Genomic DNA, 56,276 nt, shown 5'->3' on the forward strand with positions numbered 1-56,276 from the left:
CGTCGTCGCCTTGGTAGGCCATCACCCCACCAACAAGCTGATAGGCCGCGAGCCCATCCCAAGCCGAAAAACTTTCCACCACCAGCCATGCGGCCAGCAGTCCTATTCGGTATTAGCCCCCGTTTCCGAGGGTTATCCCAAAGCTTGGGGCAGGTTGCTCACGTGTTACTCACCCGTTCGCCGCTCGAGTACCCCGAAGGGCCTTTCCGCTCGACTTGCATGTGTTAAGCACGCCGCCAGCGTTCGTCCTGAGCCAGGATCAAACTCTCCAACAAAAAATTAGTTGAACAGCATCCTGACAACAAACAAATGTTGCCAAAGGAATCCCAACCAGCCAGCAAAAACTGACCAGTCCGGGGTATAAATCATAATTGGCACTGGCTTTACAAGCACCCTGTTGAGTTCTCAAAGAACAACCACACACCGACCAGAAGCCCCACCTCAGTGGAACCCCAACCGGGGCTTTTCCGTTCTGCATCCCCGGCGCTTTCAGCGCCAGGCACTCTTACTACGTTACCCGCTCGTTTCCGCCGTGTCAAACCGGTGTTTCGCGGTTCGTCGTGCTTCATTCGGTAATGCGGGCACCATGTCTCGACCGGCTTGCGCCGCTCTCGTCACGGGTTCCGGCAGGCCGGCCGTCGCGATTTCCCGCGACCCGCCCGGTGCCCTGCCGGTTCGTAACCATACCCGGTCGGTTTCGCCGCACCAAATCCGCCTCGCGGCGTTTCTGGTGGCACCGCCCGGTCCGGGATCCGGTGGGCATGCCCGCCCGGCCCCGAGGCCGTTGGCCCGCGCTCCGGCCGTTTCAGGCTTTCGCCTGTTTCGTCCGTTCCGCGCTGGCAGAGAGAAAGTTACGCGTCCGGCGGGATGATCGTCAAATCCGCCGAACGCGTCCCCCGTCACATCGTCGACAGTCGACTATTCGCCCAGCTCAACGCCCGCGAACGAGCGCTTGCCGCGACGCAGCACCAGGTATCGCCCGTGCAGCAGGTCGGTCGCCGACACCACGGCGTCCACCTCGGTCACCCGGTTGTTGTTGACGTAGGCGCCGCCCTCGGCGATCACCCGGCGGGCCTCCTTGAGGCCATTGACGAGCCCGGAGTCCCGCAACAGCCCCGCCACATCCGGCAATTCGCCGGTGAGACGCACCAGGCCGGCCTCGGTCAACGCCGCGCGCAGCGTCTCCGGGGCAAGGTCGTCCAGCGACCCACGGCCGAAGAGTGCCTGACTGGCGGCGATCGCCTGTCGGGTCTCCTCGGCGCCGTGCACCAGGGTGGTCAGCTCCTCGGCGAGCGCCCGTTGCGCCAGGCGGGCAGCCGGCCGCTCGGCCGTCGCCTTCGCCAGCTCCTCCAACTCGTCGCGGGTACGGAAGCTGAAGTACCGCAGGTAGCGGTCGACCTCCTGGTCCTCGACGTTGAGCCAGAACTGGTAGAAGGCGTACGGGCTGGTCATCGTCGGGTCGAGCCAGACGGCGCCGCCCTCGCTCTTGCCGAACTTCGTGCCGTCGGACTTGGTGACCAGGGGCGTGGTGAACGCCTGCACCGGCCCCGCCCCTCGCCGACGGACGTAGTCGACGCCCGCGGTGATGTTGCCCCACTGGTCGGAGCCACCGAACTGGAGCTGGCAGCCGTGTCGGCGGTGCAGCTCGAAGAAGTCGTTGCCCTGGAGCAGCTGGTAGCTGAACTCGGTGAAGCTGATGCCCGTCTCCAGCCGGGCCCGCACCACCTCCCGCGCGAGCATCTTGTTGACCGGGAAGTGCTTGCCCACGTCACGGAGGAACTCGACGATCGACATCTCGCCGGTCCAGTCCAGGTTGTTGACCAGCCGCGCCGCGTTGTCCCCGGTGTACGACACGAAGGGCGCGAGCTGGTCGCGGATGCGCTCGACCCAGCCGGCGATCACCTCGGGCGGGTTGAGCGTGCGTTCGGCGCTCTCCTTCGGGTCACCGATCTGCCCGGTCGCCCCGCCCACCAGCAGCAACGGGCGGTGGCCGGCGAGCTGCAGCCGGCGGGCCGTGGTGACCTGCATGAGGTTGCCGACGTGCAGGCTCGGGGCGGTGGGATCGAAGCCGACGTAATAGGTGGCGGCGCTCCCACCGTCGAGCAGCTCGCGCAGCTCGTCGAGGCCTGTCGAGTCCTGGATGAGGCCACGCCAGAGCAGGTCGTCGGTCAGGGAGTCCCGCCCGGACGGCGGGGGGCTGCTGTCGGTCACGGTCACCGATTCTCCCCCATCGCCGGCACCGACCCGTACCGGGTTTGCCGTAACCCGCCCCGGTTAGGCTTGCGCCCGGTTGATCGAGGAGGATTTCGCCGTGGAGATGCCGGATCTGACGGGTGGTTTCGTCGCCCTGCTCGGCCTGAAGTTCGAAGAGGCATCCGCCGACCGGGTGGTCATCAGCTGGCAGGTCCGACCGGAGCTGCACCAGCCGTTCGGCATCCAGCACGGTGGGGTGTACTGCTCGGTCGTGGAGACCGCCGCCAGTGTCGGCGGCTCCCTCTGGCTGGGCGACCGGGGCACGGTGGTCGGCGTGTCGAACCAGACCGATTTCCTGCGGGCCGTGCGGGAGGGCGAGTTGACCGCAGTCGGCACCCCGGTGCACCGGGGCCGCAGCCAGCAGCTCTGGCAGGTGGAGATCACCGATGCCGACCAGCGGCTGGTCTCCCGCGGTCAGGTCCGACTGCAGAACCTCTCGCGCGACTGAGCGGCGGCACCCGGGCCGTTCAGCTACGGGCCTCGTCCAGCACCGGCTCCGCGGTCAGCTCGGCGTCCGCGTCGGTGTCATCGGGTACGCGACTGACGCGTACCTCGGTGATGGCACGGTGGTCGATGCCGGCGACCACCAGGACCCAGCCGTCCAGGGTGACGTCCTCCCCCGCGACGGTGGGGATGTGCCCGAGTCGGGCCAGCACCAACCCGGCGACGGTGGTGTAGTCGCCGTCCGGACGCGACGGCAGCTCGACGCCGATGTCCGGAAGGTCGTGCACCGGGAAGGTGCCGGGCAGCAGCAGCGCGCCGTCCGGGTCGCGGCGCACCGAGCGCACGTCCCGGTCGGTCTCGTCGTAGATCTCACCGACGATCTCCTCCAGGATGTCCTCCAGCGTCACGATGCCGTCGACGGCGCCGCGCTCGTCCACGACGAGCGCGATGTGTTGGCGTTCGGCCTTGAACTGGCGCAGCGCGTCCACCACGGGCAGCGAGTCGGGCAGCAGCATCGGGGGGCGGGCGATCTCGTCGACCGGGCGGTCGTCGGGCACCCCCACCAGGTCGCGCAGGTGGATCACCCCGGCCGTGTCGTCCAGGCCGCCGTGGCGCACCACCGGCGCGCGGGAGTGCCCGGTGGCGGCCAGCACGAGCCGCGCGGCCTCCGCGGTGGTCCCGCTGTCGAGCGTGAAGACCTGCAACCGGGGTACGAGGACAGCCCGCAACCGTCGGTCGGCGATCTCCACCGCGCCGGCGATGATGGTGCGCTGCTCCTTGGTGAAGCCGTGGTTGCCGGCGACGATGTCGCGCAGCTCGTCCGGGCCGATCTCCTCCGGCTGGTGTTTCGGGTTGAGCCCGGCCAGTCGGACCACCACGTCGCTGGTGGCGCCGAGCGCCCAGACGGCCGGGCGGGTGAACGTGGCGAGCAGGTCGAGTGGGCGGGCCACCAGCAGCGCCCACCGCTCGGCGGACTGCATGGCGATCCGCTTGGGGGCCAGCTCGCCGAAGACCAGGGTGACGAAGGTCAGCGCGAGGGTGACCACCACGATGGCGACCGTCTCGGCGGCGCTCCCGAACACGCCGAGCAGCGGCACGAGGGGCTTGGCCAGCGAGACCGCCGCGGCGGCGGAGGCCAGGAAGCCGGCGAGGGTGATGCCGATCTGGATGGTGGCCAGGAAGCGGTTCGGGTCCTTGGCGAGGCGGGCCAGCACCCGGCCGGCCCTGCTGGTGCGCTCCAACCGCTGGATCTGGCTGTCCCGCAGCGACACCAACGCCATCTCGCTGCCGGCGAAGAGCGCGTTGATCACGACCAGGATCCCGACCAGGGCCAGTTGGCTCCCGTAGCTCTGCACGCCCGGTTCGCTCCCTCATGATGGTGGCACCGGCCAGTACACGCGGCGCCCGCCGGTCGGCGAGCCCGCCCGGCGTAGGCGTGTGATTGCCCCGTCCGGTGCCCGCCGAATCCTGCCCGGGTGAGGCTACGCCGTCTCGGGCGTCAGTGACGCTGCGCCGGATCGGGCGTCAGTGACGCTGCGCCGGATCGGGCGTCAGTGACGCTGCGCCGGATCGGGCGTCAGTGACGCTGTGCCGGATCGGGCGTCAGTGACGCTGCGCCGGATCGGGCGTCGGCAGGTCGAGGACGTACGAGTCGCCCTCCGGGCGGAAGCCGAGCCGGTGGTAGTACGGGGCGACCATCCGGGGTGGGCTGACCACCTGGCGGAAGCCCCGTTCGGTGAACAGGTGACTGCGCCGGTAGACGAACTCGCCCGGGGTGAAGTCACGGAACCTGGGGGTCACGTAGTCCAGGTCGATCTGGGCGACGCCGCGCGCCTCGGCGTGCGACAGCACCACGCCCACCACCTCGTCGGCCCGGACCACGAGGAAGGCGGAGCGGCCGGACGCGTCCGGGTCCCACCGGAAGCCGGGGTTGAACCGGGCGATGTCGGCGGCGTGCACCCGCAGCGTGTGCGCGAGGAACTGGTCGCCGACGCCGACCTCCACCACCTGGTAGGTCTGCTCGTCGTGCCGAGTGGCGAGCATCCCCCGCAGATACCAGACGTTGATCGCGGCGAGCACGACGTTGAGCCCGACCATGGGCCAGACCTCGATGGCGGCGTTGTAGCCGATCAGCACGACGCTGCCGACGAGGTTGAGCGCGCGCAGCCGCAGGACGCGTGACTGCAGCAGCGACCAGACCAGCACCGCGGAGCCGGCCCAGCCGACGAGATCCAACCAGTTCACCCCGCGAGACTAGTGCCCGCCCAGGTCAGGGGCATCGGCGGGCAGCTCCAGCAGCCACTCCTCGACGTCCTCGCCGCGACCGTTGGCGTACCCCGAGTCCTCACCGACCACCGCGAACCCGCACTTGCGCAGCACCGCGAGGGACGCGGCGTTGTCCTTGGCGGCGCGGGCGTGCACCGGCCGGGGCACCTCGCGCAGCAGGGCGGCCAGGGCGGCGGTGGCGTGCCCCCGGCCCCAGCGTTGCGGGTCGATCCAGTAGCTGACCTCGGTCTGGCCCTCGACGGGGAAGGCGCTCACGTAACCGACCACCTCGCCGTCGACCTCGACGGTGCGGACCCGGTTGGCCGGGTTGGTGAGCACCCGGGCCCAGTGCTGGGCGAACTCCCGACGGTCGGACGGGTCCTTGGGGCCGAAGGCGGCCATCCGGTTGGCCTCCGGATCCTGCTGGAACAGGAAGAACTCGACGAGGTCGTCCTCCAGGACCGGGCGCAACCGCAGATCAGAGGTCATCGGCCGAGGGTACGCAGCGGGTGTGACAGCACCGAGCTGGGCTGGCCGACCGGGCGGCGCGGTTGCCCACGGCCGCCATCGCGACGCGGCCACCGGCAGTGCAGCGCTTGCTCCTCACGCGGCGTCATGTCACATAGTTGGTGGCGTGGAGCAGCACCTGGCCGTGGGGCGTGTGGCGGAGTTGGCCGGCGTCAGTGTCCGCACACTGCATCACTACGACGAGATCGGCCTCCTGGAGCCGTCCACGCGGACCGCGGCCGGGCACCGGGCCTACTCCGCGGACGACGTGCAGCGACTCCGGGAGGTGCTCGCCTACCGGCGGCTCGGCTTTGGACTGCGGGAGATCGCGGATCTGGTTGACGATCCGGCCGCCGACGCAGTCGCGCACCTGTGTCGGCTGCGCGGCCTGCTGATGGACCAGCGCGACCGCGCTGCTGCCATGGTGACGGCCATAGACAGGGAACTGGAGGCACGAGCGATGGGGATCAGGACGACGCCAGAGGAGCAGCTGGAGATGTTCGGCCCGCAGTTGTACGACGCCATCGGATCCGCCTACCCAGCGACGCGGCGCACCGAGCCACGGATCGCCGCGCGCATCTGGGATGCGCTGGGGGACGCACGAACGGTACTGAACGTCGGGGCCGGAACCGGCTCCTACGAACCCCCCGACCGTGACGTCACAGCGGTGGAACCGTCGGCGGTCATGCGGGCGCAGCGTCCCCCGGGCGCGGCGCGGTGCGTGGCCGCCCGTGCGGAGAGTCTGCCGTTCGAGGACCAGTCCTTCGACGCCGCGATGGCGGTCAGCACCGTCCATCACTGGCCGGACCCGGTCGCCGGACTGCGTGAGATGAAGCGTGTGGCCCGTCGCGTGGTGGTGTTCACGTACGACGCCGACGACACCGGTTGGCGTCAGCGGTTTTGGCTCACCCGCGACTATCTGCCCGAGTTCGCAGACCTCCTCGTCGGCTGGCCGTCCCTGGCGGACCTGACCCGTGCGATCGGAGGACGCGCGGAGCCGGTGCTCGTTCCGTGGGACTGCGATGACGGCTTCTTCGAGGCACACTGGCGCCGGCCTGAGGCGTACCTGGACGAACACGTACGCCGCGCGGTCTCGGTATGGACCAGAGTCGGACCGCAGGCTGAGCAACGGGCAGTCAGCACACTTCGCGAGGACCTCTCCTCAGGCCGGTGGGCCGAGCGCAACCGCGATCTCGTCGCCCTCGACACGGCAGAGCTCGGCCTCCGCCTGCTCGTTGCCTGATCCGCTGTGCGCGAGAACCCCGCTGAGGGCAACGGGTCGCTTCGGCGCTGGCACGTCACCCGATTCCGTACGCGACAGTTACCCGTTTCAGCGAACCGCCCATCCAGCGCCTGCCAACCAGCGCGTGATCGCATCTGATCGAACAGGCGGCGGTTGCAGCAAGATGACTCTGAGGCAAGAGAGCGACCCGGGGAGTGCCGATGAATCGACAGGTCGTGGTGGGTGTGGACGGTTCGCCGTCCAGCCTCGTCGCCGCGGAGCACGCGGCCCGCGCCGCACTGCTGCGGTCCCGGCCGCTCCTGCTGCTGCACGGCTACCTGCACCCACTCGGCTACGGTGTGCCGCTCAATCCGTACGACATCGGGGTGCCGGTGCCCTCCGAGGAGGCGCAGCGGATGTTGGAGACCACGGCGGCCGACCTGACCGACCGGTGGCCCGGCCTGGTCGTCGACGTACGCCAGGTCGCCGGCGGCCCCGGGATCACGCTTGTCGAGGAGTCCCGTCAGGCCGAGCTGGTCGTGGTGGGCAGTCGAGGGCTGGGCGGGGTCGCCGGGTTGCTGCTCGGCTCGGTCGGCACGCAGGTCGCCGCGCACGCGCACTGCCCGGTGCTGGTGGTCCGCCCGGACGAGCAGCCGATCCCGGTGGACGCTCCGGTGCTGGTCGGCGTCGACGGCTCCGAGTCGGCCCGGCTGGCCACGGAATACGGCGCCGACGAGGCGGCGCGGCGGGGCGTACCGCTGGTGCTGGTGCACGTCGATCCGCCGGCGGCGGACCGGGCGGCGCTGGAGGAGATCGACAAGTCGCAGGCCGCGTACCGGGCCGAGGCGGTACGGCTGCTGGCCGACGCGTCCGCCAGCGTGCGCGCCGAGCACCCCGACCTGGTGGTGCGGGAGCATCCGGTCCGGGCGGCCGGCCCGGCCCAGGGGCTCATCGAGGCCAGTGGCACGGGGTCACTGCTGGTCGTGGGCACCCGGGGCCGGGCCGGATTCGCGGGCCTGCTGCTCGGCTCGGTCAGCCAGGCGGCGATCCAGCACGCGCACTGCCCGGTGCTGGTCGCCCACCCGCTCAGCTGATCGACGGGCCGTCGGATCGGTCGAGCAGGTGCAGGAAGTCGGTGGTGAGGGCGAACGGGTCGGCCGGGCCGCTCGCCGGCGGCCGGCGTTCCACCTGGTCGGCCAGCTCACCGGCCGCGCGTCGGATCCGGCCGCGCAACGCGCCGTCGGCCGTGCCGTCCGACCAGTCCTCCGGTGCGGCGAAGACGGCGGTCGGGACCACCACCGCCCGGAGGTACGCGAACATCGGGCGGACGGCGTGCTCCAGTGCCAGCGAGTGGCGCGCGGTGCCGCCGGTGGCCCCGATCAGCACCGGCCGGTCGACGAGCGACGCGGAATCCAACACGTCGAAGAACGACTTGAACAGCCCGTTGTACGAGGCACTGAAGATCGGGGTGACGGCGATGAGCCCGTCCGCTCCGGTCACCGTGTCGACGACCTCGCGCAGCGCCGCCGGCGGGAACCCGGTGAGCAGGTTGTTCACCACGTCGTGGGCATACTCCCGCAGGTCGACGACGTGCAGCTCCACCTCGGAGCCGCGCCGGACCAACTCGTCGCGGGTGGCCGCGGCGAGCTGGTCGGCGAGCAACCGGGTCGACGAGGGCTGACTCAGCCCCGCCGAGACCACGGCCAGGGTGCGGCGGGTCATCGGGTCGCCCCCTCCGGAGCCTTGCCCGTCACGTCGTCGACGGCGTGCACGGTGCTGTCCTTGCCGCCGCCCGCGGCGGCGACCAGGGACGAGTGGGTCGGCGCGTCCGGCACGTGTGCGGGTCGCAGCGACTCGAACTCCTTGCGCAGCACCGGCACGACCTCCTCGCCGAGCAGGTCGAGCTGCTCCAGCACGGTCTTCAGCGGCAGACCCGCGTGGTCCATCAGGAACAGCTGCCGCTGGTAGTCGCCGACGTACTCGCGGAAGCCCAGCGTGCGGTCGATGACCTGCTGCGGGCTGCCCACGGTCAGCGGCGTCTCCCGGGTGAAATCCTCCAGCGACGGCCCGTGCCCGTAGACCGGGGCGTTGTCGAAGTACGGCCGGAACTCCCGGACCGCGTCCTGCGAGTTGCGCCGCATGAACACCTGCCCGCCGAGGCCGACGATGGCCTGGTCGGCGGTGCCGTGGCCGTAGTGCGCGTACCGCTGGCGGTAGAGCCCGACCATCCGCTGGGTGTGCTCCTTGGGCCAGAAGATGTGGTTGGCGAAGAAGCCGTCGCCGTAGTAGGCGGCCTGCTCGGCGATCTCCGGGCTGCGGATCGAGCCGTGCCAGACGAACGGCGGCACGCCGTCGAGCGGGCGCGGCGTCGAGGTGAACGACTGCAACGGGGTGCGGTGCTTGCCCTTCCAGTCGACCACGTCCTCACGCCACAGCCGGTGCAGCAGGTCGTAGTTCTCGATCGCGAGGGGGATGCCGGCGCGGATGTCCTTGCCGAACCACGGGTAGACCGGGCCGGTGTTGCCGCGGCCCATCATCAGGTCCACCCGGCCGTCGGACAGGTGCTGGAGCATCGCGTAGTCCTCGGCGATCTTCACCGGGTCGTTCGTGGTGATCAGCGTGGTCGCGGTGGACAGCAGCAGCCGCTCGGTGCGGGCCGCGATGTGGCCGAGCATGGTGGTCGGTGACGACGGCACGAACGGCGGGTTGTGGTGCTCACCGGTGGCGAAGACGTCCAGGCCGACCTCCTCGGCCTTCAACGCGATCGCGACCATCGCCTTGATCCGCTCATGCTCGGTCGGCTCCCGACCGGTGGTCGGATCGACGGTGACGTCGCCGACGGTGAAGATCCCGAACTGCATGACCAGCTCCTCGCGTGTCAACCGGGTGCCGCCGTGGTACCCGGACGCAGCTCTCAACTTATTTGACGACGCAACTATTCCGTCGGCGGCACGGCTCGGGGTGGCACGGGTCACGCCCGATAACGGACATGGGTGCCGTTGACGGACCTTACCGCCGGCTCAGCCGCCGGCCACCGAGGGGAGCACCTGCACCTCGGCGCCCTCGTCGACAGGTGTGGCCAGCCCGCCCGAATGGCGGCAGTCCGCACCATCGACGTAGACGTTGACGTAGCGGCGCAACTCGCCGCGCTCGTCGCGGATGCGCCGGGCCAGCCGCGGATGCGCGACGGCCACCTCGTCGAGGACTGCCCGCAGCGTCCCGGCGGCGGTGACGCTGAGCCGACTGGCACCGCCGGCCTCCCCGCGCAGCGGGCCGGGCAACAGCACCGTGACCACGCTCAGACCGCCGCGGCCCGAACGCAGAGCACGTCCGGCAGGTGTGCCGCCACCAGGGACCAGGAGTCGCCCTCGTCGCGGCTGGCGAAGACCGAGCCGGAGCGGGTGCCGAAGTAAACCCCACCGGGGGTGGAGTCGTCGGCGCACATCGCGTCGCGCAACACCGCCGGATAGAACGGCCCCTCGGGCAGCCCCACCGACAGCGGCTCCCACTTGCCACCGGCGTCGACGGAGCGGAACACCCGGCACCGGTGGTCGGTCGGGAACCGCTCGCCGTCGGCCACCAGCGGGAAGGTCCACACCGTGCCGCCCCGCCCCGGGTGGGTCACCATCGGGAAGCCGAAGTCGCTGGGCAGCCCGTCGGCGATCGAGGACCAGGTGCGGCCGTCGTCGTCGGAACGGTAGACGCCGTGGTGGTTCTGCGCGTACAGCCGCTCGGGGTTGGCGCCGTCCCGGGCGACCTTGTGCACACACTGGCCGAACTCCGGCCACTCGTCGGGCATGTGGATGGCGCGGATGCCGGTGTTGCCCGGCGCCCAGCTCGCGCCGGCGTCCTCCGAGCGGTAGACGCCGCCGGTGGACATGGCGACGAGCAGCCGGGCCGGGTCACGCGGGTGCGGCAGCACGGTGTGCACGGCCTGGCCGCCGAAGCCGGCCTCCCACTGCGGGCGGTGCGGGTGGTCCCAGAGGGAGCGGACCAGCGCGAAGCTGCGGCCACCGTCAGTGGACCTGAACAGCGCGGACGGCTCGGTGCCGGCCCAGACGACGTCCGGCTGGTCGGGGCCGGCCGGCCTCAACTGCCAGACCCGCTCAAGGGCGACCTCGGTGTCGGCCGGAAACGCGACAGGCGCCTGGTCCGGCTCGTCCCAGGAGGCGCCGAGGTCGTCGCTCGTGGCGACGCTGGGCCCGAAGTGTGAGCTGGTCATCGCGGCGAGCAACCGGGGGGCGGCAGGACGGGTGTCGACCGCGACCGCGTAGACACCGGTCATCGGGAAGTGCGGGCCGGTGATCTCCCAACTTCGCCGGTCGTCGGTGCTGGTGGCGAGAAACAACCCCTTGGCCGTGCCGATCGCGAGCAGTGTCGCCATGCCGTCCTCCGAACCGTCGGTGAGCAGGTCAGGGTGATTATGGCCACACCCCCCGACACGTTCCCGGGACACCCGCCCGCCAGGTCAGCGCCGGGTGCGGGGCACGTGCCGGCGGTAGGCGCTGACCGTGGGGTCGCCGTCGATCCAGAACCTCCAGGGCAGGTCGTGCGCGCCGGTCACGCCGACCCGGGGACCCGCCACCACCGTCTCGGGCGGCACCGGCCGGGCCGGGGGGCGCAGGCGGACCGGGCCGTCACCCAGCAGGTACGCCCCGTACGCCTCGCGGTCGATGCCGAGCGCGGAGCAGAGCCGGGCGGGTCCGCGGGCCAGGTCCACGTCTCGCCGGATGGCCGGCCGGCGCTCCCGTGCCGTGACCAGCCCGTCGACAACCTCCCCGGCGCGCAGCAGCACGGCGGAGGCCTCGCCCTCGACCCCGGTGACCACGTTGACGCACCAGTGCATCCCGTAGGTGAAGTAGACGTAGGCGTGCCCGGCGGGGCCGAACATCACGGCGTTGCGTGGGGTAGGACCCCGATGGGCGTGCGAGGCGGGATCGCCGCCGCTGCCGGCGTACGCCTCGACCTCGGTGATCCGCACGGTGACCCCGCCGGCGTGCAGCCGGCAGCCCAGCAGCCCACGCGCCGCTGGCAGCAGTGGACCGGCGAGCAGGTCCGCCAGCGTCGCCAGGTCGGCGTCGGCGGAGCGGTCGTCCGACACGAGATCCATGCCCCCGACGGTACCCAGCATTCCGCCTGATCATCCCGCCGCCGGGTCCGGCCGGGCACCCGGAAGCCCTCCGGTGTTCATTCGTTCGTCATCCACCCGCGGAAACCCGCCCCGCGACCGGCGGGTGTAACGAGTGTCGTCGCAGGGCGCGACGGCGCATCCGGAGAGGAACCACCATGAACGTACGCAGAATCCGTCGCCCTCTCATCGCCATCGTCCTGGCCGCGGCGGGCGCCACGCTTGCTCTCGCCCCGTCGGCCGGTGCCAACGCCCCGCTGAGGGCGGGTGCCGCGGTCGACGGCGCCCTGCTGACCGCGGTCGCGCTCAGCGGCACCGGCAAGATCGACGCCAGCGGCGCGGCGGTCTTCGTCCCGATCACCCTGACCTGCTCGCAGCGCACCTCGGTCGACCTGACCGTCAAGGTCGCCCAGGCGATCGGGGACACGATGCGGACCGGCACGACCATTCGGAAGGTGGTCTGCGACGCGACCACGCAGAAGGTTCGGATCGCCGTGACCGCGACGGAGCGCCCGTTCGCCCCCGGCGTGGCGTTCGGCGTGGTGACCGGCAGCTCCTGCGACGCATTGTGCAACTCCCTCACCGACGAGCACCGCTTCGAGTTGTCGCTCTGAGCCGTGGCGGGGCGGCGCGGCACGACCGCACCGCCCCGCTTTCAATATCTTGTTGACAAGCGTTCGTTGATAGACTGGGATCGGGGCATGACGACGGACGACCTGTTCACGGCGCCGGACCCGTCCCGCGCCCGCGCCCACCGCACCCACGAGGCCCTGCAACGCATCAGCGAGCGCCACGCCGGCACCGGCACCCAGCGCGGGCGCTGGGCCCACCCGTACGTGCTCGACCCGTGGGAGGCGGTCGCCCTGGTCACCGCGCTGGCCGCCGGCGGAGCCGAGCGGGAGCCGGCCGAGGAGCCGATCGACGCCGCCGACCTCACCGCCGCGCTGACCCTGCTGCCGCACGTCCGCGCCGAGCTGGACGCCCTAGAGGCCGGACTGTTGACGCTGGCCCGCGACCGGGGGCTGACCTGGCAGGCGATCGCGTACGGACTGGGCCTGGGCAGCGCGCAGGCGGCCCGGCAGCGCTACGAGCGGGTCGCCGCCCGCTCGGCCGAGCAGAGTGCCTGACGGCCGCGCCCGACCGCGTCAAGATCGCGCTGGTCCGTGCAAGGTCGCGCTCGAACACGGAAGTAGTGGCCTCTGCCGCGGTTGAGGCCACTAGATCCTGGATCGAGCACGATCTTGCGGGGCGGGGCGGGGCGGGGCGGCGCGGCGCGGCGCGGCGCGGGGGCGGGGCCAGATCGGGGCGGGCGGGGCCAGATCGGGGCGGGCGGGGCCAGATCGGGGCGGGCGGGGCCAGATCGGGGCGGGCCGGGAAGGGTCGGGGCTGGACCGGCGCGGGCGAGGGCGGGGCCAGAGCGAGGCGGGCCGGGCGGGATCGGCACGGCGCGCGTGCGACGGCGATTTGGCGGGCACACTGTGCGCACGACGAGGAGGCACCCATGGAGCGCGCGGAGATGCTGGCGTACTGCCTGGCCAAGCCGGGGGCATGGCTGGACCGGCCGTGGGAGGGCGACGAGGTGGTGAAGGTCGGCAGCCGGATCTTCGCGTTCCTCGGCGACGGTGGGGGCGACCCGACCGTCGGCATCAAGTGCGGGCCGACCCGGGAGGTGGCCGACGAGTGGCTGCACCGGCACCCCGACGACGCCCGGGTGATGGCCTACATCGGTAGGTCCGGGTGGAACACGCTGCGCCTGGGCGGCGGGATCGACGACGAGGAGTTGACCGAGGCGGTCGACGCGTCGTACGACATGGTGGTGGCCAAGCTCCCGAAGCGGGAGCGCCCGACGGCCTGAACCGGCCGTGGCGCCGGCGGCACGCACCGACGCCACGACACGCCCTCTAACGCGGGACGACCCGCTCGGCGGACCACTCCCGCCAGGTGGCCAGCCGGTCCGCGGCGGTGGCGAGCTGGTCGGCCACCGGGCCCGGGCCGGTGGAGCCGGGGGTGGTCCGGGCCGCCAGGGCCGAACGGACCGAGAGCACGTCGCGCACCGACGGGTCGAGGTGCTCGCTGATCGCGGTCAGGTCGTCGTCGGAGACGTCCTCCAGCTCGCATTCCCGGGCCGCGCAGAGCGCCACCAGCCGGCCGGTGATCTCGTGCGCGTCCCGGAAGGGCACGTTGCGCCGGACCAGCCAGTCGGCGACCTCGGTGGCCAGGGAGAAGCCGACCGGCGCGGCGGCGACGAGGCGGTCCACCCGCACCGTCATCGTGGAGATCATCCCCGCCAGGGCCGGGAGCAGCAGCTCCAGCGTGTCGACGGCGTCGAACGCCGGCTCCTTGTCCTCCTGCATGTCCCGGTCGTAGGTCATCGGCAGGCCCTTGAGCATGGTGAGCACCGTCACCAGGCCACCGACCAGCCGGCCGGACTTGCCGCGGGCAAGCTCGGCGATGTCCGCGTTCTTCTTCTGCGGCATGATCGACGACCCGGTGGCGAACGAGTCGTCCAGCTCCACCCAGCCGAACTCGTGCGAGGTCCAGAGCACGACCTCCTCACCGAGCCGGGACAGGTGCACCCCGATCAGGGCGGTGGTGAACAGGAACTCGGCGACGAAGTCCCGGTCGGCGACGGCGTCCATCGAGTTGGCGAACGACGTCCGGAAGCCCAGCTCCTTGGCCACCGCCACCGGATCCAGCGGAAGCCCCGAACCAGCGAGGGCACCCGCGCCGAGCGGGCTGATCGCCGCCCGGTGGTCCCAGTCGCGCAACCGCTCCAGGTCCCGCAGCAGCGGCTGCACGTGGGCGAGCAGCCAGTGCCCGAACGTGACCGGCTGGGCGTGCTGAAGGTGCGTCATGCCGGGTGCGGCCGTGTCGATGTGCCGCTCGGCCTGCTCGACCAGCGCCTCGGCCAGCTCGACGAGCCGGCTCGCCACGCCCCGGGCGTGGTCGCGCAGGTAGAGCCGCAGGTCGGTGGCGACCTGGTCGTTGCGGGACCGGCCGGCGCGCAGCTTGCCACCGAGGCTGCCGAGGCGCTCCAGCAGCCCGCGCTCCAGCGCGGTGTGCACGTCCTCGTCGTCGATGGTGGGGCGGAACGCCCCCGAGGCGCACGCCGCCTCCAGGTCGTCCAGGGCCGCCAGGATCCGACCCAACTCCTCGGGGTCGAGCAGTCCGGCGCCGGCCAGGACCCGGGCGTGCGCCCGGGAACCGGCAATGTCGTACGGGGCCAGGCGCCAGTCGAACTGCACGCTCACCGACAGTCGGGCGAGCGCCTCGGCGGGGCCGCCCGCGAACCGGCCACCCCACAGGCTCGTCCGGTTGGTGGCTGCGCTGTTCTCGGTCAGGCTCTTGTCGTCCACGTCGCCCATCATTGCTCTGCTCGTCTCTCCCTCGCGACTGCGGGGCTCACTCACTGCGTTCGCGCTCGCACGTGTCACCGTCCGGCACCGCCCAGCCGGGCGTCCCGCGCGGCGGCCATCCGGCTCGGCAGACCCCACAGCCGCACGAAACCCTTCGCCAGAGACTGGTCGAAGGTGTCGCCGGTGTCGTAGGTGGCCATCCCGAAGTCGTAGAGGCTCGCCTCGGAGCGCCGGCCGGTCACCGTGGCCCGGCCGCCGTGCAGGATCATCCGCACCTCGCCGCTCACGTGCCGCTGTGCGTCGTCGATGAACGCGTCCAGCGAGTCCTTCAACGGCGAGAACCACAGGCCGTCGTAGACCAGCTCACCCCAGCGCTGGTCCACACCCTTCTTGAACCGGGCCAGGTCCCGCTCCACGGTCACCGCCTCCAACTCCTGGTGGGCGGTGATCAGCGCGATCGCGCCGGGCGCCTCGTACACCTCGCGGCTCTTGATGCCGACCAGGCGGTCCTCGACCATGTCGAGCCGGCCCACGCCCTGGGCGCCGGCGCGTCGGTTCAGCTCCAGGATCGCCTGGTACGGGGTGACCGTCTCACCGTCGATCGCCACCGGCACGCCGCCGTCGAAGGTGAGCACGACCTCGTCGGCGTCGCGCTCCTGCGCCGGGTCGGCAGTGTACGAGTACAGGCCCTCGACCGGGGCGTTCCAGATGTCCTCCAGGAAGCCGGTCTCCACCGCGCGACCCCACAGGTTCTGGTCGATCGAGTAGGGCGACTTCGCCGACACGTCGATCGGCAGCCCCTTCTCCTCGGCGAAGGCGATCGCCTTGTCCCGCGTCCAGGCGAAGTCCCGGGCCGGCGCGATGATCTTCAGGTCGGGAGCGAGCGCGTTCAGCCCCACCTCGAACCGCACCTGGTCGTTGCCCTTGCCGGTGCAGCCGTGCGACACGATCGTGCCGCCGTGCGTACGCGCCGCCGCCACCAGGTGCTTGACGATCAGCGGCCGGGACAGCGCCGACACCAGCGGGTAACGGTCCATGTAGAGGGCGTTGGCCCGGATGGCCGGCAGGCAGTAGTCGGCGGCGAACTCGTCGCGCGCGTCGACGACCTCGGCCTCGGCGGCGCCGCAGTCCAGGGCACGCTGGCGGATCGCGTCCAGGTCCTCGCCGCCCTGCCCGACGTCGACCGCGACCGCGATCACCTCGGCGCCGGTCTGTTCGGCCAGGTACGGAATGGCGACGGAGGTGTCCAACCCTCCGGAGTACGCGAGCACGACCCGCTCGGTCATGGCGTGGTGGTCCCTTCAGCGTGGTCGTCCCGGCCGGCCCAACCGGCGAGCTTGTCACCGAGCGCGGCCCCGCCGACGGCCTCGCGGGCCACCACGAGAATGGTGTCGTCACCGGCGATGGTGCCGACGATCTCCGGCAGGCCCGCTCGGTCCAACGCACTGGCCAGGTACTGGGCCGCGCCCGGCGGAGTACGCAGCACGGCGATGTTGCCGCTGGAGTCGACCCCGTTGAGCAGTTCGCGCAGCAACCGCACCAGCCGAGCCGGCGCGGCCTCGGCGTCGCGCAACGGTCGCTGGCCGTCCTCCGGGATCAGGTAGACGGCAGGCCCGTCACCGCCGCGCACCTTGACCGCGCCCAACTCTTCCAGGTCCCGCGAGAGGGTGGCCTGGGTGACGACGACGCCGTCGGCGGCGAGCAGGTCGGCCAGCTCGGTCTGCGACCGGATCGCCTTCTCCCGGATCAGCTCCACGATCCGGGCGTGCCGGGCCGCCCGGGTCAGCGGCCCGGTCATCGGGACTCCCCGGTCGCGGGGACCTTGGCCGCGGCGGCGGCGGTCGCGCTGCCCCCGGTCGCAGCGGCCACGGTCGAGGCGGCGGCAGTCGCGCTGCCCCCGGTCGCAGCGGCTTGGGTCGCGGTGTCGAGCAGGAAGGTCAGCAACGCCTTCTGCGCGTGCAGCCGGTTCTCCGCCTGGTCGAAGACCGCGCTCTGTGGCCCGTCCAGCACCTCGTCGGTGATCTCCTCACCGCGGTGGGCCGGCAGGCAGTGCAGCACGATCGCGTCCGGCGCGGCCTGGCCGAGCAGTTCCTTGTTGACCTGGTACGGCAGGAACGGGGTGATCCGGTCCAGCCCGTCGGACTCCTGACCCATCGACGTCCAGGTGTCGGTGGCCAGCACGTCGGCGTCGCGTACCGCCTGGGCCGGGTCGGTCAGCACCCGCACCGACCCGCCGGTGTCGGCGGCGATCCGGGCCGCCCGGTCCAGCACGGCCTCGTCCGGCGCGAACCCGGCCGGCCCCGCGATCCGCACGTGCATGCCGGCCATCGCCCCGGCCAGCAGGTACGACTGCGCCATGTTGTTCGCGCCGTCGCCCACGTAGGTCAGGGTGCGCCCGGCCGTGCCGCCGCACCGTTCCCGGATGGTGAGCAGGTCGGCCAGCAGTTGGCACGGGTGGAAACCGTCGGTGAGCGCGTTGATCACGGGCACGGTGGCGCCGCTCGCCACCTCGGCGATCCGGTCGTCGCCGTGGGTCCGCAACACGATGGCCGCGACGTAGCGGGACAGCACCCGCCCCGCGTCGGCGAGCGACTCGCCCCGGCCGAAGTGGGTGACCTGCGTGTCCACCACGAGGGGGTGCCCGCCCAGCTCGGCGATGCCGGCGTCGAACGAGATCCTGGTCCGCAGGCTCTGCTTGTCGAAGAGCACCGCCACCGAACGGGGGCCGGCCAGCGGCTGGTGCCCGAACCGGTCCGCCTTCATCCGCGCCGCCAGGTCGAGGACCGTGGACTGCTCGGCCGGCGAGAGGTCGTCGTCGCGCAGGAAGTGCCGAGTCATGCGCTCGTTCCCGTCGTGGTGGTGGTCGTCGGCGTCGGCGTCGGCGTCGACGCCGAGATCTTGGAAGGTTTCGGCCCCTGGAGGGGCGCTTTGCCTCCAAGATCTGCGTCGGTTCCGGCGGCCGCCGGGGCGGTCGCCGCCAGGGCGGCGGGTAGGGCCGCGAGGAAGGTGTCCGCCTGCGCGGCGGTGAGGATCAGCGGTGGGACCAGCCGCAGCACACCCGGCTGCACCGCGTTGACCAGGAAGCCGGCCTCGCGCAACGCCGCGGCGAGCACCGGCGCCACCGGCGCGGTGAGCGTCACGCCGAGCAGCAGCCCGGCGCCGCGTACCCCGCCGATCAGTGGATGACCCAGCGCCTCGATGCCACGACGCAGCCGCTCGCCGACCCGCTTGACGTTGTCCAGCAGGCCCTCGTTGGCGATGGTCGCCACCACCGCGAGCGCCGCCGCGCAGCTCACCGGGTTGCCGCCGAATGTGGTGCCGTGCGAGCCGGGGGTGAGCAGGTCCGCAGCCCGGCCGAAGGCCAGCGTGGCCCCGATGGGCAGCCCGCCGCCGAGACCCTTGGCCAGGGTGACCACGTCCGGCTCCACACCCTCGGCCTGGTGCGCGAACCAGTGGCCGGTGCGGCCGATGCCGGTCTGCACCTCGTCGAGGACCAGCAGCGCGCCGTGCCGGGCGGTGATCCGCCGGGCCGCGGCCAGGTAGCCGGCCGGCGGGACGACCACGCCGTTCTCGCCCTGGATGGGCTCCAGGATCACCATGGCGGTGGCGTCCGTGACTGCCGCTTCGAGGGCCGGGACGTCGCCGTAGTCGACGTGGGTCACCTCGCCGGGCAGCGGCCGGAACGGGTCGGCCTTCGCCGGCTGACCGGTCAGGGCGAGGGCACCCATGGTGCGGCCGTGGAACCCGCCCCGGGTGGACACCACATGGGTACGGCCGGTGCGCCGGGACAACTTGAACGCCGCCTCGTTGGCCTCGGCGCCCGAGTTGGCGAAGAAGACCCGGCCGGGCCGGCCGGCGAGCGCCAACAACAGCTCGGCCAGGGCGACGGGCGGCTCGGCGACATAGAGGTTGGAGACGTGCCCGAGGGTCGCGACCTGCTTGGACACCGCCGCCACCACGGCCGGGTGGGCGTGCCCGAGGGCGTTCACCGCGATGCCACCGACCAGGTCGAGGTATTCCCGGCCGGCGTCGTCCACCACGACGGCACCGGCGCCGGAGACCAACGCCAGCGGCGGCGTGCCGTAGTTGTCCATCATGGACTTCGTCCAGCGCTGCGCCAACGTGCTCACGATGCGACCATCCCGTCTCCCGGCACCACCATCGTTCCGAACCCTTCCGACGTGAACACCTCGAGCAACGTGGAGTGCGCCACCCGACCGTCGACCACGTGCGCGGCCGGCACTCCCCCACGGACCGCCCGCAGGCAGGCCTCCATCTTCGGCACCATCCCCGACTCCAGGCTGGGCAGCAGCTTGGCCAGGTCGTCCGCGACGATCTCGGAGACCAGGCTGGTGGTGTCCGGCCAGTCGGCGTACAGGCCGGCCACGTCGGTGAGCACGACCAGCTTGCGGGCCCGCAACGCGATGGCCAGCGCCGCGGCGGCGGTGTCCGCGTTGAGGTTGTGCAGCACCCCGTCCGCGTCCGGTGCCACCGTGGAGATCACCGGAATCCGACCGGCCTCGATCAGGTCGGTCACCGCGGACACGTCGACCGACTCGACGTCACCGACCTGGCCGACGTCGACCGGCAACCCGTCCACGTACGCCGGGCGGCGCACCGCGGTGAAGAGCCGGGCGTCCTCACCGGAGAGGCCGACCGCGTACGGGCCGTGCGAGTTGATCAGCCCGACCAACTCGCGACCCACCTGCCCGACGAGCACCATCCGGACCACGTCCATCGCCTCGGCGGTGGTGACCCGCAGCCCACCCCGGAACTCGCTGGCGATGCCGAGCCGACCCAGCATGGCGGAGATCTGCGGCCCGCCGCCGTGCACCACCACGGGCTTGAGACCGGCGTAGCGCAGGAAGACCATGTCGGCGGCGAACGCCCGCTGCAACGCGGGGTCGGTCATCGCGTTGCCGCCGTACTTCACCACCACCGTCGAGCCGGAGAAGCGCGTCAGCCAGGGCAGCGCCTCGATCAGCGTCTCCGCCTTGACCTGGGCGCGGGTGAGGTCGCTGCTGAGAGTCATGAGGAGTACGCCGAGTTCTCGTGCACGTACGCGTGGGACAGGTCGTTGGTCCAGATCGTCGCGGCGGACGAGCCGGCGTGCAGGTCGATCCGGATGGTCACGTTGCGCCCGGTCAGGTCGACCTTCGAGCGGTCCTCGGCGCCGGCACCGCCCCGGCACACCCACACCCCGTTGACCGCCACGTCCACCTGGTCCGGATCGAAGGCGGCGGCGGTGGTGCCGACCGCGGCGAGGATCCGACCCCAGTTGGGGTCGTTGCCGAACAACGCCGTCTTGACCAGGTTGTTGCGCGCCACAGTGCGGCCCACCTCGACCGCGTCGTCCTCGTCGGCGGCGCCGACCACGTCGATGGCGACCTCCTTGGTGGCGCCCTCGGCGTCGGCCACCAACTGCTGGGCCAGGTCGTGACAGGCCTCGGTCACGGCGGCGGTCAACTCGGCAGGCGTCGGCTCGATACCGCTCGCACCGCTGGCCAGCAGCAACACGGTGTCGTTGGTGGACATGCAGCCGTCGGAGTCGACCCGGTCGAAGGTGACCCGGGTCGCCGCGCGCAGCGCCTCGTCCAGCGTCGCCGGCCCGGCCACCGCGTCGGTGGTCAACACGCACAGCATGGTGGCCATCCCCGGCGCGAGCATCCCGGAGCCCTTGGCCATGCCGCCGACCGTCCAGCTGCCGCCCCGGGCCACCGTGGTCTTGGGCCGGGTGTCCGTGGTCATGATCGCCTCGGCGGCGGCCAGGCCGCCGTCCCGGGAGAGCCCGCGGATCGCCGAGCGGACGCCGGACAGCAGCTTCGGCATCGGCAGCCGCTCACCGATCAGCCCGGTGGAGCAGACCGCCACCTCACCGGCACCGAGGATCAGCCGGGGGCTGACCGAGGTCAGCGCGGCGGCGGTGTGCTCGGCGGTGGCGTGCGTGTCCTGGAAGCCGGCCGGGCCGTTGCAGGCGTTGGCACCACCGGAGTTGAGCACCACCGCGCGGATTACACCGCCCCGCACGACCTGCTGGCTCCAGAGCACCGGTGCGGCCTTGACCCGGTTGGTGGTGAACACACCTGCCACACCCGCGTCCGGGCCGTCGTTGACCACCACGGCGACGTCCGCGCCACCACTGGCCTTCAGGCCGGCGGCCACCCCGGCCGCCCGGAACCCCCGTGGGGTGGTGACACTCACGGGCTGACCCCCCAGATCGACAGGCCCGTCGTCTCCGGCAGGCCGAGCATCAGATTGGCGTTCTGTACGGCCTGACCGGCCGCGCCCTTGCCCAGGTTGTCCAGGGCGCTGAGCACGATCAGGCGACCCGAGTCGACGTCGACGGTGGCCTGTAGGTGACACGAGTTGGAGCCCAGCGTGGCGGCGGTGTGCGGCCAACGGCCCTCCGGCAGCACGTGCACGAACGGCGCGTCGGCGTACGCCCGCGCCAGCACCTCCTGCGGGTCGACGCCGCGCGCCGGCACCGCCGTGACCGTGGCCAGGATGCCGCGCGGCATCGGCGCCAGGACCGGGGTGAACGACAGGCCGGTCGCGCCGGTGGCCTGCTTGATCTCCGGTACGTGCTGGTGGGTGCCCACCCGGTACGGCGACAGGTCGCCCATCACCTCGCTGGCCAGCAGGTGAGCCTTGGCCGACCGCCCCGCGCCGGAGGTGCCGGAGGCGGCGACCACCACCACGTCGGCCGGGCTGGCCGCGCCGTCGGCGATCAGCGGCGCGAGCGCCAGGGTGATCGCGGCGGCGTAGCAGCCGGTGTTCGCCACCCGGGTGGAACCGGCGATCAGCTCCCGCTGGCCGGGCAACTCGGGCAGGCCGTAGGTCCACTGCCCGGCGTGCGTGCCGCCGTAGTACTGCGCCCAGGCGTACGGGTCGGCGAGCCGGTGGTCCGCGCCCAGGTCGACGACGCGTACGTCGGCCGGCAGGTGGGCCGCGAGGGCGGCCGACTCACCGTGCGGCAGGGCCAGGAAGACCAGGTCCGCGTCGGCCAGGGTCGTTGAATTGGTCTCGCCGAGCACCAGGTCGAGCCCGCTGAGCTGCGGATGCACCACGTCGACACGGTGCCCTGCCTGGCTGTGCGCGGTGGCGGCGACCAGATCGAACTCCGGGTGCCCGGCGATCAGGCGCAGCAGCTCACCCCCTGCGTACCCGCTCGCACCGGCAACCGCGACTCGGATCCCCATACTCACCTCCGCATGACTATGCAGCGAAGATTAACAAGGACGACTCACGAGTGCAAGTTCATGCAGAGCAGTGCATGCTAATGAACAGAGCACCTGCGCGGTGATGTATCCCCAACCCGCAAGCGGGAAGCCTCATGCTTCGGTCTCCTCAGGCTGCGGCGCGCTGGCCTCAGTCGTCCGGGAGGAGGGGGCTCGTCGGGTGGGCCAGCCAAGGAACCGATCGAACATGTCACCGGCGCACCCGGCGGTCGTGGGGTTGAGTTTGTGCAGGTCGTCGATGGCGTCATGGAGCATACGGGCCAGGTAGAGGCACAGGCTGACCTGATCGCCGTCGTACTCGCTGACGAGAGCGAGCTTCGCCCGGCCACAGGGCCAGGGTTGGCCGCAGGCACGGCAGAGCCAGATCGGCGCAGCGGGGTGTGCTCTCTGCCCCCGGAGTCGAGGCGTTGGCCTGGGGTAAGGCGCGCGGGCTCCTCCTGAGTCCGGGCGGCAGAGGACGCTCCGGTGGCATCAAGCCGGTCTCGCTCCTGGGCGCTCACGTCTTCCCCCCTCGGTAGGTCGGGCTTGGAATGGCAGCGGAACGGCCGGCGCAGGGGCTTCTGCTCTCACCCGTTCCAGCCATGCGTCTACACAAGCCCCGGCGGTCGCTGGCACCCAGCGCGGCAACGGCGCAGAACTGACGCATCCCCATTGCGTCGCACGGGGTGAGCTGGGTGAATGGACCGTGACGGATGGCGGCGAAGGGAGGCGGCACGTGGCGGACAGGCGTCGGCACCGGCTTGCCCAGCGCCGCAAGACGATCGGCCTGAGCCAGGAACGCCTCGCCGAAGCCCTCGGCGTCGACCGCTCCACCATCGTGCGGTGGGCACGGGCGGAGACTGACCCGCAGCCCTGGCACCGCCCGCGTCTCGCTGGGGCCCTCAAGTTGTCGATCGAGGAACTGGCCGACCTCCTGGCCAACGTCGGCCAGGCACCGGCACCGCCCGACGAGCGTCTCGGCTACGTGCTGCGCAACCCCGGCCGCGTCGACCTGATCGCTGTGGCGCACCTGAGGGAGCGCGTGCGGCGCCTCGACGAGCGCTACGACCAGACGCCCTCGACGCTCCTGCTCGCCGAGGCCGGGCAACTACACGGTCAGGCGATCTTCCTTCGCCAGCACGCCAGCAACGGGCCGGTGCAGCGCGAGTTGGCGGCAGCAGTCGCCGAGTCCGCGACGCTGATGGGCCAACTCGCGCTGGGACGCCTCGCAGCGGCGCGACCATGTCGCCAGCGGCGCCTACTTCGACCAGGCGATCAGCGCGGCCCAGGAAACGCGAGACCCGGTCACCGAGGCCAACGCGTTGCTCCGCAAGAGCTACCTCGCCCTCTACGGCACCAAGCAACCCAACGCCGGTCTCGTCCTGACGATCCGCGCCGCCGCCGTCAGTCACGACGACAGTCACGTCATCACCGGCCTCGCCCAACTGCACCGGGCTGAGGCACACGCGATGCTCGGTCAGGCCGGGGGCTGCTCCGACGCCCTCGGTGCCGCTGAAGCTCACTTCGCCGCCGTCGACGCCCGAGACCCAGCCACCGACATCTTCTGCCCCAGCCACTACACGAGGCTCGCGGGATCCTGCTGGCTCTCCCTCAACAAGCCAGACCAAGCCGTGCCAGCGTTGGAGAACGCCCGACAACTGATCGCCGCACGCCGCAAATCCACAGCCGTCATCCTCGGCAACCTGGCCCTCGCCAGCATCCTCCGACGCGACGTCGACGCCGCAACGTCCTACCTGCACCAGGCCATCGACGTCATCGAGCGGACCCGTGCCGGTGGCGGGCTCAACCTCGCCTTCGCCGCCGCCCGGCAGCTACGCCCCTGGCGCAACGAGCCCCCGGTCCAGGACGTGAACGACCGACTCCTCACCCTCATGAGCCCGTAGGAGCACCAACGTGACCGACATCGACCGCGCCAAACACGCTGTTCGGCAACGCGTGTGGGACCTCCTCGAACGTCAAGGCGCCGCCCCGCCCGGCGTGCACGGTCACATCCCCGACTTCGTCGGCAAGGAGGAGGCCGCAGCCCACCTCGCGGAACTGGACATCTGGAAGAACGCCCGAGTGATCAAGTGCAACCCGGACCGGGCACAACTTCCCGTCCGGGTACGAGCCCTGCGGGAAGGCAAGCTGCTCTACATGGCGGTCCCGAGACTCGCCACCCCCAAGCCCTTCTATCTGCTCGACCCTGCCAACCTCACCGCACCAATCGAGACCGCAGTTACCAGTAGCGGTGCACCGCAGGTCGCTCCCACAGTGGGACCCGACGAGATGCATCCGGTGGACCTCATCGTCTGTGGCAGCGTCGCCGTCAGTCGCCAGAGCGGCGTGCGGATCGGCAAGGGTGCGGGCTACTCGGACCTGGAGATCGCCCTCCTCACCGAGGCCGGCCTCGTCACCACCGAGACCGCCATCGCCACCACGATCCACCAGACCCAACTCCTCGATGACGAGTTGCCCGACGCGGAGCACGACTTCAGCGTCGACTTCGCGATCACGCCGAACGAGGTAGTGGCCTGCAGACCCGATCGGGGACGGCCGTCCGGCATCATCAGGCCAAACCTCCGTCAAGATCAGCTCGACAGCATTCCGGTACTGCGCGCCTAGCGACTTTCGCCACAGGACTTCAGAAGGCCGAGGGCTGTCTCGCTAACGGCACCTCTCTTGTCAACCCGTCGGCAGCAGAGAAGTCTCCGTGTCTTTGATCATGGTGCGGTAGACGACGTCGGAAAGGCGCCGCTTCAGGCAGCACACGGCTTCCTTGTGGGATTTGCCTGCGGCTCGTTTGCGCTGGTAGTAGTCGCGGCCGGGGTCGCTCGTTTGATCTGGGCCATGGCCATGACGTGTAGCGCGTCGGCCACTCCAGAGCCCCGAACTCCACCACTCGGGATCCACCTGCACGGCCACGATCACCTCCAATCCGACGACGATCACCTGCTGGCACAGCGCATCCGCGCCGTCACATCAAGTCAATGGCGGTCGAGTCGACAGCCCATCTAGAGTGGACGCTTGGGGGCGGCATCCGGAAGACCCAAGATAAGCCCTCACGGTTTCCCTCATGGGATTAAGCGCAGGCTCCGGAGCGCCCCGCCGCCCGCGCCGCGCCACCGCGAGAATCCAGGCCGCCCTCGTCCTGCACCACACCGCGGCGAACCGCACTCAGGAAAAAGCTCATTTTCGAGGTGATCACAAGTCGCAACAGCACGTTCTTTCAATTCTCAAGCTTCTTAAGAAGCAAGAACCCCAGCTGCTGGGAACGGATTCGGCGTGATCCCAAGTCGGACGAGTTCCTAATACCTGCCATATAGCCTTCGATGGCCTTATCAACTTCCTCTGGCGCCATTTCGAGCATTGTTGAAAGAGATGCGGTGAGATCGACACCTTCACCATTCTCACTGTTTCGCTTCCTGGCTGAAACTGCGCGCTGAAATAGGTCCAGAAAATCCCGAATCTGCTCCGCCTGAACCGACTCGGCAATGCCGAACTGCTCCCGCAGCCCCCAAGATACGTGCAGCAGCGTGAACATATCGACAATATTCGACCACCTGGTTCTACCTGCCCACTTAATAGCGTTCTTCAAGAATGTCAGTAGCGCGAGGAATTCCATTGAACGATCCTGGTAATCTTCGAAATCTGCGGAAATTTTGTCATAGCGCTCGTCGAGTTCGGTCTTTTTATTTGACAGCCCGAAGATGCAGGTGCCGAATACTTCGGCATAGAACTCTAGGTCACCGCCCCGCTTTCGTCGCTCACCACTGAACACTCCGGACACCGCACTTATTGGGTGAGCTACGCAGTCCTTCAGGAAATCGTTGAACGGGCCAGGCAACAGAGCGTTTCGGAGCTCTTGCTCCGTTAGCACCATATTAACCCTGTTGACGCGGGCGAAAACTGCGCGCACAAACTCATCGGCAAGGTTCGATAGGCGCCGAATTGGGAACCGGTACTGGAAGAACTCTTGACGCACATCGTCGGGGAGTTCCGTAAAAAACAATCCCTCGAACTTATCTCTCAGCTTTTCGTCTTCCAGCCCATCCAGCGGGAATTTGTTGTTCAGAAACCCAAGCAGTGAGGTAAGGCGTTGCTGACCGTCAACAACGGAAGCCTTTTGCTCACCTTCCGGCGAGGTCTCGTAAGCGAGATAGATCTCAGGGATTGGATATCCGAGGAGTATGGTCTCCATCAAGGACACCTTGGCCCGTTCGGGCCAAACTGCTTGCCGCTGATACTCAGGCTGAAGGATCAGTTCGCCGGATTTGTTCAGCGACCGAAACTCCGCTACGGTCTTCGACTCGATCTCGAACTTGAGCCCGTGATCAGCCATTGTGCACGCCCTCCTCGATCGCGCGATTCCGCGCGATATTCACACTCTTCACCTGATAGGCCCTGAGTGACTTATGGTTGCGGTACAGTCGATAATTGACTTCGCAGTTTATGAAAGCCTCGCCGAGGTCCTCGATGAAGCTGTCTCTCGACCGTGACCACCGCTCACCGAAAGATAGGCGAGGCAGTATGACGTCGAGGGCGATGCATTCTTCGAAAACCAGCTTCCGAAGATAGTTCTTCTTATTGGCGAAGAATTCATCTTCGATGATTTCTCGGAGCTCGCCCCACGCTCGATCGAATAGCTCTGGCGAGATCACCGCGATGTCCAAGTCCGAGCTTTTATGGAACTTCCTAAAGTGCTTTCTTGGGTTGAGCGAATAGCCCAAACGGGCACTTCCGACCAACTGGACCGCCATCGGGTCGATGCCAAGTTGAGCTGCAACCCGATGCCGCCATTTGATGTAGTTAAGCTCGTGAGGCCATGCCGCGGGTGTCCCGTCGAACAGCCGGGCGGTTACAAAATAGTCAACTTCCTTTCCTAGGGAACAAAAATCCTCCCAAAATTCGGGTAGTCCTGAGATCTCGTTCATGCTCTCCCTAGCGAACATCGACTGAGTACTTCACCTGTGCACCGTAGCGAATGACGAAAGGCCTTCGGGTCATCCGCAATCCCCCACGAATTCGTGCTAGGAGGGTAGCGTGTCGTTCCCAATCGCTCACGCTCGCACCGGCAGAGACCCAAGACCCCGCAAAATCCTAACGATGTCCGACTTGAATGGATTGGAACAGCAGCGCCGTTTTTGGGTGGCAGCTAGGCGGGCATGGCCGCCACGTTCGTTACCGGCTCTCGGTGGTGGCTTGCGCGGAGGTAGCTGGCCACCGGTCGCACACGGCGATCGCTGAATGGATCGCAGACGTGCAGGCGATACCGGACAGCAGCAACACGTCGCCTGCAGGTGCCCCTGCCGGGCCTGGATCCATACCGCGACACGCTACCGAGGCTCCCGTGACGGTGTATGGGTCCACGCGACGCGCCCGATGCTGATCTTACTTATCCACCGCACCGCTGTCCCCACAGGCTTAGCCCGGCCCAACGGCTCCCGAGCACTCACCGAGCGACCACCCACCACCGGCGTACACGAAAAAGGCCCCGACCCGGTGTGAATCACCAGGCCAAGGCCTTGATCGTTGGTGCGCCGCCAGGGACTCGAACCCCGAACCCGCGGATTAAGAGTCCCGTTGATGCCGTGCTCATCGGTCCCGCACGGCGCTGACAGTCCCACGGCCCCTACCAGTTCATTGCCTGTGGGCCGCCGTGTACCACCGGATGCCCGTCGTCCACGGCGCGCGAGCACCCGGCGAGCACCCGCATACCCGCGTCCCGGACGACCATAAGCCAGCTGAGCGGAACCGGTGCTTGGCCGGCCACGCTACTCGAAGCGGTGGGCGTAGAGGTCCTTGTGCGTCGCTCGTGTCCGTCGTACGGTGCAGGAGTCGGGACGCCGGTCTATCCGTCTCCCACTGCTTGCCGCTTTCTCTCGCGGAGCCCACATCAGGCGTGAACGCCGAGGGCTACAGACCGCTTGCGGCTCTACCCATCTTGTTGCTGAGGACGTTCCGCCTATCTGGACGGGCCGCCGGTCTCACGCGTTCCCTACCAGTCGGGCCCCACGCTGCCACACCCGTGGTCAGCGTCGCTACCGCCGTGAGAGGAGTACCACCATGATCGCCGGATCCCATGGCGTCCCGCAGGATCCCGTCGGCGCCTTGCTGGCCGAGAGGTTTCCGTACCAGCATGTTCTGCGCGCCGAGATTGCGGCGGATCTTCGCCGCTGTCCAGTTCTGCTGATCGACCCGCCGAACAAGTCGTTCTTCGGCCACGTTGTGGAACTCGCGATCGGCCTGGCCTTGTGCGACCAGAGCCCGTACCTTCGCTTGCTCCACTGCCTCGACCACGACCTTGCGGCCCGATTGCTTAGCATCGCCGGCTACGGGCCCACCCACAACGCCGCCACGGCATACGACGTATGGCGCCGTAGCGGCTCAGCGCCGCAGCCGGCGCGTGTCTTCACCGTCGCCGGTCGGCTCGCCCAGGTCCGCAATCTGCTCAACGATCTTGATCGTCATTGCAGAGACTCCGTAGATGTCGCGCAGCATCTCCTTGAGCAGTACCCGCGTCTCCTCAGCGGTCGTGTCGACGAGATATATCACACGAGGCGGGCGTTCCGTACCGTCTGGGCCAGCTACTCCAGTGGCTTCCACAGCGCTTTCCGCTCCTACGGGCCGGCGACCGCGCAGCTGTCCCTGCTCGACGGACGCCGCCACGCCGACTTCCTCCTTGGTACCACCGTGTTGGAAGTGAAGAGTGGTCGACTCGACGAGGACCGCTATCTTGACGAGCTGATCCGTCAGATCTTGACGTACGCGCTGCTCGCCGATCACGATGGTCACCGCGTCACTCAAGTCGCCGTCTACGCAGTCCGATATCAGCGGCTGTTGCGGTATCGCATCGATGAGCTAGCCCATCAGCTCGCCGGCGCGCCCATCGATCTGGCTGCAACCGGCGCCGCCCTGGCCGCCGCCGTAAGGGACCGGCCACATCGAAGGCCAGCCGCCTGAACACGAGAAGCGATCCGGATGAACCGCCATCGGCCGCTCAACCCAGTAGACCAACAAATATCGGTGTGCCGGGGAACGTCGCGCCGCGGACGACGCCACCACACCGCACCCACCCTTGGCTCAGCAGTTCGGAGCCCAGACCCGGCGTCATCGGCTGGTCAGCAGCAGCGGCAACAACAAGTTGCGCAGCTGCTCCTTCCCCGGGGCTGGGCTCACGATGAGCAGGGTTGGTGATGCCGTGGTCGTCGCGCCGGCCTCGGACCATGGGGCAAGCCAAGATCGACGGGCGAATTGCAGTCGGACCGGAAATGCCGGGTGACCCACGACAGCGGCGCCTTTCAGGCCAACATGGCAAAGCGCTCGAAGTATTCGGTCAGCTTCGCGATAACGCGCTCCTTCTTGGCACCGAGGTTGTTGTCCTTCGCGAAGCGCGAGACCGGCGGCAGGACCTGTGTGATCGCCGTTCCGTTGGTTGCGATCGCGCCGTCGCGGAAGGCCGCTTCAACAAACGACTTCGTCTGCTCGGGCCGAAGGCGCTCGGCATCGATGATCTCGGCGAGTTCGGCTTCTCGTCGTTGGGTGACGAAGAAGCGCCAGTCGTCGCTGACCTCGCCAGTGACCGACATGGAGTCGACAAATTCCATGATTAGGTCCTTCTTGTTTCGCAGCGATGGGCTGGCATCGATGGCTTCCTCGATGGCATGTAGCGGCATCCTGCCTTCCTCGCCCATATCGTCCTGGCCCTCGTCACGCCACCTCTGCACCAGCATCAGGATGTAGTCGAAATTGACCTCAACCTGCTTGATGAGCTCGATCTCAAAGACGACGTCGTCGAGAATCGACTCCTTCTCGCCGGTGTCCCGCTTGCGGTGCCTCTCCCACAGTGCGTTGTAGAGGCTCGTGTAGTTCTGCAGTTGCCTCGACGGCAACGACTCGTCGCGGGCGAACTCGTCGAAGGAGGTCAAGATGTTGCGCAGTCTGAGGATCCGACCGAAGAGCACGACGAACGCCTTCTGCTGAGCCTCCCCGAGGGGCTCGGTTCCGGGTGGGCACTGCTCCAGGAGTTGCTCAACCAGGCTGACATACCCGGCGTGGTAGTGGGTGTACGGCTTGAGCAGCACCACTCCGTGGGCCTCAGAGTTGCCGAAGAGCACCAGGGCATCGTCGACGGCCTTCTCCAAATTGCGGAAGCAGACGATGTTGCCGTAGGCCTTGACCGAGTTTAGGATCCGGTTAGTGCGGGAGAACGCTTGGATCAGCCCGTGGGACTTGAGGTTCTTGTCTACCCACAGCGTGTTCAGTGTGGTTGCGTCGAACCCGGTCAGGAACATATTTACGACGATGACCAAGTCGACCTCACGATCCCTCACTCGACGCGCGAGGTCTTTGTAGTAGTTCTCGAACTTCGCCGCCGAGGTGTCGTACGTCGTGCCGAAAGCGGCGTTGTAGTCGCTGATCGCACGTTCGAGGAAGTCGCGGGAGGAGGCGTTGAGGTGGTCCGCGTCCATCGCCTCGTCATCGAGGATGCCGCCGATCTCTTCGTCCTCGTTGACCGCGTAGCTGAAGATCGTGGCGATCTTAAGCGGCTGGTAGGACAGGTCCGCAGCCGCACGCTCGGTCTGCTGCCGGGCAAACTCCTCATAATAGATCTTCAAGGCGGGGATTGACGCGGTCGCCAACATCGAGTTAAAGCCACGTACTCGCTTTTCACCCAGGCTGTAACCTTGGGTGCGCATGGTCTTGGCATCGAAGTGGTCGAGGATATATGCGACGATCTTCCGAATTCGCTCGGGATGGCGCAGGACTTCTTCGGTGTCGATTCCGGCGACTTGCTTGTCTTCGACGTCGCCCGCTGCCCGCAGAGTGTTTTGGTAGGAGACGCGGAAGGGGAGCACGTTGCCGTCGTTGATCGCGTCCAAGATCGTGTAGCTGTGTAGTCGGTCGCCGAAGATCTTCTCGGTAGTATCCTTCGTCGCCCCGCCGGCGTTCTGCGGGAAGATCGGGGTGCCAGTGAACCCGAAGAGGTGCGAGCGGCGGAACGCCTTGCGCACCGCAGTCCCCATGTCCCCGAACTGGCTCCGGTGGCACTCATCGAAGATCAGCAATACGCGGCCATCGGTAATCTCGTGGCCTTTGTTCTGCTCGATGAACCGCGACAGCTTCTGGATCGTGGTGACGATGATTGAAGCGCTCTGGTCTTGAAGTTGCCGCTTGAGCTCGGCAGTCGATCGTGACCCGTTGACCGAGTCCTTTTCGAAGCGGTTATACTCCAGCATCGTCTGGTAATCGAGGTCCTTGCGGTCCACTACGAAGAGAACCTTGTCGATACTCTCCATCTTCGACGCGAGCTGCGCGGTCTTGAACGATGTCAGCGTCTTTCCCGACCCGGTGGTATGCCAGATGTAGCCCCCAGCCTTCGGTCCGGTGGCCTTTGCCGAGGACACCACTCGCCGCAGGATCCGCTCAGCCGCCACGATCTGGTAAGGCCGCATCACCAGCAGGGTGCGGGCGACGTCGAAGACGCAGTACTTCGTCAACACGTTCAGCAGCGTGTGCTTGGAGAAGAATGTCCGGGTGAACGCGTTGAGGTCGCCAATGCGCCGGTTTTCCGCGTCGGTCCACCACGAAGTGAACTCAAACGAGTTCGATGTCTGCTTCCGCCTACGCTTGCCACTCTCGGACTCAGCCACCTTCCGGGCACGAGTCGTGTTCGCGTAGTACTTGGTGTGCGTGCCGTTGGAGATTACGAAGAGCTGGATGTACTCGAAAAGTCCGGAACCGGCCCAGAACGACTCCCGCTGGTAGCGGTTGATCTGGTTGAACGCCTCCTTCAAGGGCACCCCACGCCGTTTCAGCTCGATATGCACCATCGGCAAGCCGTTAACCAGGATCGTCACGTCATAGCGGTGCCTGCGCACCGCACCCGCACCCGCACCCGCACCCGCACCCGCACCAATCGTCTCGTACTGGTTGATCACCTGGAGTCGGTTGGCATGGATGTTCGACTTGTCGATCAGCTTGATGTTCTTGCTCGTGCCGTCGTCACGCGCGAGGACCTGGATCGGGTCCTCCTGAATGCGCGCCGTCTTCTCGACTATGCCCTCATTCTTCGAAGCAATCTTCTTGGCGAAGAACCATTTCCACTCGTCGTCGCTGAAGACCATATTGTTCAGCAGCTCCAGCTGACGACGGAGGTTCACCTCCAGGTCGGCAGACGACGTGATGTGAAGTCGCTCGTACGCCTGCTGTACCAGCTGCTCAATGAACTCAGCCTCAAGCTGAGCCTCGGACTGGTAGCCCTGATCGACACCATCATCCGGCTCGTACGCCGCAACGACGGTGGATTCGTCGCTCATCGCGATGGGCTCGTACCGCAGCGCCGAGTCCGGTGCCTCCACACCGCCGCTCGGACTCACGCCACCTTCTCCTTGAACTTCAGCAACCTGTCCCGGTAGTACTCGTACTGCTTCCGCCGAGCCTCGATCTCTGCTGGCAGACCCATCTTCATATCGCTCGTTAGCGCATCGAAGCGGTCGAGGATCGCCACGATCCGCTCCTGCTCTCCTCGGCTCGGTAATGCCACCTCGACCGTGATTAGTTCCTTCCGATTCAACGCAGGTGTCCCGCCGGCCTGCTGTAGGCGACGGATCGACGGCTGGATTGACTTCAGGAAGTAGTAGAGGTACTTCGTCGTCACGATGTTTACATCAACGCTCCGGACCCGATAGCAGAGCGGCCCGCACCAGAAGTCATATGCCTGGTATCCAACAACCCCGACCCCGCCTTGACCCCGGGACGGAATCGTGACGGCATCACCTTGCGTGTTGGCCTCCAGAACCCATCCCGAAGCGGTGGTCCCAGCATTAACAAATGGGATTGCGCCGCCCTTGGTAACGGAAGCGAAGACGTCTCCGGGGGGCTGCCCTGTTCGAACCGTCGCCAACTCGCCCAAGGTCGCCCACCTAACTTTATCTCTCTCCGTAAATGTGAGGAGTTGGTCCCGGTAATGCTCGTACTGGCGCGCGCGGGCTTGCAGCTCAGCTTGCAGCTCAGCTTGCAGATCAATCATCTTATCGAGGATCCGTACGATTTCGCTCTGAACCTCAGGTGGAGGAACCGGAATGGTGACCCTGCTCAGGCCGCTACTGGAGAGCCTCTTCACCTTGGCACGGGCGACATGCTGCTCCTTCTCGGCCCGGAAGGCGCTGGTCTGGAAGTAGTAGGAGACGTAGGTCGGATTGAGTTCGCTCCGGAACAGAAACGAGTCATCGTGGATCGCGACCTCCCCTTCGCCGAGCCAAGCCACGGCCTTTCCCACATCCTCAACCGTCTCTCCAACGCTAGCGACGATCACGTCCCCCGGCTGGGCGTAGCGCAGCTGATTACGCAGATCCTCCCTTACATACGAGACGGTGGCGCGTGTGGACACGCCATATTCTGTGTAGATCTCCCCGTAGTGGATACAGGGAATTCCCTCCTCGACCATGTCAGCTTTGGTAAAGCGACGTCCGCGGACAAAGGTTCCGATCTCGCCGAGCATCATGACCTCAACACCATCCGAGCAATGCTCGGCGAGCAGCCTATTGAACTCGCTCATGGTGCCATCACCCCACCCGGGGGCACATTCACCCTGTCAATATTCCATCCGAGTGCATCGATTGCCCGCTTCATCTCCTGGTCACTGGCGACATTATGGATGATTCCGATGACCAACCTTCGACAGGGGTCGTACTTCTGCAGGGCCACCTCGTCACTTGAGTCTCCGTGGACAATATTGCTCAGCTCGCTGAATAACTTGTATCCGTCGCTGGAGAATGCCGGCGGAATGATGTGGTGCTGCTCGTCGACCTCTTGTAAGAGGCTGCGGAACGGCTTACGACCGCCGTTGTTACCGGTAATGGGTATGCCTGCGATATCGGCGACCTGCTTGGTGATCGCTTCGAAAATCTTCCGGAGGTAGACCATGGATCCGGCACCGAGCTGCAGCTCGTAGGCGAGTTGCGCACGCTCCAGCAGATCATCGAAATCACCGGCACCGACTCCGACCCGGCTCGCCATGCCGCGCCGGTTGTCGACATACCGCTCCAACCGCACGGTCGGTGCCGGTCCGTCCATTTCATCCCTGGACACTACGAGGAACCAGGCTTCTATGGCCGCTTGGCAAACTGGGCATTTAAGGCACGCATCGATGCTCAAAACGCGATCCCCAACGCCGAGGCAGGACAGCTTGTCTCCCGACATGAACGTCCGAACGTCGTCGCAGGTCTTGCACTTAAAGTTGATAGCGACTCTGCCAACCTCGATCGTCTTATGTTTGCCCCAGGCTAGGCGGGCATTGAGGAAGCGCTCGACCTGCGCCTCCTCGGTGGCTGGGGCTTTGGACAACAGTTCAGACAGTCGCATCGTCGGATTCCAGGTCGCCGACAATGGCATCGATTTGTGTGCGCAGCTCAGCTTGATGGGCGACTATCCGGGAGATTTCGGCGTTCAGCGCCTTGATATCGACGGCTTCGCGGACGTCCTCCGTCGCGACGTATGAGCTGACCGCGAGGTTGTAATCGTTTTGGCGGATGGTCTCGTAGTCGACCAGGGCCGCGAAGTGGTCGACGGTCGCCCGGCGGGTGAACGCCTCGAGGATCTTGGCTTGGTGGCCGGCGGCGAGCTTGTTCTTATTGCCCTGGCGCGTGAACTCGGCCGAGGCGTCGATGAATAGCACCCGGTTGTCGGTCTTCGACTTTTTCAGCACGATGATGCACGTCGCGATAGCCACCCCGAAGAAGAGGTCCGGTGGGAGCTGGATGACGGTGTCGACGTAGTTGTTGTCAGTGAGGTATTTCCGGATCTTCTGCTCCGCGCCGCTGCGGTAGAGCACACCGGGGAACTCGACGATCGCGGCCGTGCCGTTGACCGCCAACCACGACAGCATGTGCATCGTGAACGCCAAGTCAGCTTTCGATTTCGGCGCCAGCACACCTGCGGGGGCGTACCGCTCGTCGTTGATCAGCAGCGGGTTCGAGTCACCTTGCCAGCGTGTGGAGTAGGGCGGGTTGGAGACGATCGCCTCGAACGGCTCGTCGTCCCAGTGGTACGGGTCGATCAGCGTGTCGCCGTGGGCGATGTCGAACTTCTCGTACGGGATGTCGTGCAGGAACATGTTGATCCGGCACAGGTTGTACGTGGTCAGGTTGATCTCCTGACCGAAGTAGCCCTGCCGGACCCCGTTGGGCAGCACCTTCTTGAACTTCAGCAGCAATGAACCCGAGCCGCAGGCGGGGTCGTAGACCTTGTTAACCTCGGTCTTGCCGACCACCGTGATCCTGGCGAGCAGCTCGGAGACCTCCTGCGGTGTGTAGTACTCCCCGCCAGACTTGCCGGCCGCGGATGCGTACATCTGCATCAGGTACTCGTACGCGTCACCGAACAGGTCGATGGTGTTCTCGTTGAACTCGCCGTTGCCGAAGTTCAGGGATCCGATCGCGTCGAGGAGCTTGACCAGCCTCTCGTTGCGCTTCGCAACGGTGGGGCCGAGCTTGCCGCTGTTGACGTCGAGGTCGGCGAAAAGGCCCTTGATGTCGTCCTCGGAAGCGGTGCCGACCGCGCTGGCTTCGATGTTGGTGAACACCCGCGTCAGAGTCTCGTTGAGATTTTCATCCTTGCTGGCCCGCTGGCGCACGTTCGCGAAGAGGTCCTGGGGCAGGATGAAGAAGCCCTTCTCCTTGACCGTCTCCTCGCGCCCGAGCTCGGCGTCGGCGTTGGACAGGTAGCGGTAATCGAAGTCCTCGTTGCCCGCGCTGCGCTCGGCCTCGTTGAGGTAGGCCGTCAGGTTCTCTGAGACGAATCGGTAGAAGAGCATCCCCAGCACATAGGCCTTGAAGTCCCAGCCATCCACGCTTCCACGCAGGTCGTGGGCGATCTTCCAGATCACCCGGTGAAGTTCAGCTCGCTCCCGCTCCTTCTTGCGGTCCTCTGCAGCGGTGGTCCAGGCCGGCTCTGTCGTCACAGGGTGAAGTCTTACCAGAGCTCGTCGGCGCGACAAGGGAGTGGCCTCGCCGAAACATTCAGTGTTCCACCTACGAGGTAACCCGAGGTGACCCGATCGTCACTATTGGCGAGGGCATGGTGTGCCGTCGAACTGGGTCAGCCAACTGGCAGCTGGTCCTGATCTACTGGTCTGCCTGGCATCGCATCCACGGACGCCGATCCGTTCCAACGGCGCCCGAGCAGCCATCGTGCTACCCATCACCGGCGTACGCGGAAAGATCCCTGGCCTGGCTGATATCTACCAGGCCAGGGCCTTCATCGTTGGTGCGCGTCAGCAGCGGCGGCGAGGCACCGCTGAACGCCTTCCAGATCGCCTTCGGGGCCCGCTCACCCTGTCGGCCACTGACCACCCAACAACCAAGATCAGCCGCGAAGACGGGTCCCGGCCTCCCCGGGCTACGCCGACCTTTTAGCGGCGCGCTGCCGCGGGACGATCGACGCGGTTACTTCGGCGGCGGCGTGGGAGAGCTCGGGGAGTACGTCGCCGTAGAACTTCGCGGTGAAGTGTGGGCTTGAGTGGCGGAGTCGGTTAGAAATGATCTTCATCTGGACGCCGGCGGCGAGGCCCATGGTGGCGGCGCCGTGGCGGAGGTCGTGGAGCCGGATGGGTGGTAGCCCGGCTTGGTTGGCGAGGTGGTGGAAGTGGTCGGTGACGTCGGCAGGGTGGAGTCGACCACCTGTCGGGGTGGTGAACACGAGCCCGGTGGTGGTCCAGGCAGCACCGGCCGCGAGGCGTTCGCGGTGTTGCCGGGTGCGGTGGGCGCGTAGGACGGCGACGGTTTCGGTGTCGAGGGCGACCGCGGCTTCGCTGTCGGTGGTTTTGGGTGTGTCGATGGCGGTGGCCCAGCCGTGTTGGACGAGTTGCCAGCGGACGGTGAGGGTGGCTGCGTCGAGGTCGAGGTCGTCCCAGTGCAGGCCGCAGGCTTCGCCGCGGCGTAGGCCGGTGAAGGCGATGAGGTGGTAGAGGGCGTAGAGCCGGTCCTGCGCGTCGTGGGTGTGGTCGAGGAATCTGCCGGTGTGTTCGGGGGTCCAGATCATGACGGGGCTGGGGGTCTTGCCGGTGTCGCGCCAGGTTTTTACGCGTTGGTCGGTCCAGATGGTGGGCTTGGGTGGTCGGGCTGTCGGTAGTTCGACCATGAGGGCGGGGTTGGTGTCGATGTAGCGGTGGCGGCGCATCGCGTCGTTGAGGGCTTTGCGCAGGGTGGCGTGGATGACGTGCAGGGTCCGGTTGCCGACGATCCGCTGGTTCTTGACCTGGTCACTTTTGGCGGGGTCGCGGCTGGCGCGAAGGGTGGCGATGGTGGTGTTGCGTTCGGCGATGGCGTCGTACATGGCGTCGATGTGGCCGGGGCGGAGCCGGTCGATGCGCAGTTGGCCGAGGTGCGGGATCAGGTACAACCGGATGTGCCCCTCATAGGAGCGCAGGGTGCCTGTCTTGATGTTCTTGCGTCTGGCGAGCCAGTCGGTCAGGTACGCCTGCATCGTGGGCAGCTCGGTCGGGGTGATGTCCAGGTGTAGCGCCCGCCGGACCTCGTCCGGGGCCGGAACCGGCGCCCCGGTCTTTACGGCGGCTTCGATCAGATCGCCGGTCTTTACGGTGGTGTGCGCGTCGGTGGGATCGGGGACGGCGAGCGCGGCCCGGATCCGGTCCAGGACGGCGTCCGCGTCGGCCTGGGTGGTGTAGGGGCCGTGACGGAGCGGTCGGCGGGTGCCGTCGGCGCGGGCGGGGACTTCGATCTGCCAGTGCCAGTGGCCGTGGGTGCGGGACCAGCCGCCGCCGGGCCGGCGAAGCTGGGGGCAGGAGCGTCCCAGCCGCCGGCCCGTGACGCTGTCGCGGCAGCCGCAGCGTTTGAAGGTGGATCCCTTCACTCATCGTCTCCTGGATGCTCTCTGTGGTGCCGCCAGCAGTGTCGGGTGGAATCCGCTGGTGACGGGGTCATCGCATCCACGCTCACCTTCGCGTCGGCTTCAAGTCGCCCGCCGCTGGTTGCGGCGGGGTCGGGTTGGAGGAGGTGGAGCAGGGCGGCGACCGGGACGATGATGCGGCTGCCGGCCCGGATGAGCGGTATGGGGAACTCGTCGGTGGCGGCGAGCCGGTACGCCTGGGATCGGCTGATCCCGAGCACCGACGCGGTTGTGGCGAGAGTGGTGGTCACGCCGAGGGCACGGATGCGCTCGACCGTCCACACCTGCCCGACGCTGGACGCGGTGGTGCTGTCGGTCGTCGTGCGGGTTGTCTGGTCAGCGGGGTTCGTGGGGCTGTTCATGATCGGGCTTCTCCTGGTTATGAGATGGATGGTTGTGCGGTAGGAGCGGGGTAGCCCTGTCGGGGTCGACCGGCGCAGGGGTGGCTGCTCCGCCACCGTCGCGCCGCTCCGGTGACAGAGGCGGTGACGTCGGGTTGGTCGGCATGACCGGGCTAACGATCAGTCCGGGTGGTGCCGACGACTCGACCTTGAGGGTCTTGAGCAGTTCGGATATTCGGATGTTGGACACGGTGTGACCGGCTGCGCGGAGGGCTTCGGCGAGCGCTGCCCGGGTCAGTGCCTGGCCGTCTGCGGAGAGCCGGTCCCGGACCTTTCGCGCCGCTGGCAGCAGCTCGGCCACCGCGCGGGACGGCTGCGGAGACGGTCCCCGGTCCGCTCGCCGCCGCCGTTCCCGTTCGTCCCCGTGACGACGAGCATCCGATGAGCGGACGGTCCGGTTGCTGGACCGCTCCCCCGCCGTGACGGCGGACCGCACGGTCTCGTCCGGTCCGCTGTCCGGACGGGTCCATCCGGCCTCATCCGGTTGGCAGTCCACAACCGCCACGGCAGGGGCGGGCGTGGTGGTACTGGTCCGGCCGAGGGCGATCTTGACCATGACGAGGAAACCGAGCGCGGGTACGGCGGCGGTGATCCACCCGATGACCGAGGGTTCGGCCTCGACGACCTGCGCCGCCAGGGACAGGGTGACCGCACACGCCAGCACGGTCGCGGGGAACACGGTGGGGGTGTAAGCGCGTTTGCGGCGGCGTAGTTCCAGGCCGGAGGCGATGGACATCAGCTCCAGGACGATCGCGTCGGCCCAAGCCAGCCAGCCGGGTTGGCCGTGCGCGGCGGCGACGTTGTGCACGTGGGTGAAGCTGGCCGCTCCGGCTGCGCCGCCAATGGCCAGCATGATGACGACCTGGACGACGCCCTCGATGCGGCTACCCCGCACCCCCGCGTTCGGGTCAGTGGCCGGTGCCGTCGTGGCCCCTCACCTCCTCGACCCAGACCGGAACAACGACCGTCCGCCTGTCACAAGAGCCCGGACCGGATGGCGGACCGACCCGGCGTCGGACAACCATCGGGACGGGGACCGCACGCCGGCCGCGGACCGCCCGCCGCAGACGCGGGACCGAGATGCGGTCGCGCGGCTGTGGGAGCGGACGTTCGGTGCTCGCACAGATCTGTCAGCGCCGGCCGAGCTGGTCACGACAGATCCGTGACAGATGCCGGCCGTTGCTGTCCGATCCGCGGCGGAAGTACTGTCCGCCGCCGTCGTGTCGTCGCCGATCACGCGGCCTCGCCCGCCCGGCTGGAGGCGTCAACGACGTAACCGGCCAGATCAGCCAGCCGCAGCCGCTGCCCTTCGCCACCGTTTACAGCCCACACCGCGTCCGCTGGGCCCAGGCCGGCCGTCGCGGCGTGGTCGCAGGCCCCGGTAGCAATCGGCACCGACAGCGGCACGTCGGCCAGCACGCGGCGCAGGTTGCGCTCCCGGGCGGCCGAGTGCAGCCAGAACAGCACCGGCCACATCCGCCCGAGCGTGCCGAACAGCTCCTGATAGCCGTCCACCTTGCCGGTCAGAATCGACAACTGCTCGGCACCGGTGTCGTATTCGACGAAGAACGGCACCTCTGCGCCACCGTCGACCCACCGGCCGTAGCCGTCCGGGCGCACCCGCGGCTGATACGCCCGCACCAGCCCCGGATCCTGCCGGCTGGTGAACGTACCGGCGCGCTGGCACACCGCCTCCGGCAACCACTCCACCAGGCCGGTGCCCGGACGGGTGCGGGCGTGCCCGGCCAGGTCGGTAAAGAACCCGTTCACCCCGAGCCGGTGCGCGAGGCTGCGGGTCGAGGTCCAGCGCCGCCGCTCCACCCGGGCGTGGTCACGCCGCGGTGGGCGTTCGTCCCGGCTGGCCGCGACGACCTCAGCGCCGAGCTGATCTATCACGTAGTGGTACGGGTACGAGCCGCCGTCGGCCCGCTGCGGCCGGAACCGAGCCACCAATCGCAATCGGTACAGGGTCCGCAGCCGCCGCTGACAGAAATCGAGGGACGGGAACAGGGCGGTCGCGATCTGGAACGACGTCAACACACCGTGGTCATACAACCAGCCCAGCAGCAGACGGTCACGGCCGGTCAGCTGGGACTGGACCCGAAGGACCGGATCATCCACCGGCTACCACCTCCTTTCCGGTACGGAATGCCGGCCCCAGGGGGGAGAGACCCGAGACAGGCAGGGTCTGTCGCAGGACAAGCCGACGGCGCTGACAGCCGGGCTGGCCTGCGGTGTGAGAGGAAACAGGGGTCGGTTCGGGGGTCCGGCTGAAGACTGACGTCAACGCTGACGCCAAGCCCGACCCTCGAACGGGGATCAAGCCGGAACTCGTCACTGCCAGTGCCTGCGGCAGTAGGTGAAGGTGTCGGCGAGAGCACGAGAACTCCTTGGTTGAGAGTGGAATGTGGTGCTGATGGCGTGGTCGGGTCACCACAGCGCCGTCGGAGCGGAGAGGGGTCGGCGCGAGGCATCCCGGCGCCGACCCTGCTGTGGTCGCCACCCCAGCGGCGCACGCCTGGCGGGAGCAATAGCGAAACGATTGGACTTGAGGCAAGCGCGCAGAGGTGGTTGGTGGCGGGGTGAGGGCTAGCCTCTTGGGTCATGTCCGCCCCTGCGCCGCATCCGTTGCTGTTCCTCGACGTCGACGGCACCCTCATCCCGTTCGGAACACCCGCGGCGACTCAGCCGGGCATGCCGCATGGCTGTACCGAGGCACCGGTCCTACCGGCCGACGCCCATCCCCTGCTGGAAAGGGTCGATCCGGAACACGGCCGCCGGCTGGAGTCCCTACCGTGTGACCTGGTGTGGGCGACGACCTGGATGAACGACGCGAACGACGTGCTCGCGCCCTTGCTCGGGCTACCGACCCTGCCCGTCGTGGACTGGCCCGACTCTGACGAGGTTGGCGTCCTGCACTGGAAGACCCGTGGGCTGGTCGAGTGGGCGCAGGGACGTCCCTTCGTCTGGGTCGACGACGAGATCTCTCACGCCGATCAGCAGTGGGTATCGACTCATCACCACGCCCCGGCCCTGCTGCATCGGGTCGACCCACGTCGCGGGCTGACCGAGCACGACTTCACAGTCATCGAGAGCTGGCTCTCGGAGGCGCGGTAGGGCGAGCGCCATGCCGTCGCGGCTGCCGCGCTTGACGGCTGTCTGCCACTCGGGACCGCCGCTGGTGAGATCCCGCACCATGCCGCTGGCGTTGGCGGTGTCCCGGGGGTCGTGACGTCGTGCGTTCACGATCCGACCTCGATGAGGCGACACCTGCCGATGTTCCCCGGCACCTGCCATACCTGCTCGTCCGGCCAGTGGCGATACAACAGCTGCCGGGTGGTCGTGGCGACAACGTTCCGCAGCGGCCCACGGAGCAGGTCGGCCCGCAACCGTTCCTCCCGCTCGGCATCCTGAGCGATCACCAGAATCGCCCCGGCCGGCACCAGCCGGTCCGCACGCCGGTAGCCGGCCAACAATCCACCCAGCCCCGACGCCGGCCGCTCGTGCTCGGCGACAACGTCGCCGATCGGGCCACGATCGACATGTACCAGGAACCGCAGGCACCGCCCGTCCTGTAGCCAGACGCCGTAACCGTCGGCCCGCAGCTGCGCCAGGTCGTGCTGCCGCAACCATGACGAGGTCTCCATCGTCGCCAGCCACTGGAACAGCTCGCACAGCCCCGGGTTGCGCCGCGACACCTCGACTAACGGCAGGAACAGCAGAGCATCCGAAGGACCGGAGGACCGCTGACCCAACCGCAACGGAACCGGCCGCCCCGACGCCGTCAACGCACGCCGGAGCACCTCCGTCCCTTCGGCCGTGACCTCGTACCACCACGTATGGGTCCGGTCCTCCGGCGAGCGCTCGCGGTTCACCAGTCCCGCCCCGTGCAGCCACACCAGGTCTCGGTGGGCCGTCAGCCGCGACACCGCGCAGACAAGCGCCACGTCCAGCGTCGACGCGGAACCGTGCTGCGCCAGGTAAGACAGAACCCGCCACCGCTGCGGAGACAACCGCCGCGTGGCACCCCGTTCGCCCATCCCTCGATGATCCTCTGGGCGCCGACAGTCCGACATCCCGTTCACGACAGTCATGACAGGGAGTAGTCGATGCGCAAACCTGGAGATCGGAAGACGGGACCGCCGTGACCGAGGACCGCGCTCGCCGTCGGCCGTTGAGCGAGGCGTCGGCGAGCCGTGCAAGCACCCACATACCCAAACCGGGGTTTTGGGGCCGATTTTGGAGATCACTGTTCAGTGAACCAGCCGAAAAGCTGAGGACAGAAAGTGCGGCTCGGTCAAATCGGACTACCAATAGTTGATCTAAATGATCGGTGCCGTACGCGGGCTGATCTTTCAGGGGCGCGCGGACAAGACCGTTTCCGACTCGGCCATGACGCGCCACGCACCGATGCGATGGTTACTCCAAGTAACAGCAGCAGTGGTTCCCCCCACTCCAAGACCCCGTGCGACGGCCCCTCCTGCGGCACACGTTGATCCGCCTGCGGCCGAAGGGCACAATCCCAGGATGATCTCGAGCGTGTTCTTCGACGTGGGTGAAACGATCGTCGACGAGTCCCGGGAGTACGGCACCTGGGCCGATTGGCTCGGCGTCCCACGGCACACCTTTTCGGCCGTCTTCGGCGCGGCCATCGCTCGCGGTCTGGACTACCGGGAGACGTTCCAGGTGTTCCGGCCGGGGTTCGACCTCGCCGAGGAACGGCAGCGCCGGACCGCCGCTGGGCAGCCGGAGCACTTCGCCGAGGAGAACCTTTACCCGGACGCCCGGCCATGCCTGGCCGCTTTACAAGAGTTGGGCGTGCAGGTCGGCCTGGCCGGTAACCAGACCGCCCGAGCCGAGACCATCCTGCGCGCCCTTGATCTGCCCGTCGACGTGATCGGCACCTCGGACGGTTGGAACGTCGAGAAACCGTCGGCCGCGTTCTTCGACCGCGTCGTCACGGAGGCTGGCTGCCCCGCCGACCAGGTGCTGTACGTCGGAGACAGGCTGGATAACGACATCCGGCCGGCGCAGGCGGCCGGGCTTGCGACCGCCCTGGTGCGACGCGGCCCATGGGGATACATCCTCGACGACAAGACCATCAGCGACCGCTGCCTCTTCCACCTCGACTCGCTGGCCGAGTTGCCCGGGCTGGTACGCAGGCACAACGAGTCGGCGGCTTAGCTCCCCGGAAGAGCGGCCCGGCTGGTCGCGAGGGCGGCGACGCGTTCGTCGAGTTGGCTGCCCTCGCGGCTGTCGCCGAGTACCTGCCGGACGGCTCTGACCCGCTCCAGCCCCGTGCCGTACCAGTCGGCCTGCAGGGCGTCCAGGGCCTGGTTGAGGTAGTCGGCGGCGTGGTCCCCGTCGCTGCTGTGCGCCGAGGCCAGGTCGGCGAGGACGACGCTGCGCTGCTTGGCGCCCGTCGCGGTCAGGCCGGCGAGAGACGTGGCCAGGTGGCGGGCGGCCTCGGCATGGTCGCCAGCGGCGAGAACTGCATAGCCAGCGAAGGAGTGCAGTCGGTCGGTGTCGTAGTAGTCGAACCATTCGGGCATTTCGGGTCGCGTCGTGATCGCGGTCGCTGCGAGGTCGATCTGGTGGCGGCTTGCTGCCCCAGCCCCGGCGCGGGCTTCGACTTCCGAGGCCACGCAGTGCAGCCAGGAGCGGACGGCGGGGCTGACTCCGTGCCAGGTGTGCTGGAGCGCCGCGTCGATCAGTGATCGGGCAGCGGTCGGATCATGTCCGAAGGCCGGGATGAAAGCCATGTGGCCGAGGACGGTGGCGGCCAGCGCGTGGTCTCCGGCCTCACGGGTGGCGGCGAGGGCTACGTCGTAGCAGCGTTGCGCGACGGCAGGCTGGTTGAGATCGAAGAATGCCAGTCGGGCGGTGAGGAGCGCCGACTCGGCGAGGGCGCTGGCGAGGGTCGCCCGGCTGGTGCCGGTGGCCGCGCGGACGAGTCCGGTGCCGAGCTGTGTGTGGGCATACGCAGCCTCGTACAGCGGGCGTGCGGGGCTGGTCCAGTACAGCGTCCGCTGGCACCGCACGATCTCGGCGTAGGCCCTTGGATCTATGGCCTTGGCTTGGGCGTACGCAGCCTGCGGATCGAGTGATAGCAGCGGCGCCACCAGCGGAAGCATGCTGGCGCCGAACAACGCGCGCAGGACGCTAGCCCGATCCCAGCCGGTTTCGTCGCCTCCGGTGATCATGTCCCACAACCTCCTGAACTCGTGCAATGTCTCTGCCTGCGGACGCATCGCCAACTCGTCCGGAGTAAGCAGTCCCAGCTGATCGGCTGGCTTGTCGAGGATGGCCACGAGATGTTTGCGGTAGCGCGGGTCAGGCCAACGCTCACCGGTTTCCCACCGCCGCACCGTGTTGGCGTTCAGCCCGGTATCGGTCTCGCCGGCGTGACTCATCTCCGCACGGATCCGCTCGGCGACCTCCTCGTAGGACCAGCCCCGCTGGAGCCTCTCCCACGCTAGCCGCCGGTTGGCGGGGTAGCGCCGTCCGGTCATGCGGACACCTCCGTACGTCCTCTGTCGACGATGGTCACGTTAGCCATCTCCGCTACGGCCCGTCACTACCTGGTTGCGAGCGGACGGGCGGTGGACGGTACCGCTCGGCTCCGCCGGACGGTTCGCTGTTGACGAGCATCGACGGACGCTGCCGGGCAGCTCCAGCTCACCAACCCATTGTCATCGACGCCAGGGGATTCATGGTGGAGAGATCGATCGGATCGGACAAGGCGGCAGAAGAGCTGACGCCGCTTCTTGTGACGGCGGCCGGAGGTGCGGTCGTGAGGCTGATTCCTCGCCTGCGTACTGCCATCGGGGCTGCGCGGGCGGGCGACCGGCGGGGTGCTCCCAGCCGCCGCCTCACCTCGGCGGGGGCCCCCCGCCCCCCCCCGGGCCCCCCCCCCGGGGGCCCCCCGGGGGGCCCCGGGCGGGGGGGGGCGGGGGGGGGGATTCCGGGGATGGGGGGGGGGCCCGGCCCCCCCGGGGCCCGCCGCCCGGGGGGGGGGGGGGGGGGGCGGCGGGGGGGGCCCCCCCCCCCCCCCCCCCCCCCCGGGGCCCCCCCCCCCCCCCCCGGCCCCCCCCCCCACGACTGGAACAAGCAGCGGGAATCGGCCAAACGTCGGACGGAGGCGTCATGACCGTGTACGTCTCGCGGCACGCCTCCGCAGGTGCCACGGGTGCGCCCGGTCCGGCGGCGCAGCCCAGTGTGCCACCGACGGACCGGGCGACGACCTTTCGGGGCGACCCGCCTCTACTGACCTTCGTGTGGCAGCGCGTGCTGTCGCCACCGGCTCAGCGCGGTGGTCGCCGGTGACGGCGCGGGTGCTGGTGACCGGCGCGGCCGGCTTCATCGGTTCGCATGTCGTCGACGCGCTCCTGGCCAGGGGAATTCAGGTGGTCGGCCTGGACCGCCGCCGGCTCGGTCAGGATGCGCTCGCCGATGAGAATTTGGCAGCCTCAGCCGCCAATCCGCTGTTCACATCGCTCTGCCGGGATCTGGCCACCGACCGGCTCGATGACGCCGTGGACGGCTGCGACGTCGTGTTCCACCTGGCTGCCCGGCCGGGTGTCCGGCCCTCTTGGGGTTCGGAGTTTCACGACTACGCACAGTCCAACGTCCTCGGCACCCAACGGCTGCTCGACGCGTGTGTCCGATCGGGCGTGCGGAGGCTCGTCTACGCCTCCTCGTCCAGCGTTTACGGGCCGGCAGACCGACCCAGCCGCGAGGACGACCGGACCAGCCCAGTCTCCCCGTACGGAGTGAGCAAGCTCGCCGCCGAGCAGCTCTGCGTGGCCTACGCGTGCCGCCCCGACAACCGGCTCAGCGTCGTGGCCCTGCGCTACTTCACCGTGTACGGGCCGCGCCAGCGACCTGACATGGCCATCGGCCGACTGCTGTTCGCGGCCTATACCGGTTTGCCGGTCACCCTCTTCGGCGACGGCAGCCAACGGCGGGAGTTCACCTACATCACCGACGTCGTCGCCGCGACGATCGCCGCCTCTCAGGTAGATGCCCAGTGCGCCGTGGTGAACATCGGCGGCGGAGCGAGCGTTTCCATGCGGGGCGCGATCCAGGAGGCGTCCACGGTCACCGGACGGCACATTCCGGTCCAGGCAGCCGACGTCCAGCCGGGTGACGTTCCCTCGACGGCCGCTGACCTGACCCTTGCCGGCCGACTGCTGGGCTACTGGCCCACCGTCGGCCTGCACGAGGGCATGGCCCGGCAGTCCGCCTGGTTGGTCAACCTCTCCCGCGACCGACTCACCGCGTTCGCCTCCTGACGGAAGGAAATCCTTTCATGATCGTCTTGACTGCAGACTCTGCGAGCGAACTCTTCGCCGCCGCCAGTCAGGCGGTGCTGCTCAACGGCCGTATCGCCCGCCCGCGCGACATGATGACCACCGAGGTCGTCGGCGCGCACCTGTGCCTGACCAACCCTCGTCGCCGGCTGGTCTCCGTGCCCCCCATACGCGTCATCAACCCGGCATTCGCCGTCGCTGAGGCGCTGTGGATCCTCTCTGGCTCGGATGACCCGTGGATCTTCGACTTCAACGACAACCTGCGGCGCTACGCGGACGACGGGATCCTGCAGGGCGCGTACGGGCCACGGATCCGCCGGTGGGGCGGCGACCTCGACCAGCTCGACGCGGTCGTCCGGAAACTGACGGCCGACCGAGACTCCCGACAAGCCGTCGTCCAGATCTACGACCCGGCACGCGACCGCCGCGGCTACCGGGACGTGCCGTGCACCCTCGGATACCGGTTCCTGATCCGGCAGGGCCGGCTCGAGATGCACACCAGCATGCGCAGCCAGGACCTCTGGCTCGGCTTCCCGTACGACATCTTCGCGACGACGCTCCTGCAGGAGCTGATGGCCGGCTGGCTCGGCGTCGAGGTCGGCGAGTACCACCACCACGTCGACTCACTGCACCTCTACGCCGATCATGCTCCGGCCGCCGCCGAGTGTCTCCACCACGAACCGACCGTCACCGAGATGAATCCGGTCGGCGTGGACTGGCCCAGCCTGGACGCTGTCCTCGCGCAGGTCATCTCCGGCCACGGCGACCTGCCCGACGGCACCCTGTGGGACACGTTCGGGCGGGTGCTGACCAGCTACCGGACATGGAAGCTCGGCGAGCGGGACCTGGCTAGCAAGATCGCCCACGACACCCCAGGGCCGCTCGGCGCTGCCCTCGTCGCCTGGTACCAGCACCTCACCCGGCCGGCTCTCGTAGCGCCGGAGTTGGCATGACCGCGGATGTGGTGCTTGGGCTGTGCGCGTACACGCATGACTCGGCGGCGGCGCTGCTGGTCGACGGCCACCTGATCGGCTTCGTCGAGGAGGAACGGCTCGACGGGGTCAAGCACAGCAAGGCGTACCCGGCATACGGTGTCGCCTGGCTGCTCGCCAGGGCTGGCCTGTCGCCGTCGGACGTGACCACGGTCGCGTACAACTTCGACGGACGCCGCTACCTACGTGCGCTGGGTCAACTGCCGACCCATCTGCGACAGGCTGCCAGCCGCGCCCGAGCCGTACCACGGGCCCGCAGCTTCACCACGGTCCACCGCCGCTACCAGGCCCGGATGCGAGACTTGGCCGAGCGTTTCCCACGCGCACACCTCCAGCCAGTGCCGCACCATCGCGCGCATGCCCTGTACGCCTTCGCCGCCGCTGGTGTGGATGACGCAGCGGTCCTGATCGTCGACAGCCTCGGCGAGTTGCAGACCACCACCACCTGGCACGCTCGCTGGCGCAACCCGCAACTCAGCCTCGACCTGGCACACGCGATCGACGACCCGGCCTCCCTCGGTTACGCCTACGGTGCCGTCACGGAACACCTCGGCTGGCGCCGCGGTGATGAGGAAGGCACCGTGATGGCGCTGGCCGCCCTCGGCGACCCCGCCCGGTTCCGAGAGCTGATGTGCCGGGCGATCCGACTCACCACAGACGGGTTCACCCTCGATCCAGCGCTGATCGCCCTGCGGGTGCTCGCCAGCCGCTACGGCCGGGTCACACCCGCGTTCGCCGCGGCGACCTGCCCGTCCCGCCTGCCGATGGCACCGGTAGAGCCCGTGCATGCCGACCTGGCCGCTGCACTGCAGGAACGCACCGAGCAGGTAATGCTGCATCTCGCCGCGCGAGCCCGCCGGCTGACTGGCTCCGGGCTGCTCTGCCTGGGCGGTGGGGTTGCGCTGAACTGCGTAGCCGCCGGCCTCATCGCCCAGGCCGGCATCGTCGACGAGATACACGTACCGCCCGCCCCCGGCGACGCGGGCACCGCGATCGGCGCCGCCGCCCATGCCTGGCTTGAGGCGGCCGGCCGCCCACCCACCGGCATACGCCACCACTGCTACCTCGGCCCCGCCTATCCCGACCTGGCACTACCGGCCGCACCGCGCGCGGGACTGCACGCCAGCCGCCCCGCCGAACCCGCCCACCATCTGGCCCGGCAGTTAGCCGACGGGGCAATCGTGGGCCTGTTCACCGGCGCGCTGGAGGCCGGGCCACGAGCCCTGGGGCACCGGTCGATCCTCGCCTCTCCCCTGGAGGCCGGCGTGGTCGAGCGCCTCAACGCCACCGTCAAGTTCCGCGAACCGTTCCGGCCTTTCGCCCCTGTCGTACTCGCCGACAAGGCCACCGACTACTTCCAGCTACGCCAACCGTCGCCGTACATGTCGCTCGCAGCTCCCGTGACCGAGCTGACCCGCGACAAGCTGCCCGCAATCGTGCACGTCAACGGCACCGCCAGGGTCCAGACCGTCACGCGCGAGCAGCACCCTTTCCTCGCCGACGTTCTCACCCGCTTCGGTGAGATCACCGGCCACCCCGTGCTGATCAACACCTCACTGAACATCAAGGGCAAGCCGATCTGCGGCACACCAGAGATGGCCCTGGACTGCCTGACCGAATCCGGCCTCGACGCACTGCTCATCGAAGACCAGTGGGTGACCAAGTGAGAATTGGCTACAGCTACTGGGGATTCCTCGGAACCGGCATCACCGACACCCCGGACGGAGGCCGCAGCCACCGCCGGACCTTGGTCGACGGGCTACGTGCAGCCGGCCGTGACATCGTCTTCCTTCAACCCAACCGGGACCTGTGCGAGGCCGGCGACGATCTCACCGGCCACTACCGCTGGGACGTCGGCCTGCCCGATATCGACGCCCTGTTCCTCGAATGGCGCTGGCCCATTCCCGGCCGCAACACCACCGTCTGCGGGCGACCCGGCCATACCTGCGACCTGCATCGGCAGGTCGAACTGCTTGACCACTACACCTACCAGCTCGGCACCCCAACGATCCTGTGGGACAAGGACCGTCGGCTGCCCGCAGCGGACCCCCTGCGCCGAACCCGCAACGTCACCGTCTGCGAACCCGCTCTGCACCCGACTCCGGGCGCGGTACCACTGCTTTTTCCTGTCGCCGACACGGCCATCGACGCCGCCGACCCCACCACGCTTGTAGCCCTGCCCCGTCGCACCCCGCTGGTCTACATCGGCAACCAGTACGACCGCGACCACCCGTTCGACACCTACTTCGCGCCGACCGCCGCGCAACTCCCTCACCTGATCGCCGGCAAATGGGCCGACACCAGGCGCTGGCCGAATCTGAACTTCATCGGCCGAGTCCCGTTCCCCCGCGTCTCCGCGATCTACGCCGACGCGGTCGCCACCGTCCTGCTGCTGCCCGCCCGATACGCCGCCGCCGGGCAGATGACCCAACGAATCTTCGAGGCCGTCCTCGCCGGCTGTGTGCCGCTGCTGCCCGCCGACGTCCGAGGCGCCAATGCGTTCGTTCCCTCGTCGCTGATCGTCGGCGACGCCGCAGACGTGCGGCACCGCATCGGCTGGCTCACCGAGATCGCCGGCACCGGCGAGCACGCCAGCCTCATCACCGAATGCCTCCGTCACCTCGACCCGTTCCGGCTCTCAACCCAACTCGAAGTGCTCGACTACCTGCTGCGCCACCCGGAGCCGGTGCGGCCATGACTCACCGTGTCACCACCGCACGAGCTCACCGCACCTCTACCCTGGAGAACCATGGACAGGATCGCCATCATCGGCTGCGGCGGCAGCGGCAAGTCCACCGTCGCGCGCCAGTTGGCCCGGATCCTCGACGTGCCGCTGACTCACCTCGACGCGACCTACTACGACGAGCACTGGAAGCCGCTACCGCAGGACGAGTTCGCCGCCCAGCAGGAGAAACTTGTCGCTGGCGAACGATGGATCATCGAAGGAAACTACGCCGGCACTCTGCCCATCCGGCTTGCCGCCGCCGACACCGTGATCTTTCTCGACCTGCCCGCCACGACCTGCCTGTGGGGCATCGCCCAACGTCGCTGGCGCTACCGCGGCGGACAACACCACCAGGACGGCGTCTACGACCGCATCACCTGGAACTTCGTCCGCTACGTCCTCAGCTACCGGCGCACTATGCGGCCACGAGTCCAGCACCTGCTCCGCGAGCACGGACCACACGTCCGCTTGATCACCCTCACCAGCCGCCGCCAGGCCGCCCATCTGCTCAACCGCGTCCGCGACGAGCACCAGCCCGTGACCTGACCGCAGCGGAACGGGAGGCGCCGAATGTCGGCCAACCCGTTCCTTGACCCCGCCCTGGTCCAAGGCGACCTCTACCGGGGCGACGGCCGGCTCGCCGACCGCACCCAAGCACTGCATCGCGCCAAGATCAGCGGAAGCGACGTCGCCGACACGATCGCCAACCTGCTCGACGCCCGGGTTCCACGCGGGGCGATCGTGCTCGACATCGGTTGCGGGCGCGGCACCACAACCCTTCGCCTGACCGACCGGCTCCGGCCCCGCCGGCTCTTTGCCGTCGACGCCTCGGTCGCGCTTCTCCGCACTACCCGCGCCCGCCTCGGCGCCGCTGGCGCGTTGGGCTCAGTGGTGTGCGCTGACTTCCACCACCTGCCACTGCCGGACAGCGTGGCCGACGCTGCGGTTGCCGCCTTCTGCCTCTATCACTCTTCAACGCCGGGTCTGGCCGTAGCGGAGATCGCCCGCTGCCTATGCCCTGGCGGCATAGCTGTCCTGGTCACCAAGTCGCTGGACAGCTACGGCGAACTCGACCATCTGGTCCACGCCGCCGGACTCGACCCACACGCCACCAGCCGACCGAGCCTCTACGAGAGCTTCCACAGCGGCAACCTGCACACCCTCGTCGCCAAGAACCTGACCGTCATCGACGTCCATCACGAGGAACACGTCTTCCAGTTCGCGGACGCCACGCACCTCGCCCGGTACCTCATCACCACACCCAAATACCGGATCACCCTGACCGGCGGGATCCCCGCCCTCGCATCTGCCCTTCAGCAGCGGCTGGCCCCACCGCCCTACACGACCCAATCCACCGTTAGCTACGCCGTGGCGGTGCGGGCATGAGTGGCGGCCCCTTCGTCAAGCGGTACGACGATACGGAACGCTGCACCGCCGCTGCCGCCCACCACGCCTGGCTAGCCGGCTTGGGCTCCGGCGTACGCCTACCTGCGCTGGTCGCGCGGGGCCGCCGCCATCTGGTTTTCGAGCGGCTCTCGGGGCACACACCGAAAGTGGATGATCTTCCGCAGGCCGCCGCAGCACTCGGCCGGCTCCATGCTGTCGCGCACCGAGGTGAACTTCGGACCGCCCGTCTCGATCAACCCCACATCACCTCGACCAGACTCGTGATCCCCGACTTCGCCAGCCCGCGTCAGGCGGCGCTACACCACGCCGCAGCCGCGGCGGGCATCCACGGATCGGCCATCGACGCCGCACTCGACAGAGCCGGGGAGCCAGTGACGTTCTACAAGGACCCGAACATTCGGAACTACCTTGCGAACGGCAACGAGGTCGCCGTCGTCGACTTCGACGATCTGACACTCGCTCCCTTCGGTTACGACCTGGCCGGCCTCCTGGTCACCGCATCCATGACCTACGGCCGCCTCGCCGACCGATCGATCACTCGCTGTCTGCACGCCTACCTCGTCGCTGTCGCGCCCCAGATCTGCAGCTTGGTCGACTTGAAACGGTACGCCGAGCTGCACCACCTGCTGACTCTGCGATATCTCGGCCGCAACGGCTACCGGCATCCCTGGCCCACCGTCCGGCCCTGGACCGACCCGTTCCTCGCCGAGCTGATCTGAGAAGGAATCCCCGGATGACCTCGACAACCGAACTCGTCATCGCCCGCCACGGCGAAGCTTCCTGCAACGTCGCCGGAATCGTCGGCGGCGATCAGGGCTGCACCGGCCTCACAGACCTCGGCCGGGCCCAGGCGGAGCAACTGGCCGCCCGCCTGGCCGCCGAACATGCCCAACAGCCCTATGCCGCCCTCTACGCCACACCCCGACTCCGCGTCACCCAGACCGCCGAGATCATCACCCGATCTCTGCACTTGCCCGCCACCATCGACCCGGACCTCCGCGGCCCTGACCACGGCGACGCCGACGGCCGACCCTGGGTCGACATCAAGACTTCCTTCCAGGGGCCGCCTCAGCACAGCCCAGACCGCCAGTACGCTTCCGGCTCCGAGACATGGAACGAGTACCTCTACCGGGCTACGGCAGCACTGCAGAAGATCCTCGCCCGCCACGAGGGTGAACGAATCTTCATCGCCGCCCACGGCGAAACCGTCGAAGCGGCCCACAACCTGCTCCTCGGCCTCCCCCGGAACGCTTGCCTGCGGCTCGGCTTCGTCACCGACCACGCCTCCATTGCCCGTTGGCGGCGACCAACCAATCGCTTCGGCCGCACCATCTGGCAACTCGTCAGCCACAACGACACCCGGCACCTCCGGCCCCACCATGGCTGACGTCAACATTCACCTTGCGCTCTGCCAACGGCTCCTCGACGACGACGCCAAGCCCGTGACCTCGCACCCCGGGCACGCTGGCACTCGCGTACTGCGCGCCTCAACGGCCGCCAACGGAGACGTCATTGTCAAGATCCATCGCAGCCTGGAACGACACCACCAGGAAGTCCACGCCTACCGGACCTGGGTTCCGGCTCTCGGGGACAGGGCACCCCGACTGCTCGCGACAACCGACGACCCACCAGCCATCGTCATCACCGCGGTATCCGGCGTTCCGCTCAACGGGCGGCGACTCAACCCCGAGGCCGAGCAGAGCGCCTACCAGCAGGCAGGACAACTACTCAAGACGCTGCACGCCGCTGGACCGCCCCGCCTTGAACCAGACTGGACTGCCTGGCTCGCAGGACGCGTCGAGTACTGGATCCACCAGGCCGGGGATCGCGTCCCCGCCGCCCGCAGGGCCCAGGTACGAGCGCACATGCGAGCCCTCCAAGAGCTGGCGCCGCTATCCGCCCTTCCATGCCACCTCGACTTCATGCCTCGCAACATGATCTACGGCGACGACCGAGCCGTCAGGCTGATCGACTTCGAGCACAGCCGCTACGACCTACCCGCCCGCGACCTCGTACGACTCGCCACTCGGGTCTGGCCCCACCGTCCAGACCTGCGGGCGAGCTTTCTCCATACGTACGGCCAGCTCAGTACAGTGGACGACGCGGTACTGGGGCACTGTGCCCACTTCGACTTCCTCACGAGCTTGGCGCAACAGCACAGCGGCACATGCCCCGAGGTGTGAACGCCGGTCAAGTAGCCGTCGGTGCGCCCTCGAATATGGAGGTCGAGCCAGCGCGCTGGACCTGTCGCTCCTTGGCGAACGTCCACAGGTATTTGTCGATGTCCCGAATGGAGAATTCACCCAGGCCGTAGTGCTCGCGGAACCTTCTGATCGAGCGGTGCCAAATCGCGTAGTCGGTGCCCCAGTGTTCGCCACGAGTGAGGGTGTCGAACGCTTCGCCCTGCTTGAGTAAGGCGTTAAGGATTCCGACCACCAAAGAGTCGTAGATTGGATAGACGTCCGGCCGGTGGAAGTTGCAATACTTAGTCGCGAAGGAGTAGTTGCGCCGCCTCTTTCCGCGGATCTCAACGTTGGCGATCTTCTCGATGAGGGCAGGGTCCGCCGCATCCTCCGCCAGTGCGGCGTCGATGTTCAAGCTGACGATGTGCCGGGCGACCTGAACCACGGCGAAGATATTGGTCGAGTAGAGGCCATTCAGCGCTGCAATCTTGACTCCGACTTGGCCAACGTCGATGTTCTTTGGCATCGTAACGAATGCGGTCCTCAGCGCCGCATCGATCTTTTCGTTGTCGCCCTCCCGCCAGCGCGCGAGGTACCTCCGTACTTGGTCCGGTGAGGGTGTTGGGACGGGTAGCGGCAAGGCGGACACGGTCACCTCTTCAGGGACGCCTCGGACGAATTGTAATCCAACGATCTACGAAATGATCGATGGTCTCGCCTCCGGCCGTTGATGCCCAATATGAAATGGCCGCACCGAACCGCAGCAGATGAGTAAAGTCCGTCCGGGGGGCTCGCATCGCTTCAGAGCGCGCCAACACATAGAATGAGAACCGCCTCTTTATTCTTTTCCGAATCCCGTCGGTTTGGGCGAGTCTCGCAGGGAATGTCGCTTTGCGCAATCGCGCCAGGTCAAGAACGACATAAGTTGCATGCGATGTCCGACAGTTATGTGCGATGTTCGACGCATTCCAAAAAGCTCCTCAGGATGGATGGGGGGTGCTGAATATCTAGCCTTCGGAAACATCTCGTAGCATCTTGAACATCTCTTTCTCTATTTTTGAGGCATAGGATTCTGCGGCACGGCCGTCCGGCGACCTAAGGGTCAGTAGATCGTGCGCGAGAAGGAAGACGCCCATTACCAGACGGTGCATCTCGAACGTCTCCACATCGTCGTGAACGCCCTTGTTTGCCGCTTTGTCTAGTGCATCGATCCGGCTTCCTACATGCTGCAGCGAGGCCAGTGCAACCTTGGCTCGCTCATCGACCTCAAGTCGCTCCTCGGCATACTTCCACAAGCGGTTCCGATACTGCGCCTTTCCGAGTTTCCGTTCGCCCGTCGCGTTGCCGGTCGGCGGATATAGGACGTTCGCTAGCCGCTCGAGGAATCGGCGGCTGGATAAGGCAACATGCGAGCGCTGTTCAATACTGTCATGTTGATCGAGAGCTTCAAACGCCGCGTGGAGAGCTTGAATCAGCTGAGGATCCGCTTCACGCAGACGAATGAGCAGGTCATCTACCATGGCCCCGTGATAGGCTAGGAGCATTGCCTCTGTGCGCCCTTCAGCCTCCGCGTAGTCAAATCCCCCATAGGGGTCGAAGACGGTGTCCCGCATGCCGATACTCTGGAACTCCACCGTCTTAATCGGTCCGCCCCTGAAATGCTGAGCGATGTCGCCGAGTAATTCATGATTCCGATTATCCTCTCCGGATTCCGCCGGGTCATATTCTGCGCCGTGAAGCACCCAGAGCGAAGATTCATGCAATCTGTAGCGGTAAGGCAAGGCGTCGGTGTAAAAGCTGAAGTGCGCCTCCGAGGTCAACTGCACCTGAAGAGCTCCGAGGTAGCCGTCGAGATGGTTGAGTTCCTTATCGATGCGGCTCGCGTCATGATAAGAAACACCCTCCACCACTAAGGCGAGCAGGTCGTTCTGCATAAGCGAGTTCTCGTAAGCGCT

The 56,276-nt window shown here is 67.9% G+C and carries 53 protein-coding genes, 1 tRNA gene, 1 rRNA gene and 2 pseudogenes (1 of these 57 running past the window's edge); 22 read left to right on the forward strand and 35 right to left on the reverse strand.

The features are described 5' to 3' along the window. Together ACGFIQ_RS19675 and tyrS are read right to left on the reverse strand one after the other, a co-directional pair. Positions 1-275: ribosomal RNA gene (locus ACGFIQ_RS19675) — 16S ribosomal RNA — on the reverse strand; the annotation flags it as partial. Positions 276-918: 643 nt separating this feature from the next. After that, positions 919-2,211, reverse strand: coding sequence for a tyrosine--tRNA ligase (gene tyrS, locus ACGFIQ_RS19680; protein ID WP_393245995.1), 1,293 nt, complete (start codon positions 2,209-2,211; stop codon positions 919-921). 106 nt (positions 2,212-2,317) lie between these two features. Between tyrS and ACGFIQ_RS19685 the strand changes: the two genes are divergently transcribed. Further along, the gene (locus ACGFIQ_RS19685; RefSeq protein ID WP_393245997.1) at positions 2,318-2,701 is read left to right on the forward strand and encodes a PaaI family thioesterase; all 384 of its coding nucleotides are present in this window, start codon (positions 2,318-2,320) and stop codon (positions 2,699-2,701) included. A gap of 19 nt (positions 2,702-2,720) precedes the next feature. Here the strand turns inward: ACGFIQ_RS19685 and ACGFIQ_RS19690 are convergent, their stop codons facing one another. The 3 genes from ACGFIQ_RS19690 to ACGFIQ_RS19700 all read right to left on the reverse strand — a co-directional run bounded on the left by ACGFIQ_RS19690 (position 2,721) and on the right by ACGFIQ_RS19700 (position 5,451). Continuing rightward, complete coding sequence (locus tag ACGFIQ_RS19690; protein ID WP_393245477.1) at positions 2,721-4,052, reverse strand: hemolysin family protein; 1,332 nt, start codon at positions 4,050-4,052, stop codon at positions 2,721-2,723. A gap of 247 nt (positions 4,053-4,299) precedes the next feature. Then, positions 4,300-4,941, reverse strand: a complete 642-nt coding sequence (locus ACGFIQ_RS19695) for a hypothetical protein (protein WP_393245479.1) — start codon at positions 4,939-4,941, stop codon at positions 4,300-4,302. A gap of 9 nt (positions 4,942-4,950) precedes the next feature. Continuing rightward, positions 4,951-5,451, reverse strand: a complete 501-nt coding sequence (locus ACGFIQ_RS19700) for a GNAT family N-acetyltransferase (protein ID WP_393245481.1) — start codon at positions 5,449-5,451, stop codon at positions 4,951-4,953. 145 nt (positions 5,452-5,596) lie between these two features. Between ACGFIQ_RS19700 and ACGFIQ_RS19705 the strand changes: the two genes are divergently transcribed. Both ACGFIQ_RS19705 and ACGFIQ_RS19710 read left to right on the forward strand, forming a co-directional pair. After that, a complete protein-coding gene (locus ACGFIQ_RS19705; RefSeq protein ID WP_393245483.1) occupies positions 5,597-6,712 on the forward strand; it encodes a MerR family transcriptional regulator in 1,116 nt (371 codons plus the stop codon). Positions 6,713-6,906: 194 nt separating this feature from the next. Continuing rightward, entirely contained in the window at positions 6,907-7,785 is an 879-nt protein-coding gene (locus tag ACGFIQ_RS19710; protein WP_393245485.1) for a universal stress protein, read from the forward strand. On the opposite strand, the gene ACGFIQ_RS19715 is transcribed toward ACGFIQ_RS19710, so the two are convergent. The 5 genes from ACGFIQ_RS19715 to ACGFIQ_RS19735 all read right to left on the reverse strand — a co-directional run bounded on the left by ACGFIQ_RS19715 (position 7,778) and on the right by ACGFIQ_RS19735 (position 11,801). Continuing rightward, positions 7,778-8,413 carry an FMN reductase gene (locus ACGFIQ_RS19715; protein WP_393245487.1) on the reverse strand — a complete coding sequence of 212 codons (636 nt, stop codon included), beginning with the start codon at positions 8,411-8,413 and terminating at the stop codon, positions 7,778-7,780. The two genes, ACGFIQ_RS19710 and ACGFIQ_RS19715, sit on opposite strands and share 8 nt — an antisense overlap. Next, entirely contained in the window at positions 8,410-9,552 is a 1,143-nt protein-coding gene (locus tag ACGFIQ_RS19720) for an LLM class flavin-dependent oxidoreductase (RefSeq protein ID WP_393245489.1), read from the reverse strand. Before ACGFIQ_RS19720 ends, ACGFIQ_RS19715 begins: the two co-directional genes overlap by 4 nt. Positions 9,553-9,711: 159 nt before the next feature. Next, positions 9,712-9,987, reverse strand: coding sequence for a ubiquitin-like small modifier protein 1 (locus tag ACGFIQ_RS19725; RefSeq protein WP_393245491.1), 276 nt, complete (start codon positions 9,985-9,987; stop codon positions 9,712-9,714). Between the two features lie 2 nt (positions 9,988-9,989). Continuing rightward, on the reverse strand, positions 9,990-11,075 hold the full coding sequence (locus ACGFIQ_RS19730; RefSeq protein ID WP_393245493.1) for an exo-alpha-sialidase: 1,086 nt from the start codon (positions 11,073-11,075) through the stop codon (positions 9,990-9,992). 84 nt (positions 11,076-11,159) lie between these two features. Continuing rightward, positions 11,160-11,801: a DNA-3-methyladenine glycosylase gene (locus tag ACGFIQ_RS19735; protein ID WP_393245495.1), complete on the reverse strand. Its 642-nt coding sequence runs from the start codon at positions 11,799-11,801 to the stop codon at positions 11,160-11,162. Positions 11,802-11,977: 176 nt separating this feature from the next. Between ACGFIQ_RS19735 and ACGFIQ_RS19740 the strand changes: the two genes are divergently transcribed. From ACGFIQ_RS19740 to ACGFIQ_RS19750, 3 genes are all read left to right on the forward strand, one after another. Continuing rightward, positions 11,978-12,433 (forward strand): hypothetical protein, encoded by a 456-nt coding sequence (locus ACGFIQ_RS19740; protein ID WP_393245497.1) that lies wholly within the window; start codon positions 11,978-11,980, stop codon positions 12,431-12,433. A gap of 87 nt (positions 12,434-12,520) precedes the next feature. Beyond that, the gene (locus ACGFIQ_RS19745) at positions 12,521-12,946 is read left to right on the forward strand and encodes a DNA-binding protein (protein WP_393245499.1); all 426 of its coding nucleotides are present in this window, start codon (positions 12,521-12,523) and stop codon (positions 12,944-12,946) included. Between the two features lie 374 nt (positions 12,947-13,320). Then, entirely contained in the window at positions 13,321-13,674 is a 354-nt protein-coding gene (locus ACGFIQ_RS19750; RefSeq protein ID WP_393245501.1) for an MmcQ/YjbR family DNA-binding protein, read from the forward strand. 46 nt (positions 13,675-13,720) lie between these two features. Here ACGFIQ_RS19750 and argH read toward each other — a convergent pair whose 3' ends face one another. From argH to ACGFIQ_RS19795, 9 genes and pseudogenes are all read right to left on the reverse strand, one after another. Further along, on the reverse strand, positions 13,721-15,184 hold the full coding sequence (argH, locus tag ACGFIQ_RS19755) for an argininosuccinate lyase (protein ID WP_393245503.1): 1,464 nt from the start codon (positions 15,182-15,184) through the stop codon (positions 13,721-13,723). A 65-nt stretch (positions 15,185-15,249) separates the two neighbouring features. Continuing rightward, positions 15,250-16,461, reverse strand: coding sequence for an argininosuccinate synthase (locus tag ACGFIQ_RS19760; protein WP_393245505.1), 1,212 nt, complete (start codon positions 16,459-16,461; stop codon positions 15,250-15,252). After that, on the reverse strand, positions 16,458-16,973 hold the full coding sequence (locus tag ACGFIQ_RS19765) for an arginine repressor (protein WP_357069404.1): 516 nt from the start codon (positions 16,971-16,973) through the stop codon (positions 16,458-16,460). Before ACGFIQ_RS19765 ends, ACGFIQ_RS19760 begins: the two co-directional genes overlap by 4 nt. 119 nt (positions 16,974-17,092) lie before the next feature. After that, positions 17,093-18,013: pseudogene (argF, locus tag ACGFIQ_RS19770) on the reverse strand (ornithine carbamoyltransferase); the annotation flags it as partial. Further along, entirely contained in the window at positions 18,010-19,305 is a 1,296-nt protein-coding gene (locus ACGFIQ_RS19775) for an acetylornithine transaminase (RefSeq protein WP_393245508.1), read from the reverse strand. The gene ACGFIQ_RS19775 and the pseudogene argF, both read right to left, overlap by 4 nt. Then, complete coding sequence (gene argB, locus ACGFIQ_RS19780; RefSeq protein WP_393245510.1) at positions 19,302-20,207, reverse strand: acetylglutamate kinase; 906 nt, start codon at positions 20,205-20,207, stop codon at positions 19,302-19,304. The genes ACGFIQ_RS19775 and argB overlap by 4 nt, the downstream gene beginning before the upstream one ends. Then, on the reverse strand, positions 20,204-21,376 hold the full coding sequence (gene argJ, locus ACGFIQ_RS19785; RefSeq protein WP_393245512.1) for a bifunctional glutamate N-acetyltransferase/amino-acid acetyltransferase ArgJ: 1,173 nt from the start codon (positions 21,374-21,376) through the stop codon (positions 20,204-20,206). Before argJ ends, argB begins: the two co-directional genes overlap by 4 nt. After that, the gene (gene argC, locus ACGFIQ_RS19790) at positions 21,373-22,374 is read right to left on the reverse strand and encodes an N-acetyl-gamma-glutamyl-phosphate reductase (RefSeq protein WP_393245514.1); all 1,002 of its coding nucleotides are present in this window, start codon (positions 22,372-22,374) and stop codon (positions 21,373-21,375) included. Before argC ends, argJ begins: the two co-directional genes overlap by 4 nt. A 132-nt stretch (positions 22,375-22,506) precedes the next feature. After that, a complete protein-coding gene (locus tag ACGFIQ_RS19795; protein WP_393245999.1) occupies positions 22,507-22,779 on the reverse strand; it encodes a hypothetical protein in 273 nt (90 codons plus the stop codon). A gap of 349 nt (positions 22,780-23,128) precedes the next feature. Between ACGFIQ_RS19795 and ACGFIQ_RS19800 the strand changes: the two are divergent. The 3 genes and pseudogenes from ACGFIQ_RS19800 to ACGFIQ_RS19810 all read left to right on the forward strand — a co-directional run. Then, positions 23,129-23,266 (forward strand): annotated as a pseudogene (locus ACGFIQ_RS19800) (helix-turn-helix domain-containing protein); the annotation flags it as partial. A gap of 448 nt (positions 23,267-23,714) precedes the next feature. Beyond that, complete coding sequence (locus tag ACGFIQ_RS19805) at positions 23,715-24,296, forward strand: hypothetical protein (RefSeq protein ID WP_393246040.1); 582 nt, start codon at positions 23,715-23,717, stop codon at positions 24,294-24,296. A gap of 10 nt (positions 24,297-24,306) precedes the next feature. Then, positions 24,307-25,017, forward strand: coding sequence for a 5-formyltetrahydrofolate cyclo-ligase (locus tag ACGFIQ_RS19810; protein WP_393245516.1), 711 nt, complete (start codon positions 24,307-24,309; stop codon positions 25,015-25,017). Between the two features lie 60 nt (positions 25,018-25,077). Here ACGFIQ_RS19810 and ACGFIQ_RS19815 read toward each other — a convergent pair whose 3' ends face one another. The 4 genes from ACGFIQ_RS19815 to ACGFIQ_RS19830 form a co-directional block, all read right to left on the reverse strand. Then, entirely contained in the window at positions 25,078-25,344 is a 267-nt protein-coding gene (locus ACGFIQ_RS19815) for a hypothetical protein (protein WP_393245518.1), read from the reverse strand. A 277-nt stretch (positions 25,345-25,621) separates the two neighbouring features. After that, positions 25,622-26,734, reverse strand: a complete 1,113-nt coding sequence (locus tag ACGFIQ_RS19820; RefSeq protein WP_393245520.1) for a DUF262 domain-containing protein — start codon at positions 26,732-26,734, stop codon at positions 25,622-25,624. Continuing rightward, positions 26,727-27,326, reverse strand: a complete 600-nt coding sequence (locus ACGFIQ_RS19825; RefSeq protein WP_393245522.1) for a hypothetical protein — start codon at positions 27,324-27,326, stop codon at positions 26,727-26,729. The genes ACGFIQ_RS19820 and ACGFIQ_RS19825 overlap by 8 nt, the downstream gene beginning before the upstream one ends. A gap of 599 nt (positions 27,327-27,925) precedes the next feature. Further along, positions 27,926-28,007: transfer RNA gene (locus tag ACGFIQ_RS19830), tRNA-Lys, on the reverse strand. 451 nt (positions 28,008-28,458) lie between these two features. Here ACGFIQ_RS19830 and ACGFIQ_RS19835 point away from each other — a divergent pair. Beyond that, positions 28,459-29,355 carry a hypothetical protein gene (locus ACGFIQ_RS19835; RefSeq protein WP_393245524.1) on the forward strand — a complete coding sequence of 299 codons (897 nt, stop codon included), beginning with the start codon at positions 28,459-28,461 and terminating at the stop codon, positions 29,353-29,355. A gap of 338 nt (positions 29,356-29,693) precedes the next feature. Here ACGFIQ_RS19835 and ACGFIQ_RS19840 read toward each other — a convergent pair whose 3' ends face one another. The 8 genes from ACGFIQ_RS19840 to ACGFIQ_RS19875 form a co-directional block, all read right to left on the reverse strand. After that, the gene (locus tag ACGFIQ_RS19840; RefSeq protein ID WP_393245526.1) at positions 29,694-32,771 is read right to left on the reverse strand and encodes an HsdR family type I site-specific deoxyribonuclease; all 3,078 of its coding nucleotides are present in this window, start codon (positions 32,769-32,771) and stop codon (positions 29,694-29,696) included. Further along, a complete protein-coding gene (locus ACGFIQ_RS19845; RefSeq protein ID WP_393245528.1) occupies positions 32,768-33,952 on the reverse strand; it encodes a restriction endonuclease subunit S in 1,185 nt (394 codons plus the stop codon). Before ACGFIQ_RS19845 ends, ACGFIQ_RS19840 begins: the two co-directional genes overlap by 4 nt. Then, on the reverse strand, positions 33,949-34,758 hold the full coding sequence (locus ACGFIQ_RS19850; protein ID WP_393245530.1) for a hypothetical protein: 810 nt from the start codon (positions 34,756-34,758) through the stop codon (positions 33,949-33,951). The genes ACGFIQ_RS19845 and ACGFIQ_RS19850 overlap by 4 nt, the downstream gene beginning before the upstream one ends. Beyond that, positions 34,745-36,355, reverse strand: coding sequence for a type I restriction-modification system subunit M (locus tag ACGFIQ_RS19855; RefSeq protein WP_393245532.1), 1,611 nt, complete (start codon positions 36,353-36,355; stop codon positions 34,745-34,747). The genes ACGFIQ_RS19850 and ACGFIQ_RS19855 overlap by 14 nt, the downstream gene beginning before the upstream one ends. 437 nt (positions 36,356-36,792) lie before the next feature. Beyond that, on the reverse strand, positions 36,793-38,265 hold the full coding sequence (locus ACGFIQ_RS19860; RefSeq protein ID WP_393245534.1) for a tyrosine-type recombinase/integrase: 1,473 nt from the start codon (positions 38,263-38,265) through the stop codon (positions 36,793-36,795). Continuing rightward, the gene (locus ACGFIQ_RS19865) at positions 38,262-38,663 is read right to left on the reverse strand and encodes a helix-turn-helix transcriptional regulator (protein ID WP_393245536.1); all 402 of its coding nucleotides are present in this window, start codon (positions 38,661-38,663) and stop codon (positions 38,262-38,264) included. Before ACGFIQ_RS19865 ends, ACGFIQ_RS19860 begins: the two co-directional genes overlap by 4 nt. Next, positions 38,638-39,597 carry a DUF2637 domain-containing protein gene (locus tag ACGFIQ_RS19870; protein WP_393245538.1) on the reverse strand — a complete coding sequence of 320 codons (960 nt, stop codon included), beginning with the start codon at positions 39,595-39,597 and terminating at the stop codon, positions 38,638-38,640. The genes ACGFIQ_RS19865 and ACGFIQ_RS19870 overlap by 26 nt, the downstream gene beginning before the upstream one ends. A gap of 338 nt (positions 39,598-39,935) precedes the next feature. Beyond that, positions 39,936-40,823, reverse strand: coding sequence for a replication-relaxation family protein (locus tag ACGFIQ_RS19875; protein WP_393245540.1), 888 nt, complete (start codon positions 40,821-40,823; stop codon positions 39,936-39,938). A 483-nt stretch (positions 40,824-41,306) separates the two neighbouring features. Here ACGFIQ_RS19875 and ACGFIQ_RS19880 point away from each other — a divergent pair, with 483 nt between their 5' ends. Continuing rightward, the gene (locus tag ACGFIQ_RS19880) at positions 41,307-41,819 is read left to right on the forward strand and encodes an HAD domain-containing protein (protein WP_393245542.1); all 513 of its coding nucleotides are present in this window, start codon (positions 41,307-41,309) and stop codon (positions 41,817-41,819) included. A gap of 125 nt (positions 41,820-41,944) precedes the next feature. Here ACGFIQ_RS19880 and ACGFIQ_RS19885 read toward each other — a convergent pair whose 3' ends face one another. Continuing rightward, positions 41,945-42,742, reverse strand: coding sequence for a DeoR family transcriptional regulator (locus ACGFIQ_RS19885; RefSeq protein ID WP_393245544.1), 798 nt, complete (start codon positions 42,740-42,742; stop codon positions 41,945-41,947). Positions 42,743-43,229: 487 nt separating this feature from the next. Here ACGFIQ_RS19885 and ACGFIQ_RS19890 point away from each other — a divergent pair, with 487 nt between their 5' ends. Beyond that, the gene (locus ACGFIQ_RS19890) at positions 43,230-43,886 is read left to right on the forward strand and encodes an HAD family hydrolase (protein WP_393245546.1); all 657 of its coding nucleotides are present in this window, start codon (positions 43,230-43,232) and stop codon (positions 43,884-43,886) included. On the opposite strand, the gene ACGFIQ_RS19895 is transcribed toward ACGFIQ_RS19890, so the two are convergent. Continuing rightward, the gene (locus tag ACGFIQ_RS19895) at positions 43,883-45,115 is read right to left on the reverse strand and encodes an XRE family transcriptional regulator (protein ID WP_393245548.1); all 1,233 of its coding nucleotides are present in this window, start codon (positions 45,113-45,115) and stop codon (positions 43,883-43,885) included. The genes ACGFIQ_RS19890 and ACGFIQ_RS19895 overlap by 4 nt on opposite strands. A 733-nt stretch (positions 45,116-45,848) precedes the next feature. Here ACGFIQ_RS19895 and amcA point away from each other — a divergent pair. The 10 genes from amcA to ACGFIQ_RS19945 are packed head-to-tail and all read left to right on the forward strand — an operon-like array spanning position 45,849 to position 54,321. After that, positions 45,849-46,028, forward strand: a complete 180-nt coding sequence (amcA, locus tag ACGFIQ_RS19900; protein WP_393245550.1) for a multiple cyclophane-containing RiPP AmcA — start codon at positions 45,849-45,851, stop codon at positions 46,026-46,028. Then, positions 46,025-46,996 (forward strand): NAD-dependent epimerase/dehydratase family protein, encoded by a 972-nt coding sequence (locus tag ACGFIQ_RS19905; RefSeq protein ID WP_393245552.1) that lies wholly within the window; start codon positions 46,025-46,027, stop codon positions 46,994-46,996. Before amcA ends, ACGFIQ_RS19905 begins: the two co-directional genes overlap by 4 nt. 17 nt (positions 46,997-47,013) lie before the next feature. Further along, positions 47,014-47,967, forward strand: a complete 954-nt coding sequence (locus tag ACGFIQ_RS19910) for a thymidylate synthase (protein WP_393245554.1) — start codon at positions 47,014-47,016, stop codon at positions 47,965-47,967. Continuing rightward, positions 47,964-49,673, forward strand: a complete 1,710-nt coding sequence (locus ACGFIQ_RS19915; protein ID WP_393245556.1) for a carbamoyltransferase — start codon at positions 47,964-47,966, stop codon at positions 49,671-49,673. Before ACGFIQ_RS19910 ends, ACGFIQ_RS19915 begins: the two co-directional genes overlap by 4 nt. Beyond that, entirely contained in the window at positions 49,670-50,704 is a 1,035-nt protein-coding gene (locus ACGFIQ_RS19920; RefSeq protein ID WP_393245558.1) for a hypothetical protein, read from the forward strand. The genes ACGFIQ_RS19915 and ACGFIQ_RS19920 overlap by 4 nt, the downstream gene beginning before the upstream one ends. Before the next feature lie 51 nt (positions 50,705-50,755). Next, positions 50,756-51,277 carry a topology modulation protein gene (locus ACGFIQ_RS19925; protein WP_393245560.1) on the forward strand — a complete coding sequence of 174 codons (522 nt, stop codon included), beginning with the start codon at positions 50,756-50,758 and terminating at the stop codon, positions 51,275-51,277. Positions 51,278-51,301: 24 nt separating this feature from the next. After that, positions 51,302-52,117, forward strand: coding sequence for a class I SAM-dependent methyltransferase (locus ACGFIQ_RS19930; protein WP_393245562.1), 816 nt, complete (start codon positions 51,302-51,304; stop codon positions 52,115-52,117). After that, positions 52,114-52,857, forward strand: coding sequence for a phosphotransferase (locus ACGFIQ_RS19935; protein ID WP_393245564.1), 744 nt, complete (start codon positions 52,114-52,116; stop codon positions 52,855-52,857). The genes ACGFIQ_RS19930 and ACGFIQ_RS19935 overlap by 4 nt, the downstream gene beginning before the upstream one ends. Before the next feature lie 14 nt (positions 52,858-52,871). Further along, positions 52,872-53,525: a histidine phosphatase family protein gene (locus ACGFIQ_RS19940; RefSeq protein WP_393245566.1), complete on the forward strand. Its 654-nt coding sequence runs from the start codon at positions 52,872-52,874 to the stop codon at positions 53,523-53,525. Then, positions 53,518-54,321, forward strand: a complete 804-nt coding sequence (locus tag ACGFIQ_RS19945; protein WP_393245568.1) for a phosphotransferase enzyme family protein — start codon at positions 53,518-53,520, stop codon at positions 54,319-54,321. The genes ACGFIQ_RS19940 and ACGFIQ_RS19945 overlap by 8 nt, the downstream gene beginning before the upstream one ends. Positions 54,322-54,328: 7 nt before the next feature. On the opposite strand, the gene ACGFIQ_RS19950 is transcribed toward ACGFIQ_RS19945, so the two are convergent. Together ACGFIQ_RS19950 and ACGFIQ_RS19955 are read right to left on the reverse strand one after the other, a co-directional pair. Beyond that, complete coding sequence (locus tag ACGFIQ_RS19950; RefSeq protein WP_393245570.1) at positions 54,329-54,970, reverse strand: hypothetical protein; 642 nt, start codon at positions 54,968-54,970, stop codon at positions 54,329-54,331. 358 nt (positions 54,971-55,328) lie between these two features. Beyond that, a protein-coding gene (locus tag ACGFIQ_RS19955) for a hypothetical protein (RefSeq protein WP_393245572.1) crosses the window boundary here: on the reverse strand, positions 55,329-56,276 show its 3' portion. It continues 264 nt past the right edge of the window; the window shows 948 of its 1,212 coding nt (coding positions 265-1,212); its start codon lies off the right edge, out of view — the gene reads right to left on this strand; its stop codon occupies positions 55,329-55,331.

The organism is Micromonospora sp. NPDC048898, assembly GCF_043198035.1.
GTDB lineage: Bacteria > Actinomycetota > Actinomycetes > Mycobacteriales > Micromonosporaceae > Micromonospora.

What these genes read in the sequence shown, in the direction of transcription:
- ACGFIQ_RS19750 (WP_393245501.1), top strand. Translation starts at nt 13,321, where the DNA reads ATGGAGCGCGCGGAGATGCTGGCGTACTGCCTGGCCAAGCCGGGGGCA.
- ACGFIQ_RS19890 (WP_393245546.1), top strand. Translation starts at nt 43,230, where the DNA reads ATGATCTCGAGCGTGTTCTTCGACGTGGGTGAAACGATCGTCGACGAG.
- ACGFIQ_RS19910 (WP_393245554.1), top strand. Translation starts at nt 47,014, where the DNA reads ATGATCGTCTTGACTGCAGACTCTGCGAGCGAACTCTTCGCCGCCGCC.
- ACGFIQ_RS19925 (WP_393245560.1), top strand. Translation starts at nt 50,756, where the DNA reads ATGGACAGGATCGCCATCATCGGCTGCGGCGGCAGCGGCAAGTCCACC.
- ACGFIQ_RS19945 (WP_393245568.1), top strand. Translation starts at nt 53,518, where the DNA reads ATGGCTGACGTCAACATTCACCTTGCGCTCTGCCAACGGCTCCTCGAC.
- amcA (WP_393245550.1), top strand. Translation starts at nt 45,849, where the DNA reads ATGACCGTGTACGTCTCGCGGCACGCCTCCGCAGGTGCCACGGGTGCG.
- ACGFIQ_RS19745 (WP_393245499.1), top strand. Translation starts at nt 12,521, where the DNA reads ATGACGACGGACGACCTGTTCACGGCGCCGGACCCGTCCCGCGCCCGC.
- ACGFIQ_RS19820 (WP_393245520.1), bottom strand. Translation starts at nt 26,734, where the DNA reads ATGGCTGATCACGGGCTCAAGTTCGAGATCGAGTCGAAGACCGTAGCG.
- ACGFIQ_RS19935 (WP_393245564.1), top strand. Translation starts at nt 52,114, where the DNA reads ATGAGTGGCGGCCCCTTCGTCAAGCGGTACGACGATACGGAACGCTGC.
- ACGFIQ_RS19845 (WP_393245528.1), bottom strand. Translation starts at nt 33,952, where the DNA reads ATGAGCGAGTTCAATAGGCTGCTCGCCGAGCATTGCTCGGATGGTGTT.
- ACGFIQ_RS19885 (WP_393245544.1), bottom strand. Translation starts at nt 42,742, where the DNA reads ATGGGCGAACGGGGTGCCACGCGGCGGTTGTCTCCGCAGCGGTGGCGG.
- ACGFIQ_RS19760 (WP_393245505.1), bottom strand. Translation starts at nt 16,461, where the DNA reads ATGACCGAGCGGGTCGTGCTCGCGTACTCCGGAGGGTTGGACACCTCC.
- ACGFIQ_RS19765 (WP_357069404.1), bottom strand. Translation starts at nt 16,973, where the DNA reads ATGACCGGGCCGCTGACCCGGGCGGCCCGGCACGCCCGGATCGTGGAG.
- ACGFIQ_RS19735 (WP_393245495.1), bottom strand. Translation starts at nt 11,801, where the DNA reads ATGGATCTCGTGTCGGACGACCGCTCCGCCGACGCCGACCTGGCGACG.
- ACGFIQ_RS19715 (WP_393245487.1), bottom strand. Translation starts at nt 8,413, where the DNA reads ATGACCCGCCGCACCCTGGCCGTGGTCTCGGCGGGGCTGAGTCAGCCC.
- ACGFIQ_RS19915 (WP_393245556.1), top strand. Translation starts at nt 47,964, where the DNA reads ATGACCGCGGATGTGGTGCTTGGGCTGTGCGCGTACACGCATGACTCG.
- ACGFIQ_RS19895 (WP_393245548.1), bottom strand. Translation starts at nt 45,115, where the DNA reads ATGAGTCACGCCGGCGAGACCGATACCGGGCTGAACGCCAACACGGTG.
- ACGFIQ_RS19940 (WP_393245566.1), top strand. Translation starts at nt 52,872, where the DNA reads ATGACCTCGACAACCGAACTCGTCATCGCCCGCCACGGCGAAGCTTCC.
- ACGFIQ_RS19740 (WP_393245497.1), top strand. Translation starts at nt 11,978, where the DNA reads ATGAACGTACGCAGAATCCGTCGCCCTCTCATCGCCATCGTCCTGGCC.
- ACGFIQ_RS19720 (WP_393245489.1), bottom strand. Translation starts at nt 9,552, where the DNA reads ATGCAGTTCGGGATCTTCACCGTCGGCGACGTCACCGTCGATCCGACC.
- ACGFIQ_RS19685 (WP_393245997.1), top strand. Translation starts at nt 2,318, where the DNA reads ATGCCGGATCTGACGGGTGGTTTCGTCGCCCTGCTCGGCCTGAAGTTC.
- ACGFIQ_RS19700 (WP_393245481.1), bottom strand. Translation starts at nt 5,451, where the DNA reads ATGACCTCTGATCTGCGGTTGCGCCCGGTCCTGGAGGACGACCTCGTC.
- argC (WP_393245514.1), bottom strand. Translation starts at nt 22,374, where the DNA reads ATGGGGATCCGAGTCGCGGTTGCCGGTGCGAGCGGGTACGCAGGGGGT.
- ACGFIQ_RS19850 (WP_393245530.1), bottom strand. Translation starts at nt 34,758, where the DNA reads ATGCGACTGTCTGAACTGTTGTCCAAAGCCCCAGCCACCGAGGAGGCG.
- ACGFIQ_RS19930 (WP_393245562.1), top strand. Translation starts at nt 51,302, where the DNA reads ATGTCGGCCAACCCGTTCCTTGACCCCGCCCTGGTCCAAGGCGACCTC.
- ACGFIQ_RS19865 (WP_393245536.1), bottom strand. Translation starts at nt 38,663, where the DNA reads ATGAACAGCCCCACGAACCCCGCTGACCAGACAACCCGCACGACGACC.
- ACGFIQ_RS19730 (WP_393245493.1), bottom strand. Translation starts at nt 11,075, where the DNA reads ATGGCGACACTGCTCGCGATCGGCACGGCCAAGGGGTTGTTTCTCGCC.
- ACGFIQ_RS19835 (WP_393245524.1), top strand. Translation starts at nt 28,459, where the DNA reads ATGATCGCCGGATCCCATGGCGTCCCGCAGGATCCCGTCGGCGCCTTG.
- ACGFIQ_RS19825 (WP_393245522.1), bottom strand. Translation starts at nt 27,326, where the DNA reads ATGAACGAGATCTCAGGACTACCCGAATTTTGGGAGGATTTTTGTTCC.
- ACGFIQ_RS19880 (WP_393245542.1), top strand. Translation starts at nt 41,307, where the DNA reads ATGTCCGCCCCTGCGCCGCATCCGTTGCTGTTCCTCGACGTCGACGGC.
- argB (WP_393245510.1), bottom strand. Translation starts at nt 20,207, where the DNA reads ATGACTCTCAGCAGCGACCTCACCCGCGCCCAGGTCAAGGCGGAGACG.
- argH (WP_393245503.1), bottom strand. Translation starts at nt 15,184, where the DNA reads ATGGGCGACGTGGACGACAAGAGCCTGACCGAGAACAGCGCAGCCACC.